At 66.0% G+C, this 48,717-nt stretch carries 51 protein-coding genes and 1 tRNA gene (1 of these 52 running past the window's edge); 22 read left to right on the top strand and 30 right to left on the bottom strand.

The window, feature by feature from the left end; all coding sequences use genetic code 11:
- Together G7B69_RS12365 and G7B69_RS12360 are read right to left on the bottom strand one after the other, a co-directional pair.
- On the bottom strand, positions 1-265 hold a 265-nt coding region (locus tag G7B69_RS12365; protein WP_166179709.1), incomplete at its 3' end, for a hypothetical protein.
- A gap of 31 nt (positions 266-296) precedes the next feature.
- Positions 297-2,900, bottom strand: a complete 2,604-nt coding sequence (locus tag G7B69_RS12360) for a TonB-dependent receptor (RefSeq protein WP_166179707.1) — start codon at positions 2,898-2,900, stop codon at positions 297-299.
- Positions 2,901-3,262: 362 nt separating this feature from the next.
- On the opposite strand from G7B69_RS12360, the gene G7B69_RS12355 reads away from it, so the two are divergent.
- From G7B69_RS12355 to G7B69_RS12315, 9 genes are all read left to right on the top strand, one after another.
- Positions 3,263-5,695: a TonB-dependent receptor gene (locus G7B69_RS12355; RefSeq protein ID WP_166179705.1), complete on the top strand. Its 2,433-nt coding sequence runs from the start codon at positions 3,263-3,265 to the stop codon at positions 5,693-5,695.
- An 87-nt stretch (positions 5,696-5,782) separates the two neighbouring features.
- Positions 5,783-6,667, top strand: coding sequence for a TauD/TfdA dioxygenase family protein (locus G7B69_RS12350; protein WP_166179703.1), 885 nt, complete (start codon positions 5,783-5,785; stop codon positions 6,665-6,667).
- Between the two features lie 43 nt (positions 6,668-6,710).
- A complete protein-coding gene (locus G7B69_RS12345; protein WP_166179701.1) occupies positions 6,711-8,042 on the top strand; it encodes a spinster family MFS transporter in 1,332 nt (443 codons plus the stop codon).
- A gap of 11 nt (positions 8,043-8,053) precedes the next feature.
- Positions 8,054-8,464, top strand: a complete 411-nt coding sequence (locus G7B69_RS12340; protein ID WP_166179699.1) for a DoxX family protein — start codon at positions 8,054-8,056, stop codon at positions 8,462-8,464.
- Positions 8,465-8,494: 30 nt separating this feature from the next.
- Positions 8,495-10,138, top strand: a complete 1,644-nt coding sequence (locus G7B69_RS12335; RefSeq protein WP_166179696.1) for a CocE/NonD family hydrolase — start codon at positions 8,495-8,497, stop codon at positions 10,136-10,138.
- A 141-nt stretch (positions 10,139-10,279) separates the two neighbouring features.
- Positions 10,280-11,773 carry a lipopolysaccharide biosynthesis protein gene (locus G7B69_RS12330; protein ID WP_166179694.1) on the top strand — a complete coding sequence of 498 codons (1,494 nt, stop codon included), beginning with the start codon at positions 10,280-10,282 and terminating at the stop codon, positions 11,771-11,773.
- A gap of 89 nt (positions 11,774-11,862) precedes the next feature.
- Positions 11,863-12,804, top strand: coding sequence for a retroviral-like aspartic protease family protein (locus G7B69_RS12325; protein ID WP_166179692.1), 942 nt, complete (start codon positions 11,863-11,865; stop codon positions 12,802-12,804).
- 55 nt (positions 12,805-12,859) lie between these two features.
- Positions 12,860-14,683: an ABCB family ABC transporter ATP-binding protein/permease gene (locus G7B69_RS12320; protein ID WP_166179690.1), complete on the top strand. Its 1,824-nt coding sequence runs from the start codon at positions 12,860-12,862 to the stop codon at positions 14,681-14,683.
- Entirely contained in the window at positions 14,680-15,198 is a 519-nt protein-coding gene (locus G7B69_RS12315; protein WP_166179688.1) for a cytochrome c, read from the top strand. The genes G7B69_RS12320 and G7B69_RS12315 overlap by 4 nt, the downstream gene beginning before the upstream one ends.
- Before the next feature lie 12 nt (positions 15,199-15,210).
- Here the strand turns inward: G7B69_RS12315 and G7B69_RS12310 are convergent, their stop codons facing one another.
- The 5 genes from G7B69_RS12310 to G7B69_RS12290 all read right to left on the bottom strand — a co-directional run bounded on the left by G7B69_RS12310 (position 15,211) and on the right by G7B69_RS12290 (position 18,303).
- Positions 15,211-15,606, bottom strand: coding sequence for a GFA family protein (locus tag G7B69_RS12310; protein WP_166179686.1), 396 nt, complete (start codon positions 15,604-15,606; stop codon positions 15,211-15,213).
- Positions 15,607-15,661: 55 nt separating this feature from the next.
- Positions 15,662-15,856 carry a DUF1737 domain-containing protein gene (locus G7B69_RS12305; RefSeq protein WP_166179684.1) on the bottom strand — a complete coding sequence of 65 codons (195 nt, stop codon included), beginning with the start codon at positions 15,854-15,856 and terminating at the stop codon, positions 15,662-15,664.
- A gap of 14 nt (positions 15,857-15,870) precedes the next feature.
- Positions 15,871-17,169 (bottom strand): ATP-dependent protease ATPase subunit HslU, encoded by a 1,299-nt coding sequence (gene hslU / locus G7B69_RS12300; RefSeq protein ID WP_166179682.1) that lies wholly within the window; start codon positions 17,167-17,169, stop codon positions 15,871-15,873.
- 14 nt (positions 17,170-17,183) lie between these two features.
- Positions 17,184-17,744 carry an ATP-dependent protease subunit HslV gene (hslV, locus tag G7B69_RS12295; RefSeq protein WP_166179680.1) on the bottom strand — a complete coding sequence of 187 codons (561 nt, stop codon included), beginning with the start codon at positions 17,742-17,744 and terminating at the stop codon, positions 17,184-17,186.
- A gap of 67 nt (positions 17,745-17,811) precedes the next feature.
- Positions 17,812-18,303, bottom strand: a complete 492-nt coding sequence (locus G7B69_RS12290; protein WP_166179678.1) for an outer membrane protein assembly factor BamE — start codon at positions 18,301-18,303, stop codon at positions 17,812-17,814.
- Between the two features lie 123 nt (positions 18,304-18,426).
- Between G7B69_RS12290 and G7B69_RS12285 the strand changes: the two genes are divergently transcribed.
- Together G7B69_RS12285 and G7B69_RS12280 are read left to right on the top strand one after the other, a co-directional pair.
- Complete coding sequence (locus G7B69_RS12285) at positions 18,427-18,966, top strand: ubiquinol-cytochrome C chaperone family protein (protein ID WP_243415157.1); 540 nt, start codon at positions 18,427-18,429, stop codon at positions 18,964-18,966.
- Positions 18,963-19,469, top strand: a complete 507-nt coding sequence (locus tag G7B69_RS12280) for a YceD family protein (protein WP_166179676.1) — start codon at positions 18,963-18,965, stop codon at positions 19,467-19,469. The genes G7B69_RS12285 and G7B69_RS12280 overlap by 4 nt, the downstream gene beginning before the upstream one ends.
- A gap of 3 nt (positions 19,470-19,472) precedes the next feature.
- Here G7B69_RS12280 and ssb read toward each other — a convergent pair whose 3' ends face one another.
- Genes ssb through G7B69_RS12255 form a run of 5 tightly spaced genes read right to left on the bottom strand, consistent with a single transcriptional unit; the run spans position 19,473 to position 23,427 of the window.
- Positions 19,473-19,985, bottom strand: a complete 513-nt coding sequence (gene ssb, locus G7B69_RS12275; protein ID WP_166179674.1) for a single-stranded DNA-binding protein — start codon at positions 19,983-19,985, stop codon at positions 19,473-19,475.
- A gap of 19 nt (positions 19,986-20,004) precedes the next feature.
- The gene (gene feoB / locus G7B69_RS12270) at positions 20,005-21,858 is read right to left on the bottom strand and encodes a ferrous iron transporter B (RefSeq protein WP_166179672.1); all 1,854 of its coding nucleotides are present in this window, start codon (positions 21,856-21,858) and stop codon (positions 20,005-20,007) included.
- Entirely contained in the window at positions 21,858-22,097 is a 240-nt protein-coding gene (locus tag G7B69_RS12265; protein WP_166179670.1) for a FeoA family protein, read from the bottom strand. The genes feoB and G7B69_RS12265 overlap by 1 nt, the downstream gene beginning before the upstream one ends.
- A gap of 55 nt (positions 22,098-22,152) precedes the next feature.
- Positions 22,153-22,809 carry a COQ9 family protein gene (locus G7B69_RS12260; RefSeq protein WP_166179668.1) on the bottom strand — a complete coding sequence of 219 codons (657 nt, stop codon included), beginning with the start codon at positions 22,807-22,809 and terminating at the stop codon, positions 22,153-22,155.
- Positions 22,810-22,812: 3 nt separating this feature from the next.
- Positions 22,813-23,427 carry an ankyrin repeat domain-containing protein gene (locus G7B69_RS12255; protein ID WP_243415156.1) on the bottom strand — a complete coding sequence of 205 codons (615 nt, stop codon included), beginning with the start codon at positions 23,425-23,427 and terminating at the stop codon, positions 22,813-22,815.
- 79 nt (positions 23,428-23,506) lie between these two features.
- Here G7B69_RS12255 and G7B69_RS12250 point away from each other — a divergent pair, with 79 nt between their 5' ends.
- Genes G7B69_RS12250 through G7B69_RS12220 form a run of 7 tightly spaced genes read left to right on the top strand, consistent with a single transcriptional unit; the run spans position 23,507 to position 27,905 of the window.
- Positions 23,507-24,112 (top strand): SCO family protein, encoded by a 606-nt coding sequence (locus G7B69_RS12250; RefSeq protein ID WP_243415155.1) that lies wholly within the window; start codon positions 23,507-23,509, stop codon positions 24,110-24,112.
- Positions 24,100-24,543, top strand: coding sequence for a YcgN family cysteine cluster protein (locus G7B69_RS12245; protein ID WP_166179666.1), 444 nt, complete (start codon positions 24,100-24,102; stop codon positions 24,541-24,543). The genes G7B69_RS12250 and G7B69_RS12245 overlap by 13 nt, the downstream gene beginning before the upstream one ends.
- Positions 24,540-25,262 (top strand): M48 family metallopeptidase, encoded by a 723-nt coding sequence (locus G7B69_RS12240; protein ID WP_166179664.1) that lies wholly within the window; start codon positions 24,540-24,542, stop codon positions 25,260-25,262. The genes G7B69_RS12245 and G7B69_RS12240 overlap by 4 nt, the downstream gene beginning before the upstream one ends.
- A gap of 43 nt (positions 25,263-25,305) precedes the next feature.
- The gene (locus G7B69_RS12235; protein ID WP_166179662.1) at positions 25,306-25,818 is read left to right on the top strand and encodes a DUF4402 domain-containing protein; all 513 of its coding nucleotides are present in this window, start codon (positions 25,306-25,308) and stop codon (positions 25,816-25,818) included.
- A gap of 60 nt (positions 25,819-25,878) precedes the next feature.
- Positions 25,879-26,322 carry a hypothetical protein gene (locus G7B69_RS12230; RefSeq protein ID WP_166179660.1) on the top strand — a complete coding sequence of 148 codons (444 nt, stop codon included), beginning with the start codon at positions 25,879-25,881 and terminating at the stop codon, positions 26,320-26,322.
- The gene (gene ribD / locus G7B69_RS12225) at positions 26,322-27,287 is read left to right on the top strand and encodes a bifunctional diaminohydroxyphosphoribosylaminopyrimidine deaminase/5-amino-6-(5-phosphoribosylamino)uracil reductase RibD (protein ID WP_166179727.1); all 966 of its coding nucleotides are present in this window, start codon (positions 26,322-26,324) and stop codon (positions 27,285-27,287) included. The genes G7B69_RS12230 and ribD overlap by 1 nt, the downstream gene beginning before the upstream one ends.
- Positions 27,288-27,905 carry a riboflavin synthase gene (locus G7B69_RS12220; protein ID WP_166179658.1) on the top strand — a complete coding sequence of 206 codons (618 nt, stop codon included), beginning with the start codon at positions 27,288-27,290 and terminating at the stop codon, positions 27,903-27,905. It begins immediately after the preceding gene.
- Here the strand turns inward: G7B69_RS12220 and G7B69_RS12215 are convergent.
- Entirely contained in the window at positions 27,902-28,441 is a 540-nt protein-coding gene (locus tag G7B69_RS12215; protein WP_166179655.1) for a GNAT family N-acetyltransferase, read from the bottom strand. The genes G7B69_RS12220 and G7B69_RS12215 overlap by 4 nt on opposite strands.
- Before the next feature lies 1 nt (position 28,442).
- A complete protein-coding gene (locus tag G7B69_RS12210; protein ID WP_166179653.1) occupies positions 28,443-29,627 on the bottom strand; it encodes an amino acid aminotransferase in 1,185 nt (394 codons plus the stop codon).
- A 171-nt stretch (positions 29,628-29,798) separates the two neighbouring features.
- On the opposite strand from G7B69_RS12210, the gene G7B69_RS12205 reads away from it, so the two are divergent.
- Positions 29,799-30,440, top strand: coding sequence for a GDSL-type esterase/lipase family protein (locus G7B69_RS12205; RefSeq protein ID WP_166179651.1), 642 nt, complete (start codon positions 29,799-29,801; stop codon positions 30,438-30,440).
- On the opposite strand, the gene G7B69_RS12200 is transcribed toward G7B69_RS12205, so the two are convergent.
- Complete coding sequence (locus G7B69_RS12200; protein ID WP_166179649.1) at positions 30,429-31,208, bottom strand: DUF1134 domain-containing protein; 780 nt, start codon at positions 31,206-31,208, stop codon at positions 30,429-30,431. The two genes, G7B69_RS12205 and G7B69_RS12200, sit on opposite strands and share 12 nt — an antisense overlap.
- A 186-nt stretch (positions 31,209-31,394) precedes the next feature.
- On the opposite strand from G7B69_RS12200, the gene G7B69_RS12195 reads away from it, so the two are divergent.
- A tRNA-Ser gene (locus G7B69_RS12195) sits at positions 31,395-31,487 on the top strand.
- Between the two features lie 97 nt (positions 31,488-31,584).
- Here the strand turns inward: G7B69_RS12195 and G7B69_RS12190 are convergent.
- From G7B69_RS12190 to G7B69_RS12180, 3 genes are read right to left on the bottom strand one after another with little or no spacing between them, the layout of a single operon-like run.
- Positions 31,585-31,914, bottom strand: coding sequence for a hypothetical protein (locus tag G7B69_RS12190; protein ID WP_166179647.1), 330 nt, complete (start codon positions 31,912-31,914; stop codon positions 31,585-31,587).
- 22 nt (positions 31,915-31,936) lie between these two features.
- Positions 31,937-32,896, bottom strand: a complete 960-nt coding sequence (locus G7B69_RS12185) for an MBL fold metallo-hydrolase (RefSeq protein ID WP_166179645.1) — start codon at positions 32,894-32,896, stop codon at positions 31,937-31,939.
- A gap of 10 nt (positions 32,897-32,906) precedes the next feature.
- A complete protein-coding gene (locus G7B69_RS12180; RefSeq protein ID WP_166179643.1) occupies positions 32,907-33,938 on the bottom strand; it encodes an aromatic ring-hydroxylating oxygenase subunit alpha in 1,032 nt (343 codons plus the stop codon).
- Positions 33,939-34,027: 89 nt separating this feature from the next.
- Here G7B69_RS12180 and G7B69_RS12175 point away from each other — a divergent pair, with 89 nt between their 5' ends.
- Positions 34,028-34,702 carry a glutathione S-transferase family protein gene (locus G7B69_RS12175; RefSeq protein WP_166179641.1) on the top strand — a complete coding sequence of 225 codons (675 nt, stop codon included), beginning with the start codon at positions 34,028-34,030 and terminating at the stop codon, positions 34,700-34,702.
- Here the strand turns inward: G7B69_RS12175 and G7B69_RS12170 are convergent.
- Genes G7B69_RS12170 through G7B69_RS12140 form a run of 7 tightly spaced genes read right to left on the bottom strand, consistent with a single transcriptional unit; the run spans position 34,699 to position 41,705 of the window.
- Complete coding sequence (locus tag G7B69_RS12170) at positions 34,699-35,814, bottom strand: FAD-dependent monooxygenase (RefSeq protein WP_166179639.1); 1,116 nt, start codon at positions 35,812-35,814, stop codon at positions 34,699-34,701. The two genes, G7B69_RS12175 and G7B69_RS12170, sit on opposite strands and share 4 nt — an antisense overlap.
- Positions 35,811-37,184, bottom strand: a complete 1,374-nt coding sequence (locus G7B69_RS12165) for a spinster family MFS transporter (RefSeq protein ID WP_166179637.1) — start codon at positions 37,182-37,184, stop codon at positions 35,811-35,813. Before G7B69_RS12165 ends, G7B69_RS12170 begins: the two co-directional genes overlap by 4 nt.
- A complete protein-coding gene (locus G7B69_RS12160; protein ID WP_166179635.1) occupies positions 37,094-37,597 on the bottom strand; it encodes a cupin domain-containing protein in 504 nt (167 codons plus the stop codon). Before G7B69_RS12160 ends, G7B69_RS12165 begins: the two co-directional genes overlap by 91 nt.
- A complete protein-coding gene (locus tag G7B69_RS12155) occupies positions 37,594-38,394 on the bottom strand; it encodes an acetoacetate decarboxylase family protein (RefSeq protein ID WP_166179633.1) in 801 nt (266 codons plus the stop codon). Before G7B69_RS12155 ends, G7B69_RS12160 begins: the two co-directional genes overlap by 4 nt.
- Positions 38,391-39,446: an amidohydrolase family protein gene (locus G7B69_RS12150; protein WP_166179631.1), complete on the bottom strand. Its 1,056-nt coding sequence runs from the start codon at positions 39,444-39,446 to the stop codon at positions 38,391-38,393. Before G7B69_RS12150 ends, G7B69_RS12155 begins: the two co-directional genes overlap by 4 nt.
- Positions 39,443-40,732, bottom strand: coding sequence for a fumarylacetoacetate hydrolase family protein (locus G7B69_RS12145; protein WP_166179629.1), 1,290 nt, complete (start codon positions 40,730-40,732; stop codon positions 39,443-39,445). The genes G7B69_RS12150 and G7B69_RS12145 overlap by 4 nt, the downstream gene beginning before the upstream one ends.
- Positions 40,722-41,705: an MBL fold metallo-hydrolase gene (locus tag G7B69_RS12140; RefSeq protein WP_166179627.1), complete on the bottom strand. Its 984-nt coding sequence runs from the start codon at positions 41,703-41,705 to the stop codon at positions 40,722-40,724. Before G7B69_RS12140 ends, G7B69_RS12145 begins: the two co-directional genes overlap by 11 nt.
- A gap of 111 nt (positions 41,706-41,816) precedes the next feature.
- Between G7B69_RS12140 and G7B69_RS12135 the strand changes: the two genes are divergently transcribed.
- Positions 41,817-42,461 (top strand): TetR/AcrR family transcriptional regulator, encoded by a 645-nt coding sequence (locus G7B69_RS12135; protein ID WP_166179625.1) that lies wholly within the window; start codon positions 41,817-41,819, stop codon positions 42,459-42,461.
- Here G7B69_RS12135 and G7B69_RS12130 read toward each other — a convergent pair.
- The 5 genes in view from G7B69_RS12130 to G7B69_RS12110 are tightly spaced (at most 58 nt apart) and all read right to left on the bottom strand, a layout consistent with a single transcriptional unit that may run on beyond the window.
- Positions 42,458-43,420 carry a fumarylacetoacetate hydrolase family protein gene (locus tag G7B69_RS12130; protein ID WP_166179623.1) on the bottom strand — a complete coding sequence of 321 codons (963 nt, stop codon included), beginning with the start codon at positions 43,418-43,420 and terminating at the stop codon, positions 42,458-42,460. The genes G7B69_RS12135 and G7B69_RS12130 overlap by 4 nt on opposite strands.
- Before the next feature lie 14 nt (positions 43,421-43,434).
- Positions 43,435-44,553 (bottom strand): FAD-dependent oxidoreductase, encoded by a 1,119-nt coding sequence (locus G7B69_RS12125; RefSeq protein ID WP_166179621.1) that lies wholly within the window; start codon positions 44,551-44,553, stop codon positions 43,435-43,437.
- 22 nt (positions 44,554-44,575) lie between these two features.
- Positions 44,576-45,484, bottom strand: a complete 909-nt coding sequence (locus tag G7B69_RS12120) for a VOC family protein (protein WP_166179618.1) — start codon at positions 45,482-45,484, stop codon at positions 44,576-44,578.
- Positions 45,485-45,516: 32 nt separating this feature from the next.
- Complete coding sequence (locus G7B69_RS12115; RefSeq protein WP_166179616.1) at positions 45,517-48,015, bottom strand: TonB-dependent receptor; 2,499 nt, start codon at positions 48,013-48,015, stop codon at positions 45,517-45,519.
- 58 nt (positions 48,016-48,073) lie between these two features.
- A protein-coding gene (locus G7B69_RS12110; RefSeq protein WP_166179614.1) for an MFS transporter crosses the window boundary here: on the bottom strand, positions 48,074-48,717 show its 3' portion. It continues 604 nt past the right edge of the window; only the last 644 of its 1,248 coding nucleotides appear in the window; its start codon lies beyond the right edge, outside the window — the gene reads right to left on this strand; the stop codon is at positions 48,074-48,076.

Genomic DNA, 48,717 nt, shown 5'->3' with positions numbered 1-48,717 from the left:
CTTCCTTGTAGAACTTCGGGTACGGCGGCCCGAACATGAACTTGGCAAACCCCTCGCGCAGATCGATGAACCACGTCCCCGTCACATCGAACGGCGCCTTGGGCCGCGGCTTGGCAATGTTCGCCGGCGCCAACACTCCCAACTGACCAGGGTGCTTCGGGATCATCTTGTCAAATTGCGCGGGCGAACGCGCACGACCGCCCGACTGAGCTGCCGCCGGCGCAGGGAGCAGCGCCGGCGACAACAGGACAAGCAGCGAGAGCAAGCGTGAAGGTGCCAAGGAGTGCCTCCGCCGCTTAGAAACTGTACTTGACGGTGGCGCCGAACTCGCGCGGCCGGCCTCGCACCACGCTGAGCATGCTGCGCGGCGGAGCGTTCACCCCGACCGCTGGGCCGCCCGTTGCCCAGAAACCCCGTCCGAAACGCTGCGCATAGGTCGCGTAGACCTCGTCGAGCAGGTTGTTGGCGTAGAAGGTCACCGTCATCGGTAGCGACTCCGAGGCCACCAGCAGCCGCGCGTTCACGAGCCCGTACGACGGCAGGATGTAGCCCGAATCTTCCGAGTCATCCGGGTAGACCGACTGCTTGCCGACGTAGGCATAGCTGAGGTTGAGCGTGGCGGAGCCTCCGCCGGCCCGCAGCGTGTAATTGGCGCCGATGTTGTAAGTCGGCGTCGGCGCGTCGGGGAACAGGTGGGTCGTCCCGACGGGGACGTTCTTGAGCGTGTAGTCGGTCAGGCCGAGGCTGCCGTCGAGGGTAAAGTCCGGCGTGATCACCACCTGCCCATCGACCTCGATGCCGCGGATCCAGGCATCGCCCTGGTCCTGGAGCAACGGGATGAAGCCGATCGGGCACTGCGCACTGCCGGCAGGAATGTTGGCGAGCGCACCTGTGCCGCAATTGACGCGGATCGCCGCCTGGCGATCGGTGTAGTGCATGATGAAGCCGGTCGGATTCAGCCGCAGGTGCCGGTCGAACAGCTCCATGCGCAGGCCCGCTTCGTAATTGACCAGCTTCTCGTTCGGAATCGCAGTAACCAGCGGGCTCTGGTTCGCTCCTGTGGCGTTGTTGGCCGGAGTCCAGCTCAGGATGCTGTAGCTGAACGAGCCCGCCTTGTAGGCTTTCGAGATCGTGGCGTAGGCCATGATATCGGGCGTGAAGTGATAGTCCAGCGTCGCCCGGTAATCGAGCGCCCTGAAAGGCTTGCTGGCGGTGACCGTGGTATCGGTGGTGCCCGGCGCGACGCGGAAGTCCGGCGTCTGATAGGGTGTCGCCGGGGGCGGGAATCGCGACTGCAGGTAGTCCTTGTGATCCCATGCCTGGCGCAACCCGCCGGTCAGGTTGAGCCCGTCGGTGATATGCCAGGTTGCGCTGCCGAACAGGCCCCAGCTGTCCGCCTTGTATTTGGTGTAGCTGATCGAGCGGTAATAGAGGCCCCCATCCGAATTCGGCGGGTTACCCGCGGTGGCAGGATACGCGCTCGTCGTCCTGCGGTTGAGGACATAGCTGCCGGGCCAGACATCGTCGCCGGGCGTGTCGCTGTCTTCATGGAAATAGCTGCCGCCGACAACAACGTCGATTTTGGAATCGAACAGCGAAGCGTTGAGCTGAAGCTCCTGGTAGAACACCTTGGAATCGATGTTGTCGTAGCGCATCTCGGCACCGATCAGCTCCCAATCCGTCACCGAGCGATGCTTGAGCTGCGAGAGGCCGGTTATCGACTGGACGCTGAAGTTCGGCCCCAGCTGCCAGTGGAGATTCATGTCCCCCTGCCAGTACTTGTCGTTGCTGTACTGATCGCAGGCGGAATCGTAGTCCGGATTGAAGTCGTCGATCAGGCAAACGTCGGGAGCCGTGTAGGGCCCTTTGACGATCCGCGGGTCGTTATAGGGCGCAACCGGCGCCTGTCCGTCGGCTTTGAACGCATCGTTCAGCAAGTCGCCGTAGTTCCCCTGGATCACCCCGTCGATGCCGGGGCGCAGATCGAATTCCTGGACCACCCACGGCGTCGCGTTCGATTTCGAGCGGTTGTATAGGACGCCGAACGTCGCCGTGAAATCGGGGGTCACGTCGACCCGCAGCTGCGCTCGTCCGACATAGTCCGTCTGCGCGCCGAGTTCCTGTGTCCCGCGGCTGACGAATCCGTCCTTGTGCAGGTATGCGCCTTGCGCCCGCAGCGCGATACCCTCGCCCAGCGGAATGTTGATCAGGCCGGTGAGGTCCCGGTGATCGAAGTTGCCGAGCGTGCCTTCGACATAGCCTTCGAACTGATCGGTCGGCTGCTTGCTGAAAATGCGGATCGCGCCGCCGGTCGAGTTGCGGCCGAACAGCGTGCCCTGCGGACCGCGCAGGACTTCGATCCGGTCGATGTCGAGCACCCGCAGCACCGCGCCGCTGGTTCGCGGCATATAGACGCCGTCCACGTAAAGCCCGACGCCGCGCTCTCCGGAGGCGCCGCCGCCGCCCGAAATTCCGCGGATCACGAAGTTGGCCGAGCTGCTGCCGCTGCCGCGGGTGGGCGAGATACTGAGGTTCGGCGTGTAATGAGAGAGGTCCTGAAGGTCCTTGATTCCCTTCGCCTCGGCGATGTCGCCGGTCACCGCGACGATGGACAATGGCGTGTCCTGCAGGTTCGTCGCCCGGCGTTCGGCGGTGACGACGATTTCAGGCACCGCCGCGCGATTGCCGGCATCCGCCCGAGCGGCATTGGCCTGTTCCGCCGTCTGCTCTTGTTCGTCCGCCGCGCCGTCTTCGGCATAGGCGCTGGCCGAAGCACAGACAGCCGCCGCGCCCGCGAGCATCAGCAGGCGGCGGGCCGCTGCCAGACCACCTCGATTCCTTGACCGAGCCGGCAGCGCTTCAACCCGCGCGACGGCGAACCCTCCTGAACGAAAGCTCATAGCATCCCTCCCTCTCTCTTTTCTTTGCGCAGCACGATGAACGCGGCCGCAGCGATGTCAACGAAATTCCATCATAACAAATTACTATTCTGTATAATGGAATTATAACGAGAGGCGGCCGCAACGCCGCGGAGCCGACGGGATGGCAGGCTGGCAATTCCGCCAGACAATATTTCCAATTAGCGGAATTCTAAAACCGAATTCCGGAATTTGAATTGACAGCGACCATTCTTCGGATAGCGTTCCCCCACCGCAAACTTCGGACCAACGAAGTTGCGTGGTGGGGGAGTGAAATGAGCAAGCAGAGGCAGCGAGAGATTGAACGCCGGTGGGTATCCAGACTGGCGGTCGAGGTAGCAATTATGGCGTCCGCAATGCTGGCCTATCCGGCAGCGGCGCAAGATGCGTCCGATCAGACGGCCGCTGTTGCAGCCGACCAGGACGCCCGCGCAAATTCGGCCGACTCGAACGAGATCGTCGTCACGGCGCAGTTCCGCAACCAGAACCTTCAGGACGTACCGATCGCGATCACGGCGGTTACCGGCGAGCAGCTGGAGCAGAAGGGCGCGTCGACGCTGGCAGATCTCGGAGGCAGCGCCCCGAACGTGGTGCTGCGTCAGGCCCCGGCTACATACGGCCCCGCGGTCGTCGCCTACATTCGCGGCGTCGGCCAACGCGACACCAACTTCGCGCTAGAGCCCGGCGTTGGCCTGTACATAGACGACGTCTATCTGCCGACGCTGCACGGCTCGATGCTCAACCTGATCGACCTCGACCGGGTCGAAATCCTTCGCGGACCGCAGGGTACCCTGGCCGGCCAGAATTCCATCGGCGGCGCGATCAAGCTCTATTCGAAGAAGCCGGACGATTCCAACAGCGGCTTTGTCGATGTGACATATGGCAGCTATAACGAGATACAGGCCAAGGCGGCCGCCAACTTCTCGCTGGTGCCGGGCCACCTTTACGCGCGCATCAGCGCGGCGGCTCTAAGCAAGGATGGATACATCACCCGTTACGATTACGCTTGCACCCACCCCGGCACGACCATCCCAACCGCTGCCACCGGCAACGGATGCAAGCTCGGCACGGAAGGCGGCAAGAAATACGTCGCCGGCCGGCTCGCCGTCCGCTGGGAGCCGACGCCCGACATTACGGTAGACGTCGCCGGCGACGTCACTCGCGACGACAGCGAGCCCGGGCCCACGACGCTGCTTTACGTCGGGCGCCCCGCCGCGCCCGGCACGGTGTTGACCGGACCGACTACCACGGGCCCCTCGGCCGCTGCGTACAAGCTCAATGGCAACAGCTACGGCAACGCGACCGGCTCGCCCTTCATCAGCTACTCGCCCTACGGCGATTACGCCCAGGACACATTCAGTCACAGTCCTTACACCAGCTACGAGGACTACACCGACCACGCTCCGCGCGATGGTTCGCCGGTCTACATGGCTCCGCTCAAGGCGGCGATCAATTCGTGGGGCGTCGGCGGTACGATCGCGGCCAGGCTCAGCGACAACCTGAATCTGACGTCGATCACCGCCTATCGCCATTTCGACGGGATCTATTCGTCGGGCGAGGGTTCGCCGTTCTCGAACACGCTGCAGACCAACTGGGTCTCGCACCACCAGTTCAGCGAGGAGCTGCGGCTGAACGCCAAGCTCGGCGACCTCCTGAACGCCACGCTGGGCGGTTATTACCTCGACAAAGACAGCTTCAATCCGACGCGCATCGTCCTGACCACACTGAACTTCACGGGCAACAACTCGGCGCCATCGAAGACGAAGGCGGCGTTCCTGAATGTCGAACTCACCCCGTTCGATAACCTCACGCTGATCGGCGGGGTTCGATACACCGACATCAAGAAGAGCTACACCTTCGGCCGCGGCGGGATCCCGGGCTCGGCGAGCGGCGGCAAGGTGCCACCCTCGCTCGCCGGTATCGACGGGACCGTCGGCACGTATGCCGGTAAGCGCTGGGACTACCGCGGGGTGATCCAGTATCGCTTCACCGACCACCTGATGGTCTACGGTGAGTATTCGACCGGCTTCAAGGCCGGCGGCATCAACCCGCGGCCGTTCTTCGTCCAGCAGGAGCTTCCGTTCGGTCCGGAAACGCTCGCGGCCTGGGAGGGCGGCCTCAAGAGCCAGTTCTTCGATAACAAGGCTCGCCTGAACCTTTCCGGTTTCATCAACAATTACAAGGATATGCTGATCACCGTTGCGAATTGCCCGCTCAGCGGTGCCCCGGCCGCGCCGTGCGCGCTTCCGCTCAATGCCGGCAATGCTCGCGTCAAGGGGTTCGAAGCCGAACTCAACCTCTACCCGGTCGAAGGCTTCAGCATCGATGCCTCGCTCGCGTATCTCAACTTCAAGTACACCTCTATCAGTGCCGCCGCTGCGAACTCGGGGATCGGGCTCGAGGACAGGGGCATCTACATCTCGCCCTGGCAATGGAGTGTGGGTGCCCAGTACCGTATCGACTTGGGCGGAGTGGGATCGTTGACGCCGCGGATCGACGTCAGTCATGAGGATTCTTTCGAGCGTAACCCCGACAACGTCGATGCAGCGACGGGCAACAAGGACCTCTTCGGCCTGGTAGCCGGACGGACGCTGGTCAACGCCAGGCTCAGCTACCAGACCGCCGACGACGACTGGGAGGTGGCGCTCGAGGTCCGCAACCTGACCGACAAGCTCTACTACACCGACGTTTTCGACAACCGCGGCTCGACCAACTCGATCCAGGGTTCACCCGGGGAACCGCGAACCTGGGCGGTGTCGGTCAGACGGAAATTCTAATCACGAGGAGCCAAAGTGGTCGCCACAAAGTGCAAGCCCGCCAGTCAGGAGCAACCGGTCGCCGTGCCGGTTGTGGCGGGACTGCCCATGCCTGACTTTCGCCGCATCCATGTCGAGCCGATCAGCGGCGCGTGCGGGTGCGAAATCTCGGGCGTGGACTTGCGCGAGCCTCTCGACGAGGAAACGCTGTCGGAGATCATGAAGGCGTTCGAGCAGTTCCTGGTGATCGTCTTTCGCGATCAGGACCTGTCGCCGGAGCAGCACAAGGCCTTCAGTCGGTACTTCGGACCGATCACCGAGCTGCCGCAGGCGCCGACGTACGATGGCATGCGCGACATGCAGGAAGTCCGCCGTGAAGCGGACGAGCCGGAGAATGTCGTTCCCTCCTTCGAGCACTTCCATACCGACAGCCCGTTTCTCAAGCGGCCGCCGCTGTGCGTGGTGATGCGGGCGCTCGAGGTGCCCCGCTACGGCGGCGATACGGCGTTCTCGAATGCCTACCTGGTTTACGAGCACCTCTCCGATGGCCTGAAGGCGCTGCTCGACGGCCTGCAGGTAGTCTATTCTGGCAAGGAAATCTGGGCCAGGAACGAGAAGCTGCCGCCGGAAAAGCGGCTTCGCCTTCGCGAGGAACATGGCTTTTCGGAAGACGAGCTCGAGAACATTCATCCGGCAGTGCGGGTCCACCCGGTGACCGGCCGCAAGGCGTTGTTCGCCACCACGGCTTACTTCAAGGGCTTCGTCGGCTGGACCGAAGAGGAGAGCCGGGCCCTCCTCGACTATCTGCAAAGCCTGGCCCAGCACCTGCACTATCACTGCCGCGTCAAGTGGCGCAAAAACACGTTGCTGGTGTGGGACAATCGCTTCCTGCTCCACCGGGGAGTGCACGATTTCAAGTACGAGCGCCGGCACCTCATCCGAACCACTGTGATGGGAGAACGGCCGATCGGTCCGCGCGATTGGCCGGCATAGGAGTGGTCCGCGACAGGTGTCGGGACAAGGCGGGGGAGAGCCGGTGGCCTATCGATTTGACGCGATAACCGAAGGACTTGCGATGCCGGGCGAAACCGCCGGAACCCGGACCCGATCGGACTGGACGCTGGCGACTTCCTATAGCCTCGGCTTCCTGACCCTCGTTTCGGCTTTCAACTACCTCGACCGATCACTGCTTGGCCTCGCACTGCCGGCAATCAAGGCCGAAATGCACGTCAGCGACACTGCGCTCGGCTTCGTTTCGGGTTTCGCCTTCCTGCTGTTCTATTCGCTGTTGGCGATTCCCATCGGCTGGGTGGCGGACCGCTCGAACCGGCGCAACATCGTCGCCTTCGGATTCGCCTTCTGGAGCCTGATGACCCTGCTCACCGGATGGGTGGCGAACATCTGGCAGCTCGCACTGGCGCGCTTCCTGATGGGAGCGGGCGAATCCTGCGGGCTCCCCCCTTCCAGCTCGATGATATCGGACCTCTTTCGCAAGGAACGCCGCCCACTGGCCCTATCGGTGTTCGGGACGGCAAATTCGATCGCCCTGATCGCGTTCTATCCCGTTCTTGGCTGGATCGGTCAGCGTTACGGCTGGCAGGCCATGTTCCAGGCCGCCGGGGCAGCGGGCCTGGTGTTCGCAGTCGTATTCCTGGCGACGGTGCGCGAGCCTGCCCGCACGAGCCGCGCGCGCGAGGCGAAGCCGGAGTTCGAAAGCCTCCTCGCCGGGCTGGGCCAGCTGCTGCGGTTGCGCAGCTATCTCGCGCTGGTCGCCACGGCGATGCTGATGGGCCTCAACGTCTTCGCCGCGAGCATCTGGATACCGACGTTCCTGCAGCGGGTGCACGGACTTTCGCTGGCCGAAGTGGCCTCCACCATCGGCCCGATCCGCGGCGTGTTCGGAATCGCCGGCGTCCTGCTCGGGGGCTTCGCCATCGACAGGCTTATCCGCCGCAACGGGCGCTGGCGGATCACCATTCCGGCGATCGCCTGCCTGCTGCTCGGCCCGGTCGAGGTCGTGTTCCTGCTGGCCGACCCGTCGTGGCTGTGGCTGGCGGCTTACGCCGCTTCGGCGTTCCTGACGCTGGTCCACCAGGGCCCGGTTTTCGCGCTGGTGCTCGAGGTGGTGCCCGCGCGGCTCCGGGCGTTGGCCGTTGCCACCCTGCTGCTGTGCTCGGCGCTGCTCGGCCAGGCCGTCGGCCCGCTGCTCGTCGGCATGGCCAATGATGCGCTCGCCCCTGCGCTCGGCCCGCAGGCGATCCGATATTCGTTGTTGATCATCGCGGTTACGGCGATGCTCGCGGGGGTCGCGATTCTGCTCGCCGGAAGGTGGATCGAAGACGACCTTGAACCGGCCATCCGGCCCTGAAGGAGAGCGACATGTCGAACCTTGAACAATGGTCTCCCCGCGCGCTGGCGGCGCTCAGGATCATGACCGCGCTACTGTTCCTCGAACACGCGACAATGAAGTTCCTCGCCTTTCCCGCGCCGGTCATGCCCGGGGCGGGGCCGCTGCCGACGATGATGCTCGTCGCGGGCACGATCGAGGTGGTGACGAGCGTGCTGATCATCATCGGCTTCAAGACCCGCCTGGCGGCGTTCGTCGCATCCGGCGAAATGGCGGTGGCCTACTTCATGGCCCACGCGCCCCAGAGCTTCTGGCCGGCGATCAACAAGGGCGAACCGGCCATCCTGTTCTGCTTCATCTTCCTGTACCTGGTTTTCGCCGGTGCGGGCGACTGGAGCGTCGACCGCGCGACCGGCAAAGGCCCGGAGAAAGTCGCAGCCTGAGCCTTGCCTGTGGACAGCGTCGAACTCCTGATGCGCGCAGGCGTCGATCCGCATAGCGCGCCGAACAAACCGCCGCTGCCCCCGCGAACGTACGCCCGTCGCTCCGAATCCGGGCTGCTGATCGAGCAGAATGTCGAGGTGCGCCTGCGCGACGGCGTGCGCATCCTGGTCGACATCTACCGCCCGGATACTGGAGCCACGGACTTGCCGATCCTCCTCGGCTGGAGCCCCTACGGGAAGCATGGGCTGTCCGACCGGCTGTGGCCCCCTGCCTGGGTCGAGCCCGGCTGGATTTCGCGCTTTACCGCGTTCGAGGCGCCCGATCCGCTGTTCTGGTGCTCGCGCGGCTACGCGGTGGCCTTCGCCGATCCGCGCGGCGCCTGGCTTTCCGAAGGGGACTTGCGCCACAACGGCGTGGGCGAAGGCGAGGATTGCTACGACACGATCGAGTTCCTCGGCCAGCTGCCGTGGAGCAACGGCAAGGTCGGCATGACCGGGGTGTCGTACCTCGCCTCGATCCAGTATCTCGTGGCCTCGCTCCGGGCGCCGCACCTGGCGGCGATCAACCCGTGGGAAGGGTTCTCCGACTGGTACCGCGAATTCGCCTACCACGGCGGCATTCGCGAAACCGGCTTCCTGCCGCGCGGATGCGACAACTTGCGCTTCTCGCTCGGCCGCACCGAAGACACCAGCGCCAACGTCCAGGCCCACCCGCTCTACGACGACTACTGGCGCAGCAAGGAGGTCGATCTCGCCGCGATCGAGGTGCCGGCCTTCGTCGTCGCCAGCTGGTCCGACCAGGGACTGCACACGCGCGGCACGATCGAGGCGTGGCGACGGATGGGCTCGCCGCGCAAGTGGCTGGAGATCCACGGGCAGAAGAAGTGGGCGAATTACTACAAGCCCGAAAGCAGGGAGAAGCAGGCGGCGTTCTTCGACCAGTTCCTCAAAGGGGAGGACACCGGAGTCGATCGCTGGCCGCAGGTGCATCTCGAAGTGCGCGAAAGCGCGCACGCCAGCACCTGGCGCGGCGAGGACGAATGGCCGCTGGCGCGCACGCAATACCGCCCGCTGTTCCTCGATGCCGCGAACGGTTCGCTGGACGACGCCGCGCCTCCCACCGCCGCTTGCGCCGCCTACGACCCCTCCGACGAGGCGGGCGAGGCGGTGTTCGTCCACCGCTTTGCCGAGAACACCGAGCTGACCGGCTACATGAAGCTCAAGCTGTGGGTCGAGGCCGAGGGCGCCGACGACATGGATCTGTTCGTCGCCGTCCAGAAGCTCGACGCCGGCGGTGCCGCGGTCGGCTTTCACTTCTATGCGTTCTTCGACGATGGCCCGGTTGCGCTCGGCTGGCTTCGCGCCAGTCACCGCGCGCTCGACGAGGAGCGCTCGACGCCGTCGCAGCCGGTGCAAAGCCATTTGCGCGAGGAACTGCTGCAAACGGGGCAGGTGGTGCCCGTCGAAATCGAGATCTGGCCGTCCTCCACACTATTCCGCGCGGGCGAATCCCTGCGCCTCGTAGTCAAGGGGATGGACATCTACCGCGACGGCCTGCCGAACCTGCCTTTCGCCCGGCACGAGGACCTGCGAAACCGCGGCCGGCACCTGATCCATGCCGGCGGTACGTTCGACAGCCATCTGTTGGTGCCGGTCGTTGCCCCGCAAACCTGACAGTCGTCTTCGATGCTCATCCGGATACTACGCGAGATCGACCGCGTTCAATACCGGCGATGATCGTTCGGGCGTACGCCGGCCGAAGCTAACGTCCCGCCCCTAAACCAAATTTTATCGCCGCAGAGCTATGCCGCCCTCATGACACCCCCGGCGGACTCCAGCGGCGCGAGCGTCGACCTCGGCGACAGCGTAAAGCGCGCGGTGATCTGGCGCTCGGGAAGCCAGATCGGTTCGCAAGTGGTCGCCTGGGCGGCGACGCTGCTGGTGATCCGCATCCTCGACCCGGCCGATTACGGCCTGCTGGCGATGAGCCAGGTGGTGATCGTGTTCCTCAATTTCCTCAACGGCTACGGCTTCGCCGGCTCGCTGATCCGCGAGCCCGAGCTGACCGAACGGAAGATCCGCCAGGCGTTCGGCATGCTGCTGCTAGTCAACGGCGCCCTGGCGCTGCTGCAGATCGCCCTCGCGCCGCTCGCCGCCGCCTATTACCGCCACCCCTTGATCGCCGAATTGCTCCGCGTGCAGGCGCTGATCTTCCTCTCGACGCCGTTCATCTCGATCCCCGAGGTCTTGCTGATGCGGCAGATGGACTTCCGCCGCCAGGCGCTGGTCAACCTCGCGGCGACGCTAGTTTCGGCCGGGGTCGCGCTCGGCGGCGCGCTCGCCGGCTGGGGCGTGTGGACGCTGGTGTGGGCGCCGATCGCGTTGTTCTGGACTCGCGCGCTGGGCCTGCAACTGGTCACGCGTGAATGGCACTGGCCGAGCTTCCGCTTTGCGGGGTCGGGCGCCATGTTTCGCTTCGGCCTCGGCTTGCTGGCGAGCACTTTCGGCTGGACGGTCATCACCCAGGCCGACACGCTGATTGCGGCACGCCGACTATCGGCGAGCGAGCTCGGGCTTTATGCCGAGGCGCTGTTCCTGACCACGCTGATCGCCAGCAAGTTCGTCCCGCCTCTCAACGAAGTAGCTTTCCCCGCCTACGCCCGGATGCAGGAGGATCGGGCCCAGCTCGCCGCCTCGTTCCTCAAGGCGGTGCGGCTGATCATGCTGGTGACTTGCCCGCTCTATCTGGGCCTCTCGATCGTCGCGCCGGACTTCGTGGCGGTGGTCCTCGGTGCCAAGTGGCGGGCGATGGCGCAGCTGATGACGATCCTTGCTCTCGCGATGCCGGCGCAGACACTGTACATCCTGTTCACCCCGGCGGTGAACGCCACCGGGCATGTCCGAGTGACCGCGCGCGCCTCGCTGCTCGGCGCGCTGGTCATGCCGCCGGCGTTCCTCATCGGGCTGGAGTGGGGCGCGACCGGGCTCGCCTATGCCTGGCTGCTGGCGTTCCCGGTGCTGCCATTGACCATCTTCATGCAAGCGCGCGGCAAGCTCGGCATTACCGCCCGGCAATTGGGCGCCGCCGTCGCGCCAGGACTGCTGGCGAGCGTGGCAATGGCGCTCGCCGTGCTCGCACTCAGCCGTGCCCTCGGCCCAGCGGCGCCGTGGCAGCGGCTGTCCCTCGAGTTCGCCTTCGGCGCCTTGTGCTATGCCGGTCTGCTGCTGGCGTTCTCGCGCGCGGCGCTGCGCGAGCTGACCGGCCTAGTGCTGGGCCGCCGCCAGGCAACCGGCGTGGCCGGCGCGTGATCGTGTTTGCCGGATAGGCCACTGGCGTGGTATCTTGGCCGCGCCATCCCCCGGAACTTGGGACAAGGTGGGAGGCGAGGAGATGCGATATGAGCTGGCTAAGCATCCTGTCGGTCCTGGCGGCGGTTGCCGCGACATCTGCCGAAGCGCCTCAGCCGCTTCCCGACCCGGCTGATGCCGAGATGATCAAGCTGCAGCAGGAACGCAACGAGCGCGTCACCGTACCGGTGACGATCAAGGGGCAGGGCCCATTCCGCTTCATGGTCGACACCGGAGCGCAGGCGACCGTCGTCTCGAGCGATCTTGCCAATCGCCTCGGGTTGACCGAGCGCAGCCCGGCCATCCTGGTCGGGATCGCCAGCAAAGCAGATGTGGAAACGACCGGCATTCCCGAGTTCATGCTCGGCACACGCGAGTTCTACATCCGGGCCGCCCCGATCGTCCAAGGGGAGAACATCGGCGGGGCGGACGGCATTCTCGGGCTCGACAGCCTGCAGGACCAGCGCGTGCTGATCGATTTTCACAATGAGCGCATCTACGTCTCCGACGCCAAGTCGCTGGGCGGCAATCGAGGCTACGAGATCGTGGTCAAGGCACGCCGCCGCCTGGGACAGCTGATCATTACCGGGGCGCGGCTCAACGGGATCGATGTAGACGTAATCGTCGATACCGGCTCGCAGGCCAGCGTCGGCAACATGGTGCTGCTCGACCAGCTTCGCCTTCGCCAGACGCACAATGTGGGCCAGAACACCATGACCGACGTGAACGGGAAGGAACTCACCGCCGCGGTGCGCATGGGCAAGAAGCTCGAGATCAACAACATGTCGCTGAACGAGATTCCGATCATGTTCGCCGAGTCGCCGACCTTTCAGACGCTTGGGATGAACGATAAACCGGCTCTGATCCTGGGCATCAGCGCGCTCAAGCTGTTCCGCCGGGTGGCAATCGATTTCGGCAAGCAGCAAGTGTTGTTCGACCTGCCGCGCAGCGTCCACAAACGCGATTCAATGATCGGCGCAATCCTCGGCTGACCGCTCGCGGCAAAGAACCATTGCCGTTGCCCACCGCCGGTCCCATCTGGCGCTGATGGCGAGAGTCGAGGGCGAGCAGCGAACGAAGACAGCCGATCTGGCTGACTGGACGACGGTCCGCCGCTTCCTGCCTTATCTTTGGCCCGCCGGGCGGCCCGACTTGCGCGGGCGGATCGTCCTGTCCGGCCTGTTCGTGCTCCTCGCCAAGGTGGTCGTGCTGGCGCTGCCGTTCGCTTACGCCGGGGCGGTCGACACGATGGCTTCGAAGGGCAGCACGGCGGTGTGGGTCACGCTGGCGCTGGTGATCGCCTACGCCGCCGGCCGCTTCGCCACGGTCGCGTTCGACAACGTCCGCAACATCATATTCGAGCGCGTCGGCCAGGAAGCGGTGCGCCAGCTGACCGAAGATGTGTTCCGCCGGCTGCACGAACTGAGCTTGCGCTTCCACCTCTCGCGCCGAACCGGGGAGGTGACCAAGATCGTCGAGCGAGGGTCGAAGAGCATCAACACGATGATCTACTTCCTGCTCTTCAACATCGCGCCGACCGCAGTCGAGATGATCGTCGTGGCGACGATCTTCCAGCTCAAGTTCGGCTGGCAGATGGTCGCCGCGACCGCCGTCACGGTGGTCAGCTACATCTGGCTCACCCGTGCGATCACGGAATGGCGCACTCACCTGCGGCATAGGATGAACGAGCTCGATGGGCGCGCGCTGGCGCACGCGGTCGACTCGCTGCTCAATTACGAGACCGTAAAGTACTTCGGCGCCGAGGAACGCGAACTCGCGCGCTATGGTTCGGCGATGCGCGCTTATGCCGAGGCGGCCATCAAGAGCGAGAATTCGCTCGGCCTGCTCAACATTGCCCAGGCGCTGATCATGAACCTCATGATGGGCGGGGCGATGGCTTTCACCGTGTGGGGCTGGAGCAAGGGCCGCCTGACGCCGGGCGACCTGGTGCTGATCAACACCTACCTCATGCAGCTGTTCCGCCCGCTCGACATGCTCGGCTGGGTCTATCGCACGATCCGCCAGGGGCTGATCGACATGGCGCTGATGTTCCGCCTGATCGACACGCCAGTCGAGGTGCGGGACGCCCCCGGCGCGCCGGCGCTGGTCGTCCACCGTCCCACGGTCGTTTTCGACAACGTCGAGTTCGGCTACGACCGGGACCGGCAGATCCTCCACGGTCTGAGCTTCGAAGTCACGGCGGGCGCCCACGTCGCAATCGTCGGGCCTTCGGGTGCGGGTAAGTCGACCATCGGCCGGCTGCTGTTCCGCTTCTACGACCCGTGGTCGGGGCGCATCCTGATCGACGGACAGGACATTCGCGAGGTCACCCAGGAGTCGCTACGCCGGCACATCGGCATCGTCCCGCAGGACTCGGTCCTGTTCAACGATACGATCGGCTACAATGTCGCCTACGGCCGTGACGACGCGACCCCGGAAGACGTAATCGAGGCGGCGCGCGGGGCGGCGATCCTGCCGTTCATCGAGAAGCTGCCGGCGGGCTTCGACACCGAAGTCGGCGAGCGCGGGCTCAAGCTTTCAGGCGGCGAGAAACAGCGCGTGGCGATCGCCCGCACCTTGCTCAAGAACCCGCCGATCCTGCTGCTCGACGAAGCGACCAGCGCTCTCGACACGCGTACCGAGCAAGATATCCTCGCGACGCTCCGGCGCGTCTCGGCGCACCGCACCAGCCTGTCGATCGCGCACCGGCTGTCGACGATCGCCGATTCCGACTTGGTCTACGTCATGCACGACGGCCGCCTCGCCGAACATGGTACACATACGGAGTTACTGCGCTTCGACGGGCTGTATGCCGAGATGTGGGCGCGCCAGGCACATGAGCGCGAAGAGCTTGAGGAGGCGGCAGAATGAAATGGACCATCGCCATTACGGCACTGGCGATCGGCGCCGCGGCGATCGCGGCCGAACCGGCGGGCGAAGCGGTCGACGTCCGCTCGAACATGGTCGAAGGCGTCAACCCGGCCGCGCTCGCCATCTGGGACGTCGGCAACGCGGCGATGGACGAGAACGGCGGCCTCGACCCGACGCAGATGGACGCGGCTGCCTGGGCCAAGGTGGCGGAAGGCGCGCAATCGCTCGGCACTTATGCCCACCGGCTTGCCGTGGCCAAGGTGATCCGCGCCTCGGGGCCCGACCTCGTCGGCGGCAAAGTGCCTGAAGGGGTTTCCTCGCGCGAACAGATCCAGGCGATGATCGACGCCAATCCCGCCGGCTTCCGCGCTTCGGCGGCGGCCATGGAGGAACAGGCGAAAGCCCTCGCCGCGGCGGCCACCAAGCATGATCTCAAGGCAGCCGGCGAACTGATCGGCAGCTTCGACCAGGCGTGCCAGGGCTGTCACCAGAACTACTGGTACCCGAAGCCCTAGCGCTTCCGGCGTTCAGCCCGGGAAGCGATCGAACTTCGGCAATCCGTCGAGCGTCGCTTCCCACGGCAGCGCGTCAGCCATCTGCACGTGCAGCGCGGGTGGGAAGGCCGTGGGATCGTCCAGCGTGGCGGTGAGGATATCGACAACGCCGGGCATGGCCGGCTCGTTGAAGTAGAACAGGCTGGTCCCGCAATCGCCGCAGAACTGCCGCTCCACGCCTGGCGACGAGCTGTACGAGCGCGGTTCGCCTTGCTCGACGGTCAGCGCTTCGGTGGGATAGCCGAGCCAGGCGGTGACGAAGGAACCGATGGTGCGTCGGCAACTCTCGCAATGGCACACGCTGCTGTGCTTGGGCTCGCCCGCGACCGAATAGCGGATCGCCCCGCAATGACACCCGCCTTTGGCCATGACTGCTCTCCTTGCCCGAATCGGGATCGGAACATATCACGAACGATAAGGCCGCTCAATCGTCGGTCGGCCACAGCACCGCCTGCGCGACGATCACCACGTGCCGCTCTGGATCGAAGGTCAGCGCGGGCGAGCCGTGCAGGCGCCAGCCTTGCGCTAGCGCCTCCGACACGCGCTTGCAGAAAGCGTCGTCGTCGGGCCCCGTGAGGCAGCGATAGAGCGGCTTGCCGTCGGGCGGGCTGGAAGCCATCGAAAGGTCCTTGGTCAGAGGATATACTTGCTGAGGTCGGCATCGCCAGCGAGAGCGGTCAGCTTGTCGCGAACGTAGGCCGCATCGATCGTCACGCTCTGGCCCTTCATCCCCTCGGCCTCGAAGCTCAGCTCCTCGAGCAGCTTCTCCATCACCGTCTGCAGTCGGCGGGCGCCGATGTTCTCGACGCTCTCGTTCACTTGCGCGGCGATCTTGGCGACCTCGCGCACCGCCTCGTCGGTGACCTCGAGCTTGACCTCTTCGGTGGCGATCAGCGCGCGGTACTGCTCCACCAGGTTGGCCTTGGTTTCACTGAGGATGCGGACGAAATCCTCCTCCGTCAGGCTGCGCAGCTCGACGCGGATCGGCAACCGGCCCTGCAATTCGGGCAGCATGTCGCTCGGCTTGGACAGGTGAAAGGCGCCGCTGGCGATGAACAGCACGTGGTCGGTCTTCATCGGCCCGTACTTGGTCGCCACCGTCGTGCCTTCGATCAGCGGCAGCAGGTCGCGCTGCACCCCTTCGCGGCTGACCGAGCCGCCGCGCACGTCGCTGACCGCGATCTTGTCGATCTCGTCGAGGAAGACGATGCCATTGCTCTCGGCGTTGATCAGCGCGACGCGGGCGACGTCGTCCTGATCCATGCGCTTTTCGGCTTCCTCTTCGACGAGCTTGTCCCACGCGTCGGGGACCTTGAGCTTGCGCCGCTTGAGGTTCTGGCGACCCATGGCCTTGCTCATCATCTCGGAGAGGTTGATCATACCGACGTTGCCGCCGCCGGGGATGTCGAACGGCATTTGCGGGTTGTCCTCGACCTCGATCTCGACCTCGACGTCGTTCATCGCGTTCTCGACGATCCGCTGGCGGAAGCTCTCGCGGGTCGCCTCGCTGGCGTGCTCGCCCACGAGCGCCTTGAGCAGCCTGTCCATCGCCGCCTTGCTCGCCGCTTCGCGCACCGCCTCGCGGCGGCGCTCCTTCTCGAGGCGGATCGCTTCCTCGACGAGGTCGCGGGCGATCTGCTCGACGTCGCGGCCGACATAGCCGACTTCGGTGAACTTGGTCGCCTCGACCTTGACGAACGGCGCGTCAGCGAGCTTCGCCAGCCGGCGGCTGATCTCGGTCTTGCCGCAGCCGGTCGGCCCGATCATCAGGATGTTCTTCGGCGTGACCTCGTCGCGCAATTCCGCCGGCAGGCGCTGGCGGCGCCAGCGATTGCGCAGCGCGACCGCGACGGCGCGCTTGGCTTCGGCCTGGCCGACAATGTGTTCGTCGAGCGCGGCGACGATCGCCTTGGGGGTAAGGGTATCGTTCATTGTGTCCCGGAAGATCAGATGGTCTCGACCGTCACCCGGTCGTTGGTGAAGACGCACACTTCGGCCGCCACTTCCATCGCCCGGCGGGCGATCTTCTCGGCGTCGTCCTCGTAGGCCTCGAGCGCCCGGGCGGCCGACAGAGCATAGTTCCCGCCCGAGCCGATCGCGGCGATTCCGCCTTCCGGCTCGAGCACGTCGCCGTTGCCGGTCAGCACCAGCATCGTGTCCTTGTCGGCGACGATCATCAGCGCTTCGAGGTTGCGCAAGTACTTGTCGGTGCGCCAGTCTTTGGCCAGCTCGACCGCCGCGCGCAGCAGTTGTCCGCTGTACTGCTCGAGCTTCTTCTCGAGCCGTTCGAACAGGGTGAAGGCGTCGGCGGTGGCGCCGGCGAACCCGGCGATGACCTTGCCGCCCTCGCCCAGCCGGCGGACCTTGCGGGCGTTCGGCTTCATCACCGTGTTGCCCATGGTGACCTGGCCGTCCCCGGCGATCACGGTCTTGCCGTTCCTCGCCACGCCGATGATGGTGGTGCCGTGCCAGCGCGGAGCGGCATGGCTGTCAGAGTGTCCGTCCATGACGCCGATATGGGACGCGGCGCCGCGCCCTTCAATCCTTCGTCAGCCTGACGACGGTCGGATTTCGCTACGGTCCCCCGCCGCCGCCACCACCGGTGTTGCTGCCGTTGGGACCGCCGCCCACGCCGCCCGCGCCGACTTGGCCGATGTTGCCGAACAGATCCTCGAGGATGCCGCGCTCGCGGCCGAGGGTCGGCGTCTTGTCGCTGTCGGGCTTGATGCGCACGACCCGCTCGACGCCAGACTGGTCGGCGGCGATGACGTTGCCTGCCTTGTCGAAACGGACCGCCAGCACCGTATGGCTGGTGATGCGCGGGCTGGTGAACGGCTTCTGCTTGGTCATGCTCGAAACGTAATACCACACCGGTTCGCCGAACTGGCTGGTGAAGGTCGGCCGGCCGAGCGTGCCTTCGACCGATTGGCGATTGTCGATCCCCGGATGGATCGACTGCAGCAGCACGGGATCGGCGATGTAGCCGCGATGGTCGACCACCGAAGAGCAGCCCGACGCCAGCGCCAGCGCGCCGAGCAGTGCCGCGTTACGATTGATCCCGACCATATGCAAACCGTCTCCGAACCCCGCGCGGGGCGATTGCCTTGGGCCACGCCGCGCCTATATCGGCGCGAGCCTTAGGGGCTGGCGCGCCGTCACGCAACGGCGCGCTTCGCCTTGGGGCATTGAATGACCGCTGAACGGACGATTGTCCCCATGAACCTCCTCACCCGCCTGTTCCGCTCCCCGCCCGACCCGCGCGAGGCGCTGCGCCCGCTGTGGCACCGGGTGGTCGAGATCTCACGCGAGCCCGAGTGGTATGCCCAGTGCGGCGTGGCCGACACCGTGGCGGGGCGCTTCGACATGATCACGGCCGTGCTCGCGGTCGCACTTCTGCGGCTCGAGCGCGACGAGGATTGCCGTCCGCAAGCTTCGCTTCTCACCGAACTGTTCGTCGAGGACATGGACGGGCAGCTGCGCGAAGGCGGGGTCGGCGACATCGTGGTCGGCAAGCACATCGGCAGGTTGATGGCTTCGCTCGGCGGGCGCCTCGGCGCCTATCGCGCCGGGTTGGCCGGAGAGGCCTCGCTCGAGGAAGCGCTGCGGCGCAATGTCACGTTGCTCGATGACAGGGGGCCGGATCCGTTGGCACAACGCTTGCGGGCGCTCGCCGGGCAACTCGACACTGCGGACATCGGCGAGGTGCTCGCCGGGCGGATCGAACGATGAGTGGGCCCGAGTTCTCGCGCCTCGTCGACCGCCGGCACCTGAAAGCCGCGCCGCTCAGGGTCGTCGCCAGCGAGACCGAGCGCAAGGCGCTGGCGCGGCGCTTCTCCCTGATCGCGATCGACCGGCTCGAGGCCGAACTCTCGCTTGAAGCCGATGGCGAAGCGGTCGATGCCGGGGGGACGCTGTGGGCCGAGATCGTGCAGGCTTGCGCGGTGACCGGCAACGACTTGCCGGTAACCATCGAAGAGCCGCTCGCGCTGCGCTTCGTGCCCGAGGCTCCGGTGACCGTGGAAGAACTCGAGCTGGAAGAAGAACAGCTCGACGAAATCCCTTATGCCGGCACTTCGTTCGACCTTGGCGAAGCGGTCGCGCAGAGCCTCGCGCTGGCGATCGACCCGTTCGCTACCGGCCCGGAGGCCGACCGCGTGCGCAAGGAAAAGGGCCTGCTCGACGAAGCCGCCGCGGGGCCGTTTGCCGCGCTGGCAGCGCTCAAGAAGGACTGAGGCCTAGAACGGAATGTCGTCGTCGAGATCGTCGCCGAAGCTCGACCCGCCGCTCGACGATCCGCCACCACCACCGCCGCTACCGCCGAAGTTGGAACCGCCGCCGGACGAGGCGCCGCCCTGGTTCCAATCGCCGCCGCCGCCGCGCTGGCCGCCGCCGCCCGGGGCGCCGTCGAGCATCGTCAGAACGCCCCCAATGCCGCCGACCGACACTTCGGTCGAGTAGCGGTCATTGCCGGACTGGTCCTGCCACTTGCGGGTGCGCAGCTGCCCTTCGATGTAGACCTTGCTGCCCTTGCGCAGGAAGCGCTCGGCAACGCCGACGAGCCCATCGGACTGCAGCACCACCGTGTGCCACTCGGTCCGTTCCTTGCGTTCGCCGGTGGCCTTGTCCTTCCAGTTCTCCGAGGTGGCGATGCGCAGGTTGGCGATTCTCCCGCCGTTCTGAAAGCTCTTCACCTCTGGGTCGGCGCCGAGGTTTCCGATCAGGATGACCTTGTTGACGCTGCCTGCCATGAACAATCCTCTCGCGGGTCTATAGTCCGAGCGCGACCGCGCTCCAGTAAGTGATTCCCGCGAAGATGTAGGCGAGCGTGAACAAGTAGGCCAACATGAAAAGCGGCCATTTCCACCCATTCGTTTCCCGCCGGGTGACAGCGATCGTCGAGAGACACTGCGGGGCGAAGACGAACCACGCGAGGAAGGCGAGCGCAGTCGGCAGCGTCCACTTCGCCTGCAATCGCGGAATGAGGCCTTGCGCCGCCGCATCGTCGTCGCTGGCGTTGACCGCGTAAGTCGTGGCCAGGGAAGCAACGGCCACCTCGCGCGCGGCCATCGCCGGAATCAGCGCCAGCGAGATCTCGCGGTTGAAGCCGATCGGCTCGAGCACGACGTGCAGACCGTTGGCGATGTGTCCGGCGAAGCTCGCGTCGACCTGATTTTCCCCCGCCGCCGCCTTCGGGAAGCTCAGCAGGACCCACAGCACGATGGTAACCGTGAAGATGATCGTGCCGGCGCGGCGCAGGAATATCCACGCGCGTTGCCACAGCCCGAGCAGGATGTCGCGCAGCGGCGGCCACTGGTATTTCGGCAGTTCCATAATGAAGCCCGAGGCGCTGCCCTTGGTCACCGTGCTGCGCAGCACCAGCGCCACGCAGAACGCGCCGATGATTCCGGCGACGTAGAGCGCGAACAGCACCAACCCCTGGAGCCCAATCCCCGCGCCGACGGTGCGGTGCGGGATGAACGCGGCGATGATTACCGCATAGACCGGCAGACGAGCCGAGCACGTCATCAGCGGGGCGATCAGGATCGTCGTCAACCGGTCCTTGGGATCGGCGATGGCGCGGGTCGCCATGATCCCGGGGATTGCGCAGGCGAAGCTGGAGAGCAGCGGGATGAAGCTGCGGCCCGAGAGGCCGACGCGCGCCATCAGCCGGTCCATCAGGAACGCGGCGCGGGCCATGTAGCCCGATTGCTCCATCGCCAGGATGAAGGCGAACAGGATGACGATCTGCGGCAGGAACACGATCACCGAGCCGACTCCGGCGAGCACGCCTTGGGTCAGCAGGTCGCGCAGGAGTCCCGCCGGGAGCGTCTCCGTGACAAAGCCGATCAGCGCGGTCACCGCGCCGTCGAGCCCGTCCTGCAACGGCGCGGCCCAGGCGAACACCGCCTGGAACATCACGAACAGCAGCGCGAACAGGATCGGCGGGCCGAGCCACGGGTGCAGCAGCACCTTGTCGAGGCTGGCGTGCAGGCGATGCTGCGCGGTTTCGGAGAGCACCGCTCCCTGCGCCATCGTCCGCGCCGCCATGCGCCGCTCGGGCAGTGTCAGGTGCCACTTCTTGTGGGCTTTCGGATCGCGCTCCGCCGTCGCTTCGGCGGTTTCGATCGCGGCCAGCAAGGCATCGATTCCGCGGCGGCGCACGGCCACTGTGGGGATCACCGGCACGCCGAGGGATTGCGAGAGCGCCTCAGGATCGAGCACCAGCCCGTCGCGTTCGGCGAGGTCGACCATGTTGAGCGCGACGACCACCGGCCGGCCGAGCTCGATCAGTTCCTGCGCGAAGACCAGGTGCTGCTCGAGGTTCGAGGCATCGAGCACGACGATCAGCACTTCGGGCCGCGCTTCGCCGGGAAACTCGCCGAGCACGACCTTGCGGGTCACCTCCTCGTCGGGGCTGGCGGCGTCGAGCGCGTAGCTGCCGGGCAAGTCGACCAGCTCGACCGGCTCGCCGCTCGGCAGCATGAAGCGCCCGGCCTTCCGTTCGACCGTGACGCCGGGATAGTTGGCGATCTTCTGCCGCGCGCCGGTGAGAACGTTGAACAGCGCACTCTTGCCGGAGTTGGGATTGCCGACGAGCGCGGCGGTGCGCAGGCGGGTCATTATAACTCTCGCACGGTCATCGCCGCGGCGTGGCTGCGGCGCATCGCCAGCGTCATCCGGCCGATAATCAGCGCGATCGGATCGCGTCCGCCGAACACCCCGCGATGGGCGATCGCCACGCGCGCCCCTTCGTCGATGCCGAGCGCCTGTAGCCGTTTGGCCTCGTCGGGCGCGAGCACGGCCCAGTCGATCGCCACGATCTCGGCGCGCCGGCGGGGCTGGAGCTGATCGAGCGTCATGGCCGCGCGGTGGCAGAAAGGAGCGCTAATTGCAACTAATTCTCATTAAGAATAGTCAGCGCGCCGGATAACGCAGGCGGCCCAGAAAGCGCATCGGGTCGAAACCCTCACGCTTGCCGAGCCATTTGGCCTTGGTCTTCTCGAACTTCATCACGCCCTCGATCCGCCGGTCGAGGAAGGCGCGCGTGTCGGCCTTGCCTTCGCTCTCGTCGCCGACGAAAACCGCGAGCGTCGCAGCGTAGATGCCGGCGAGGATCGCGCGCTTGCTGTAGTGGTTATAGTCGGTCGAAGTGTCGCCCGCGAGGCGCCACATCCTGTCGGCTGACGACCAACCGAGCTTTGCCGTGCGGGCGAGATTTTGCGGCAGGGCCTGGATTGCCACCGCGCGGCGCAGGGCCTCCTCGAGACCCGTGACGGCTTCGAGCCGGAACCACACCAGCGCGCGGATGCGCTCGCGGATCGGCATCTGGGCCAGCACCTCGCGGTCGAACGCCTGCTCCATCCGCGCGTCGACCCAGTCGATCCATGCGGCGATCATGTCCATCGTGCCGCCAGGAAAGGCCAGCCGGGCAATCGCCGGATCGATTCCGCCCGCCTCGGCAGCGCTGGCCAGCGCAGCGTCGTTCCACCCGTCGAAAATCGCCGCGGCGGCGATCCGCGGCGCCAGTTCGAGCCGCAGCTCATCGAGGGTGAGATCGGCCGCGGCCGCCATGGCTCAGAAGCTCGGCCCGTAGGTCTGGCCAGACTTCTTGGTCTTGGACTTGGCGGACTTGTCGAACTCCTCGAGCGCCTGGCCGACGCCTTCGAGCTTGGCATAGTCGCGCGCCGAGCGGCCGGAGTTGTCGGTGCGGGTGGGGTCGGCCCCGCCCGCCAGCAGGATACGCAGCATCGGAATGTCCCTGCGATGCACCGCGAGAATCAGCGGCGTTTCGCCGGCGTCGTTGGCGATGTCGACCTTGGCGCCCTTCGAGGCGAGGATCGCAATTCCTTCGACATATCCGAGCTGGCTCGCCAGCATAAGCGGGGTGACCCCTTGTTTGTCGGGCAGGTTGGGATTGGCGTCGAGGGTGAGCAGGTAGCGCAGCCAGACCGAATCGCGACGCTTGGTGGCGGTGTGCAGCGCCGTGTGGCCGTCGCTTACGTCGCGCGCGTCGATCACCGTCGAGTTCTTGTTGATCAGGTCCTTGACCGTCTCGATATCGCCCTTGTCGACCGCCTGCAGGAACTTGAAGCCGTCCGAATAGTGTTGCGCGGTCACCGGCGCGGCCGTCAGCAGCGCCGTCGCAGCTATCGCCGCCAATGCCAGCTTGATGCGATGCCCCAACGCCACGTCGATCTCCCTGATAACTCCTGCGGACAGTCCGCGCCCAAGACGGACTCGACCCTTGCGGTGGCTCCGTTAGCAGAGCATGAACCGGGCTGTCATGCCCCGTGCCTTGCTTGCGCTTGCCTTTCCTTTGATCCTGGTCGCCTGCTCGCCCGCTGCCGATACGGCCGCGGCCGACGCTCCTCTCGCCGGCGCGGCAATCGGCGGCCCGTTCACGCTCGTCGACAGCAGCGGCAAAACCGTCCGATGGAGCGATTTCGACGGCAAGTACCGGATCGTCTATTTCGGCTACACTTATTGCCCCGACGTCTGCCCCAACGACATGACCCTGCTGATGAAGGGCTTTGCCGCCTACAAGCAGGAGCACCCCGATCTCGCCGTGCAGGTCGTGCCGATGTTCATCTCGGTCGATCCCGAGCGCGACACGCCCAAGGTGGTCGGCGAGTTCACCCACGCCTTTTCGGACGACCTGCTCGGCCTGACCGGCTCGCCCGATCAGGTCGCCCAGGCGGCCAGGGAATTCGCAATCTATTACGAGAAGGGCAAGCCGAATTCGGAAGGCGGCTACCTCGTCAACCACAGCACGCAGGCCTACCTGATGGGCCGCAAGGGCGAGCCGATCGCGCTGGTGCCGATCGACGAGGGCTCCAAGGCGGTGACCGCGAGCCTCGAAAGATGGGTGAGTTGAGAGACCGCTTCTGGGAGCTGCCGCTGGCGGCGCTCGACCGCGCCGAATGGGAGGCGCTTTGCGACGGCTGCGGGCGCTGCTGCCTGCACAAGCTCGAGGACGAGGACACCGGCGAGATCGCCCACACCAATGTCGCCTGCAAGCTGCTCGACACCGAGACCGCGCGTTGCCGCGACTACAAGCATCGCAAGGGTTTCGTGCCCGACTGCCTGCGGCTGACGCTCAAGCTGGTCAACACGGTTCCGTGGCTACCGGAGACGTGTGCCTATCGCCGCCGCGCCGAAGACAGGCCATTGCCTGAATGGCATCCGCTCCTCAACGGCGGTCCCGAGGCGATGCGCCGGGCCGGCAAGTGCGTCGCCGGCAAGGTCGTGAGCGAAACCGATGCCGGCCCGCTCGAGCATCATATCGTCGAGTGGGACACGCCGTGATCGACTGGCTGCGGCGCACGCCCGAAGAGCTGGCGATCCGCATCGGCGAACGCGAGCTGCCGCTGGCGATCCGCCGCCACGCGCGCGCCCGGCGACTCGTGATGCGGCTGGCGCCTGACGGCAGCGAGGTGCGCATCACCTTGCCGCGCTGGGGCCGCACTGAAGACGCGCTGGTCTTCGCCCGCGCCCGGATCGAATGGATCGAGCGCCAGCTCGCGGCGGTCCCGCAGGTCGTTGCGCCACAGCCGGGCGGGGCCCTCCGTTATCGGGGCGGCGAACTGGCGATCGACTGGCACCTCGCGCATCCGCGCAAGCCCCGCCTCGAGGGGGAGGCCTTGCGGATCGGTGGGCCGGCCGAAAACCTCGCGGTCCGCCTCCAGCGCTGGCTCGAAGGCGAGGCCCAGCGGCTGCTCGAAGCGGATCTCGCGTTCTATTGCGAGCGCGCGAGCCACGCCGCGCCGCCGCTCAAGCTGTCGCGCGCGCAGCGGCGCTGGGGCAGTTGCTCCGACCGCAAGGCGATCCGCATCAACTGGCGGCTGGTGCAGGCGCCCGATGCGGTGCGCCGTTCGGTCGTCGCGCACGAGGTCGCGCACCTTACCCATTTCGACCATTCGCCGGCCTTTCACGCCTTGCTGCGCGCGCTGTTCGACGGCGACATTCGCGAGGCCGACGCCTGGCTGAAGACGCACGGGCGGTCGCTCTACGCCGCTTTCGGCTGAGCGCCTAACCACCGATTAACCATTCTCGTGTCACACCGGCGCCATGGCGCGCCTTGGCCTCGCTCTTGCGGCCGCGCTGATCGCGGTCCCGGTTCCCGCTTTCGGGTCGGCCGATGACGGCTGCGCCGATCCAGTTGCCGCGCCGGCGCCCCATGGCGAGCGCCCGTTGTCGATCACCATTGAGAGCGCTCTTCAGGTTGGGCGGCTGGGGCTCACCGGGCGCCAAGACGGCAACGCGGTGATCGATCCGCAGACCGGCGCCAAGCAGGTCGGGCCGAACATGGTCGATCTGGGCGGGCTCGCCTTCCAGGGCAAGGCTACGATCACCGGCCAGCCGCTCAAACCGGTGCGGATCGACCTGCCGCGCTCGGTGTTGCTGCGCAGCCCGGCGGGCGGCGAAGCGGAGCTGAGCGACTTCCGCACCGACCTGCCGGGCGTCGCCATGCTCGACGCCAACGGGCAGCTGCAATTCAACTTCGGGGCCACGATCAGCAGCAAGAATGCGCAAGGCGGGGATTTCCGCGGCCGCATCCCGATCCGCGTCGAATATTACTAGCCTGGGTATGACCTAAGGGTGGCGCGACGAGGGCTTGAAGCGTATCTTGGCGCCATGCGCATGTTCAATCTCGGAAATGTCTCGCCGGTGGATGGCCTCGGCAGCTTCGTCGACCACTGGAAGCAGCCGACGCCCTATCGCTGGCAGATCCTCGGGCTGTCGGTGGCGCTGACTTTCACGATGATGGTGCTGTTCGCCCCCAAGACCGAGCGCGCGCCGCCAGAAAAGGCCAAGGTGATCTGGATCAGCTCCTGGTCCGAAGGGCGCAGCGACAAGGAAATCGCCGCCTCGAACCTCGAAAACCAGAAGCGCAAGGAAGCCGACGCCGCGCTCGCCAAGCAGCGCGAGGAGTTCCGCAAGGAATTCTACCGCAAGCTAGCCAAGGCCAGCGGCATGGACCCGGACCAGCTGGCGCGCGAGTACGGTGCAAGGGACGCCGCGCAAGCCAAGCCGAGCGCCGCCAAACCAACCACGCCGCAACCTGCGGGAACGCCCGCCAAGTGATCGATCCGGACGCGCGCTGGCTGGCGGCTGCCGCCTGCCTAGCCGAACGCGCCCGTCCCCTGAGCCGCCCCAACCCTGCCGTCGGCGCCATCCTCGTGAAGGACGGCGTCGTCGTCGGGCGCGGCTGGACCGGCACCGGAGGCCGCCCGCATGCCGAGGCGCAGGCGATCGACCAGGCCGGCGAGGCCGCACGCGGAGCGACGCTTTACGTCACGTTGGAACCCTGTGCTCATCAGAGCGAGCGCGGCCCGGCCTGTGCCGATCTTCTGGCCGAAGCGGGCATCGGCAGGGCCGTGATCGGAGTGCAAGACCCCGATCCACGCACCGCCGGCGAAGGTTTCGCGCGGCTCGCGGCCGCGGGGGTCGATGTCACCTTGGCCGACAGCGGCGTCTGCAGCGACAGCTTGGCGGGCTACCTAATGCGGAAGCGCCAGGACCGCCCCTTCGTCACGCTCAAGCTGGCGCTCACCGCCGACGGCTTCATCGCCCGAAAGGACGGCAGCAGTCGATGGATCACCGGCGAGGCGGCGCGTGCGCACGCCCATCGCGAGCGCGCCCGGAGCGACGCGATCCTCGTCGGCGGCGGCACCTTGCGAGCCGACGCCCCGCGGCTCGATGTGCGTTTGCCGGGACTCGAGGAGCGCAGCCCGCGCCGGTTCGTGCTGACCAGGGGCGCTCCGCCGGAGGGCTGGACGGCGCTGTCCGATCCGCCCGAGATCGCCGGGATCGATGCGCAGTACCTGATGGTTGAAGGCGGCGCGGAAGTGTCCGAAGCGTTTCTGTCCGCCTCTCTAGTCGACCGCTTGCTGATCTACCGGGCGCCGGTGGAATTCGGCGACGGGATCGCCGCCTTCCGCAATCCCGGCCCGGCGGGCGTACCGGCCGGCTGGCGCCTCGCCGACCGCCGCGCGCTTGGCAGCGACACCGTCGAAGTCTACACGCCGGCTGAAGCACAAGGAGCTTAGATGTTCACCGGCATCGTCACCGCCGTCGGCACGATCGCGAGCTGCGAGGAACGCGGCGACTTGCGCCTGAGGATCGCCTGCCCGTTCGATCCCGGGAAGATCGCCCTCGGCGCCTCGATCGCCTGCGCGGGCGTGTGCCTGACGGTCGTCGAGCGCGGCGGAACTTTGGGCGACGCCTGGTTCGCGGTCGATGTCTCCGCGGAAACTCGATCGCGCACGGTGAAGAACATGTGGTCCGAGGGCGCCCGGCTCAACCTCGAACCTTCGCTCAAGCTCGGCGACGAGCTTGGCGGACATATTGTCTCGGGCCACGTCGATGCAGTCGGGACGGTCGTGGGTCGGGCGACCGAAGGGGATTCGATCCGGTTGATCATCGAAGCGCCCAAGCAGCTCGCGCCGTTCATCGCGCCCAAGGGCTCGATCGCGGTCGACGGCGTCTCGCTGACGGTCAACGAGGTCACCGACCAAACGGGCGGCGCGGTGCGCTTTGGGCTCAACGTCATCCCGCACACGTCCGAGGTCACCACGCTCGGCGAGCTGAAACAAGGCGACGAGGTCAACCTCGAGATCGATACCGTCGCGCGCTATCTCCAGCGGCTTGAAAGCCTGCGCGCCTAGGCCAAAGGCCCGCTGGTGAACCCGGCGCGGTCGATCTCGTAGATCACGTGCACGACCGTCTCGCCGGCCATCTCCTTCATTTCGGTGCGGTCCGTCAGCCGACCGCCGATGTTCTTCATCGCCGCGCGCGAAACAACGTTGTTCTCGCCGACTCGGAACAGCACCCGCTCGACATCTTGCAGCGCGTGCGCAAGCATCAGCCGCTTCATCTCGGCGTTGTAGCCGCGGCCCCACATGCGCCGCGCGAGGAAGGTCCACCCGATCTCGACGGAACCGCCGTCCGCCGGGTCGTAGCCCTGAAAGCGCGAAGAACCGACGATCTCGCCCGTCAACTTCTCAACCACGGCCAGCGCGCCTTCGTTGGCCAGCGCATCCTCGAAGAACGCCCGGAACACCGATACCTGCCAGCGGTCGTGCGCCGGGTGCAGGGCCCAAACGTCAAGATCGGAGGCGACCGCGTAAAGCGCGCCCCAATCGTCGGGCTTGAGCGGCCTCAGCAGCAGCCGCTCCCCTTCGAGGACCGGCTGCCGGTCCATGTCAGACGGTTTCTGCAGCGACCGCGGCGAGCGCCGCGGTGAACTTGCCGATATTGTCCGTCGTCAGCCCGGCGACGTTGATGCGCCCCGAGCCGGCCATGTAGATACCGTGCTCGTCGCGCAGCGCTTCGATCTGCGCCTTGCCAAGCGGCAGCGTGGCGAACATCCCGTTCTGCTTGCCGAGCGGCGCCAGGTCGATGCTGCCGATCCGGCCCGCCTCGGCCAGCCGGGCGCGGACCTGGCGGATGCGCGTGCGCATCTGCTCGAGCTCGTCGAGCCAGTTCGTCGTCAGCTTGGGATCGCTGAGGATCAGGCGTACCGCGGCGGCGCCGTGATCGGGCGGCATCGACCAGGCGGCGCGGGCGAGTGCGTGGCCGTTGGAAAGGATGCGGTCAATGTCCCCCGCGTCCTTCGCCAGCGTGTAGAACGCGCCGACGCGGTCGCGGTAGAGGCCGAAGTTCTTGTCGCAGCTGTAGGCGATCAGCGCCTCGGGGACCGCATCGACCACAGCGCGCGCGCCGTAGGCATCCTCGTCCATTCCCTGGCCGAGGCCCTGGTAGGCAAGGTCGATCACCGGCAGCACCGGGTTCTCCGCCAGCAGCGCGGCGATTTCGTCCCACTGCGCAGGCGTGTAGTCGATGCCGGTAGGATTGTGACAGCAGCCGTGGAGCAGGACCACGTCGCCGTCGCGCGCATCCGCCAGCGCGTCCTTGAGCGCATCCAGGTTTGCCGCACCCTCGTCCGTCGCATGGGCGAAGGTAACCAGCTCGAGCTCGAGGTCGCGCACGATCTGCGCGTGGTTCGGCCAGCTCGGCGTGCCCATCAGCACGCGCGTCACGCCGGCACGCTTGACCAGCGCCAGCGCGAGGCGCACCGCGCCGGTGCCGCCGGGTGTCTGCATCCCTTCGATCCGCCCGCCGCGGGTCGGGTCGCTGCCGAAGACGTATGGCATCAGCGCATGGACGAAGCCCATGTCGCCTTCGGGCCCGAGGTAGGCCTTGGTGTCCTGTTCATCGACCAGCTTCTGCTCGGCGGCCTTGATCGCGCCGAACACAGGGGTCGCGCCCTGGCCGGTGCGGTAGACGCCTACGCCGAGGTCGATCTTGTCGCCGCGAGGGTCGGCGTCGTGCAGCTTGATCAGCGCGAGCAGCGCGTCGGGCGGTTGTTGGTCGAGTCTGTCGAGCATGCGCGCGCTTTGCCGCCCGCTCCGCTGCGCTGCAACAAGAAAAACGGCACGCTAACCAGGTAAATTCACGTACCCCTAACGCGCCGACCGGCTAGGACGAACTCGGGGGTCGCCCCTATCGAGGATTTCCCGCTCTCCATGCTCCGCCCGCTTCCCAAGCACGTCACGGCGATGCTCATCGGCGCAATGCTTCTCGGGGCTGTCGGCGCCCTTGTCGCGCGCCACTTCTACGGTTGGCCGATCGTCCCCGATGAGGACTCCTGCCCCATTGAACGGCCTGGCCCCGCCGACGTGATCATGCTCGGCGACTCTCTTGTCGAGGGCCATTGCTGGAAAGCCGACCACCCAGAGCTGGTCGTCCTCAATCGCGGTCGCGCCGCGAACACCACTACCGATGTGTACAACCGCCTGGACGAGCTACTCGTCAGGCATCCCAAGGTCATCGTCCTCCTGGTCGGGGCGAATGACATCGACCGTGGGTGGACGGTGCCGGAAATCGCCGCCGAGTATCGCAAGGTCGTCGCCAAGCTGGCCCCGGTCGCGCGCCTGGTCCTGGTGACCGTGCCGCCCTGCAGCCATCCGAATTGCAGCGCGGAAGAAAAATCCCGGATCGTCCCGCTCAACCGCGAAATCGCGCGTATCGCCCAAGCCAACAACGCGCGCCTGATCGATCTTTACGGCGCTATCGCCACCCCGGACGGCGAGATGCCCCACGCGCTGAGCTTCGACGGACTGCACCTCAATGCAGCCGGTTACGCCAAATGGAACGAACTGCTGGCGCCGGTGTGGCCCAGACCGCCTTCAGAACGGTAGCCAGCGCTGCTTCTTCGAGAACTTCATGTAGCCGACGTTGGCCCCTAGCCGCAGCCCGGCACCGACCCGGATCGGGATCAGCACTACGTTGCCCTTGCGCATGTAACTGGCGGTCAGGCCGCCGACGACGTAGGCGTCGCCCTCGCCCGCCGGGTAGCGCTCGTAAAGCTGGTCGGTGTCGTAGAGGTTGTAGACCAACACGAAGGTGCTGCCGGCGTTGGCGCCGAGGTCGAAACCGATGGAGGGGCCGGTCCAGTAGACCGGCATCTGCCCCTCGACCTTGTGGTACAGTGTGCCCGAACCGTAGCGCAGCCCGACGGCGATTGCCCCGCCCGCTTCGCGACCGACGATGTAACCGTTGGGCTGCCCCTGCTTCTTGAGGATGCCCTGGATCATCTTGGCGACGCCCTCGGCGCCCTTGCCGAACACGCCTTCGGCCGCGCCGATGAGGTCGTCTTCCTTGTAGGTCTCGCTCGGATCGGTGGTGGTCGCGGCTTGCAACGGCGCGGAGGACGTGGCCGGAGCGGCCTCGCCGAAGCCCGGCTCGGGCGGCGTCGCTTCCGACGGTGGGGCCTGCGGTGCCGTCTGTCCGGGATCCTGGTAGCCATCAGCCGGGGGCGGAGGAGCCAGGTCGGAATCGATCGCCTTGTTAGGATCGATCGCTTGGATCTCCTGCGCGGCAAGTGGCGCCGGGCCGGCGGTGGCGGCTAACGCCAGCCCCACGGCATAGAGCGGTCGGCGGCAATGGGCGGCAAGTCTGATGAGCATTTTCGATCCCCGTCCCGTTAATGGGAGCTATCCGATCGCTAGAAGAATCCCTCTCGGCTGAAGCGGCAATGAATGCGCGGCAAGGCGAATCCGATTTGCGGTGAATCGAGTCCCCAAATGGCCCTCGCTGCGCCCTTGCCGGGCTTGGGCACCGCCGCTATAGGCCCCGCTTCGCCGCTGCGATCCGGAGACGTGGGTGAGTGGCTGAAACCAACGGTTTGCTAAACCGTCATACCGGGATTACTGGTATCGAGGGTTCGAATCCCTCCGTCTCCGCCAGCCGGCAGACCGTCACGGCCGGTCGATCCGCCGGGAACTACAAGCAAGCGGGAACTCAATCGGCCACGGAGGCCGATTGAGCGTCCGCACGCAGCAATCAACCCTTCGCCGGTATCTTGTCGAGCTCGGCCTGGATCTTCGCCAGGTTCTCGTCGCTGAGCGCGTCCGGCTCGTATTGCTGGATCGCTTTCAAGGTCAGGGTACGCCCCTGCGTCTGAAACATGTCGTTGGCATAGACGGTCGGGATCAGCTTCTTGAGGATTTCGTTGGCGGCCGGATCGTCGAGCAGTTTGCCGACCGGCGTGTCGGCGACGGAATAATGCGCGGGCTGTGTGGCGGTCGTGCCTTGGGCACTCGCCGCCGCAGGCGGCATCCAAAGAGTGGCGGTGGCCGCGAGGGCCGAGATAATCACCGGGTAAGCACGCATCTATTGTCTCCCATTTGCATTTTCAGAACGTTTCGAGGTCGTTGGCGATGACGGCCGGGCCCGGATAGGCCGCACCGATCTCTCGCAGGTACTCCGAGGCGCGCGCCTCCGTTATGGCCGGGGCAGAAAGGTGTGTCACCACGACCGACTTTACGCCGGCTACGCGGGCGAGCTCGCCGACCTGCTTGGGCGTCAGGTGGTGGTCGCGCAGATGGATCGTGATGCCGGTCATCGCCGCTACGGGCATGTTCGGGCTGACACGGTGGATCTCCGCCACCGTACGATCGAAATCGATCATCTCCGTCACCAGCAGGTCCGCGCCGCGGGCGAGCCGTTCCACGGCCTGACTGGGCCCGGTATCGCCCGTGTAGGCAATCGACCTGCCGGGTCCATCGAAGCGAAACGCGAGCGATTCGAAAGCGCGGTCGTCGGCACTCCCCGGCGTGAACGTGTAGTGGGTGTTCTTCGCCGCGGTGACGTGCGTCGAGCCAAGGTCAAACGACGCCCCGTCGCGGATCTCGACCACCGTGACGCCGGGTTCGAACGGCGCCTTGAACTCGCCGGGATAGGCGTAGCCTGCCCGCACCGCCGGAGCCATGGCGGCGAGGATTCCGTCGACCAGCGTTCGCGTGCCGGGCGGTCCGTAAACGGCCAGCGGCGAGGCGATATTCGTTTGCCAGCGAAGGCTGAGAATCCCGAACAGACCGGCCGTGTGATCGAAGTGCAGGTGGCTGAGCAGCACGGCCTTGACCTCCTGGAGCGAGACCTCCGCCTTGGCGAGTTGTTCGACCACGCCATCGCCCGCGTCGACGACGAAAGCGCCGTCTCCCGTCAGCAGTACGTTGGCCGGCTGCGAGCGCGACTTGAGCGGAATGGGGCCGCCTTGCGTACCGAGGGTGATCCATCGAGCCGCGACCTGCGCCGATGCGGGCGACGCCAGGGCCACGGCCGTTGCTGCGAGCGCGATGCCGATCAGACGCATGAGCCTTCCTTCACCCTATCGGCGCTTGTTCGTTCCGGATCCTACCCTGGAGCATCCGGCGTGCACGGGCGCCGCCCTTGTCGACGCCGAGCGAGACAGGCCGCTCGGCCCAGAAATCCTTCCCGCGAACGTTGGCGTAAGCGGCCTCTATGATCGGCTTGTCTTCCTGCTCGAAGGCACCGACCAGAAGCTTGCGCAAGGCCGCGTCGACTTCCGCGGAATCGAGATTGTCATAGCGGGTCGAGGCCCAGAAATAATGGGTCTCGTGCTCGGACGCTGGGGTGAGGATGTGCGCCTGCGGCAGCTCGAAACCGGCTTCGCGCGGTTCACCGTGCGGGCAGGCGCCGATCAGCAGGCGCATCGACGCCGGCGCGTCCCAACGCATGTCGAGCCAGTGATCGACTTTCGCGCCGGGTGGGTAGCGGCCGTAGGCGACCGATGGCGGCGGTATGCCGCGCGCGAACCAGTTCGAATGCAGCGTGTCGCCCTCGACGTAAACCGAGTGCTCGCCGGCGAAAATGACCCCGTCACCGCCGAGCGAGCGCTTGTGAACGAATTCGATGTGGCTGAGGTCGAGGAGGTTGTCGGTCCCGTACTCGTAGTTCGCGCGCATTAGCATGCACCCGCGCAGCGTTCGGCTGTGCGGCGCCTCCTCGGCGAACGAAAAGTCCGGGATGCGCGAGGGGTCGGCGCTTTCCGGCGTCCCGCCCCATAGCCAGACGATTCCGTGCCGTTCGACGGCTGCGAAGCTGGGCACGTCGGTTCCGGGTGGAATTCGCTCGGCAAAAGGATTTCGGACGCACTTGCCCTGCGGCGAGAAGGTCAGGCCGTGATAGCCGCACACGACGTTGTCCCCTTCGCGCATGCCGAGCGACAACGGCGCGAAGCGATGCGGGCAGCGATCGAGCAAGGCGACAATCCCGCCATCTTCGAGGCGGTACAGGTAGATCGGCTGGTCGATGATCCGCCGCGTCAGGCCGGTGTCGCCGATCTCCTCGGACCAGCCCGCCATGTACCAGCAATTGCGCAGCCAGTGGACCATCCCGGCGCTCCCCTCCGATTCGTAATTCTTTGCAGTAGGAATATTCCGTTCTATCAGCAAGCACTCAGGTCCAGCGAAGGAGTAATCTGATGATCACGCTGTGGATGGCACCGCATACCTGCGCCCGGGTCGCCGCGATCGCACTCGAGGAGGCGGGCGTCGAGTTCGAGACCCGCCTGGTCCGCTTCATGCTCGGCGAGCACAAGTCGCCCGAGTTCAAGGCGCGCAACCCGAAGGGCAAGGTGCCTGCGCTGGAGATCGACGGGGAGGTCCTGACCGAAAACGTCGCCATTCTCACCTATCTGGCCGAAAGGTCTCCGGCCGCCGGCCTATTGCCCGTCGCCACCACGCCAATTGAGCGCGCGCACATCCTCGCCGACTTGTGCTTCTGCTCGGCGACGCTGCATCCGCTAGTCACGCGGATCCGCATGCCGATGTTCTTTGCCGGACCGGAGAACGCCCTCGCCGTCAAAAGAATCGCCGAGCAGGCGATGGACGAATATTTCCAGCTCGTCGAAGACCGCCTCAGCAAAGTGCCATGGTGGTTCGGAGAGACATGGTCGGCGATGGACGGCTATCTCTACTGGGTCTTCTGGCGGGTCGAAGGGGCCGGCTACGACGTTTCGCGCTTCCCGCGCTTCATCGCGCATGCACGGGCGATGGAGTTGCGCCCGGCAGTGCGGCGCGCGCTGGCCCGCGAAGAGGCGGCGCAAGCTCAGCTCGAGGCGGAAGGCCTTGCGTTCGTTCCGCCCAAGGTAGGCTAGATCGGCTGCGCGAGCAGGATGTTCATTTCCGCGCTCGCCCTGGCATTGTCTATCAGCGGGCCTTGGCCGAGCTGACCGCGGCAGATTTCGAGCGACTTCTCGACCACGTAGCGGCAACGCTCGACGCGGCGTTGGCGGTAAGCGGCGAAGGCTTGCTGCGGCGTGTCATGGCGCGATAGTTCCTCGGCGATGACGATGGCGTCTTCGATCGCCATGCCGCCGCCCTGGCCGAGATGGGGGGTTGTGGCGTGCACGGCATCGCCAAGCAGGGCCACGCGGCCCTTGTACCACGGCCCGTCGAGGAAGATCGCCTCGAGCGGCCGATAAACGACCGCGGCATCGTCGACGATCCGCGCCGCGATCTCCTGAATTTGCGGGGCGCAGCCTGACAGCCGTTCGCGCATCCGCGCGGCGAGGCCTTCGACCGAATAGGCAGGGTTGGCGGGTTCCGGCGTGGTCGCGTAGATGTAGATCTGGGTCTGGCTCATGGGCACCAGACCGACACCTGTCGGGCCGTTGTAGACGTGCAGCGCGTCGAAATCGGGCGGCCGCGGCAGGTTGTAGCGCCACACGGCTTGTCCAGTGAATTGCGGCGGCGGCACCTCCGGAAACAGTGCGTGGCGCATCTGCGAATAAATGCCATCGGCGCCGACGACCGCGTCGTAGTGGCCGCTGCTCCCGTCCGTCAGGATCACGCCGACCTCCTCGGCCGAGGGGACCATCTCGGCCACCTGGGCGCTGTTGCGGATGACGGCACCAGTTGCCGAGGCCGCGGCGTGCAGAACCTTGTGGAGGGCCGGCCGCGGAATGCCGAGACTGGCTGGGTAGCCCTCTATCAGCGAGCGCGACGGGACGCGGGCGATCAGGGCACCATCGGGAGCGTAGATTTCGACCGCCTCGTAGGCGAATCCCGCCGACAAGTATTCCTCGGCCAAGCCAAGGCTCGCCAGCGCCCGTACGACGTTGGCCTGCTGGCTGATGCCCACACCCTCGACGCCGGTGCCGTCGCTGCGCTCGGCCACGGTGACTTCGAAGCCCTTCTGGCCCAGCGCGGCGGCGGCGGTAAGCCCACCGATCCCGCCGCCGACGACAAGAATGCGCCCCGACTTCACGCGGACACCAAACTGCGCGCAAGGCGCGCCTGGCGCACCGCCAGCCACATTAGGGCGAACGCTATCGCCGGTGTCGGAATCATGAAGCCGATAGCGTAGCGAAGGCCTTCGTCGCCGTACGTCGGCGTCAGGAGATCGCTCATCGCGCCGACGATGAACGGACCCAACCCGCTGCCGATCAGGCCCGCTGCCGCGAGCAGGACTGAGGAGACAAGCCCGCGATCACCGGGCGCGACGTTGGTCACCGCGTAGCTGACGCAGGGGGCGTAAGTGGAGCTGACCAGAAAATTCATCGCCGCGGCCGACAGCATTGTCATCAGCAGCGTGGGCGAAGCGATAAAGCCGGCGATGAACGGGATCGAAAGCGGCAGCGCGATCAGTGGTATGCGTAGCATGGCAAGGGTGTCGCCGTGGCGCGCGGCCAGCCGATCGGCGAACGCGCCGGATACGAGCATGCCGGCGATCCCGCCGATGCCGACGGCAGGGCCGATCACCACCCCAACTTGCGCCAGCGGAACGCCGTGGGAGCGCTGCAGGAACGCCGGCCCCCAAGCCCCCAGAACCGCGACCATCATCCCTGAGGCGCCGAAGCCGAGCGCCATAGCCGGAAAGCCGGCTTGCCCGAGAATGCGCCGCAGTCCATCGACGAGGTCCTGGGCCCATGCGGAAGCCAAAGGTGCGCCGCTCGCGCCCTCGCGCAGTGGTTCGCGCACAGTCGTCAGCAAGACCAGCGCCAGCGCCACCCCGACACCCCCACATATCTCGAACATCACGCGCCAGCCGAGCGCCGCCGCCATCACGCCGGCGGCAATCGTACCGCCGATGACTCCAACGAGAGTGCTCGATTGGAAAACGCCGATCGCCTTGCCACGCGCGGTGGAGCCGAACAGATCGGGGATCAGCGACATGGCGGCGGGAAAGGCGGTCGCCTCCCCGATCCCTACACCGACCCGGGCAAGCGAAAGCGTGAAGAAATCGTGCGCGAAACCCGTCGCGGCCGTGGCCATCGACCAACCGATCAGGCCGAGCGCCAAGATGATCTTGCGGTTTCCCCGGTCGACGAAGCGCGCGATCACCAATCCGCCGACGAGGTTGAAGAGCACGAACAGAAATCCGTTCGCGAGAGACATTTGCGTGTCGGACAGGTGAAGATCGAGCCTCACCGGTTCGGTCACCACCCCCAGGAGCGTCCGATCGCCGACATTGACGGCGTTGACCAGGAACAGCACGAACAGCGTCCAGCCGGCCGCGCGGGAGGAAACCCGCCGCTCGCGCGCCGTCACGCCATGATCTCCTGGCCATCGACAAGCTTCGACAGCTCGGGGTTGAACTCGGCGTCGATCAGCACAAAGACCATCTTCGCCGGCCATGCGGAGCGGTTCTCCCACGCGTGATCGGTTCCGCGCTGGATCACGACATCCCCGGCCCTGAGGGGTACTTCGCTGTCGCTGAGGATCAGGACGACCTCGCCTTCCAGGACGATGCCATAATCGATCGTGCGCGTCCGATGCATCGGACTGCGTCTGCCGCCGCCGCTCGCCGGGGCGAAGTCGATCACTCGGATGAGATTGCCGGCGCCGGAGCCGAGGGCGATTTGCGGCGCGCCGGACGTGGGCTCGCCGGTGGGGGCGAGGCCGAGCACAGCCGGCGCCGATTCAACCGACCACACCTCGTCGAATTGCGCCCCGGGAAGCGAGCGAACGTGTGGAACAGGGCCATCCGCCAGCACCACCGAGCGCCCATCGGGTGCATGCCCGGTGACGATCCGCCGAGTCGCGCTCACGTGAGCCTCCTTTGTCCGCTGACGTCGCCGCCGCCTGTCGTTTCGACGAGGGTGGCCGGCCCGAATTCGCGCAGCGGCAGCGCGGCGAGCGCGTTCACGATCGGATATTGCGTCGGCATGTCTTCCCAGCGCGCGCGGTGGAATTCGAAGCGTCCCCCGCCTCGCGAGGCCGACTTCACCACCGGTCTCGGCCCATCCGGAGCGGTGACGGTGAAATAGTCGATCTCGGCTTCGCCCCACTCGCCCGTGCGAGGCACGTACTTGTGGAACATCATCGGCGATGCCGGAGCAGGATCCGCGCCGGCGACGAAATTGCTCGCCGCGATGTCGAGGAAAGTGAAGCCTTCCCACGATGCGGAGGCGCTCCAGCGGCCGCCTTCCTGCACCGTGGCGGGAATGTCGGCGAAAATCTTCGGCCAGCCGAGTTCGTCGCGCCCGGTGAGGATCGGGTCTGCCAGGCTTTCCCACAGGACCGGCACGAAATGGCCGGACACCGCCTCTTGCCCGCCCCAGCGAGCCGGAATGCGAACCATGACGATGTTGTAGCCGCGCCCGGCGAGCCAGCCGATCTTGCTCAGTACGATCAAGCTGACCTCGATCCGCGGCTGGCCATGGACGGCAAACCCTTGCGGCAGAAGGGCCGCAAGCAAGTCGGGATCGGTCGCCGCCGAGAGAGTGAGTGTCAGGGCATTCTTTTCGTAGCGGCGGTGGCGATGCGCTTCGGGAAGATTGCGCGGACCGGGAGCCGGTCCGAACGACACCGGCATGCGGAACATCGGTGCCAGGCCGTCGCTCACCTGACCGGTTCGAGGCCGAGTAGCGCTGCTGCGTTGAGCCCGAGAATCTTCGCCTTCTCGTCATCGGAGAGCCGCTCGTGGAAGCCGACTGGATCCGGCTCGGCCATGTCGAAGGGATAGTCGGTGCCCAGGCAGAGCCTGTCGGCACCGTGTGTGCGAACGAGCGAATCCAGCTGCTTCTGGTCGAACACCAGGGTATCGAACCAGAGCTTGCGCAGGTAGCTCGATGGCTCGTGCCGGCAATGCTCGGAGCAGTCCGCTCGCGCGCGCCAGCCGTGGTCCAGCCGGCCCCAGTAGCCCGGGATATACCCGCCGCCGTGCGCCACACAAATCCTGAGTCCGGGGTGCGCGTCGAGCACGCCGCCGAAGATCAGGTGACCGATGGCGAGTGTCGATTCGAGTGGATTGCCGATGAGGTTGTTGAAATAGAATTCGCTCAACCGCTTGCCTTCGGTGAAACCGAGCGGGTGGATGAAGATCAGCACGCCGAGCTCTTCGGCCGCGGCCCAGAACGGGCGCAACGCCTCGGCATGGAAGTCGGTGCCATTGACGTTCGTGCTGATCTCGATCCCGCGCAGGTCGAGCTCCTTCACGCAGCGGCGCATCTCTTCGACCGCCAGCCGCGTGTCCTGCAGGGGCACCGTGCCCATCCCGACCAGCCGGTCCGGATGCTGTGCGACCGCGGCCGCCATGCCGTCGTTGACCGCCCTTGCTGCATCGCGTCCAGTCTCGGGATCGGTGAAGTAAAAGTACTGGCCTGGACTGGGTGAGATCGCCTGCACGTCGATGCCGAGCCGGTCCATGTCGGCCAGGCGCGTGTCGAGGGTATTCAGCGTGCGGCCGATGGCGGCGAACTGCGCGCGGTTCACCTCCATGGTCTTCGGGCTGGTGAAGTCGTTGATGCCCGGCGGCGGCCCCGGATACTTCGCCTGCACGATAGCGTCGGCCGCGGGGATGCCGAGGTGGCAGTGAATGTCGACGACGAGGTGCTTGCCGCGGGCGTGGACCGGGATGGGCTTGCGGTCGCCGCAGGTGGTCACTTCGCCGCTCATGATGCAGCTCTCGCCGGCATGACGGTCCCGCTGCATGGACCGAAACCGATGGGAACGTAGCCTTCCGCCGTGGCCTTGCCGCGCAACGTCAGCGTGTCGCCGTCCTCGAGAATGACGCGCTTGGTTCCGTCGGGCAGCGTCAGCGGCTCCTGGCCGAGCTTGGTAATCTCGACCAGGCACGCCCGCGCCTCGTCGGCGGCGCCCGAGACGGTCCCGGTCGCAATCAGATCCCCGGTCTCGAGCGGGGCGCCGCCCGAGGCCTGGTGCGTCACCATCTGGGCCAGCGTCCAGAACAGTTCGGCAACGTTGGTGTGCACGATCGTCGCAGGGCCCGAGCCGGTATCGATCTCGGCCGTCAGTTCGACGTTCAGGCCGCCCGACGCGCGGTCGAACGGATCGTTGAGGTAGGCCGGGACCTCGGGCTGCTCCGCGGTGCGGCCGCGGCCCGGAACGCGGAACGGAGCGAGGGCCTCCATCGTCACTACCCATGGCGAGATCGTGGTCAGGAAGCTCTTGCCCAGGTGCGGCCCGAGCAGCATCTCGTAGAACTGGATGGCGCGCGCCGACCAGTCGTTGACAAGGCAGCAGCCGAACAGCATCTCGTCGGCGCGCGCCATGTCGACGCTCTCACCGAGGTGATTGACCGGCCCGCCGAGCCAGGCGCCAAACTCGAGCTCGAAATCGAGCATGGGTTCCGGCCCGACGACCATTCTTTCCGCCCCCCGGGGAACGAACTGGCCGACGGGCCGGATAACCGGCGTGCCACTGGCCGCGACCGAGCTGGCGCGGCCGTTGTAGGCTACCGGCAATGTCGCCCATGCGGGCTGCGGCGCGCGACCGCCATTGGCGGCCATGCGCAGGATATGATCGGCCGACGTGCAAAAGTCGGTGAATGCGGCGGGCTTAGCCGGCATCAGCAGGTCGGCTTCGGCCATCGGAACGAGGGCGGTTTCGGCTGCGCGGCGATCCCCTTCCCCGTCCGCGCGGTAAAGGTCGGACAGCGCGGCGCGCAATTCCGACATGGCTCGGCGCGGCTGCGCGAACAACGGCAGCAACGTCGCGCCGCAGGCGGCTTCGGCGGCCGGGCCCGAGATCAGGCCGGCCGCGAGCAAGGCCGAAAGATCGATGATCCGATCGCCGAGCGCCACGCCGCCGCGCGCGCCCTTGCCCTCGTCGAACACACCGAACGGGAGGTTCTGGATCGGAAATTCCGTGCCGGACGCGTTGGCGCTTCCAACCCAGCTCCGCCGTGCGGGATCGTGCGTCGCGTTGAGCTCAATGGGCATGGGAGCACCCGTGCCGCTCATGGTGCTCCTTGCGATACTTGTTCATCTCGGCGAACAGCATCGGCGGCGGGGCGTGGGGGATGTCTGGATCCCACTGCTTGTAGAGCGAGTAGACGTTGGCGACGACACGCTCGGGATCGGTCCAGTGCGCATAGTCCTTGATCGGGATGTCGCGCGCCGCCTCGCGCCAGTCCATCCCCGCCTCGAAGCGGCTTCGAGCCTCGTTTCGCAAGTGCTCGAAGTAGCCCTTCATCGTGCGCACCGCCTCGACGCCGCAGATCGGCCCATGGCCGGGCACCACGACTTCCGGATCGAGAGCGACAATGAAGTCGCAGGCGGCAATCCAGTTCGCCAGCGGCCCGGCCCAGACCACCGGGTGCCCTTCGTTGAACAGCAGGTCGCCGGTAAAGACGGTGCGATCTTCCTTCACCCAGGCAATCGTGTCGGACTCGGTATGCGCCGGGCCGAGGTCGGTCAGCTCGACGGTCTTGTCGCCGACGGTGATCACCATTGCCTTGTCGAAGGTGGTCGTCGGCAGCGTCAGTTCATCGACGCCGCTGAAGTCGAAATAACGACCCATCGTCTCGAACAGGAATTCGCCGGCCTCACCCATATTCTCCCAGTTGGCGGAAAGGTTCGCGAGCGCTTGCGGATTGAAGCCTTCCATCTCCGCGCGCGTCTTGGCCGTTGCGATGATCTCCGCGCCCTCGACCAGCCCGTTGCCAAAGAAGTGGTCCGGATTGGCATGCGTGTTGAACAGCCGATCGATCCGCGCTCCGCCGGGAACCTTGGCAAACGCGGCAAGCATGTCGCGCGTGAGTGGCACACTCATCAAAGTGTCGATCAGCAGGGTCTGGCCTTGCGAGGTGATCAGGCCGGCATTCGACCAGCCCCAGGTTCCGTCAGGTTGCACATAACCGTAGACGCCGTTGCCGATATCGTGGACGCCGTGATGGAAAGGCCAGTTCGCCATTCATTCTTCCCCCCGCTGCAAGGACCCTACAAGGATAATTCCTTGTCGCAAGAATATTTTGCCGCAACTCCGGTTGTCGAATACCCCTGTTTGCGCGTAGCACCTGCGGCGATGACAGCGGGGCGGAAGAAAACGGGCAAGCGCGGCAAGGGGCGGCCGACGGCGTCGCAAAGCGGAGTCGGTCGCGAGGCGCTGATCGCCGCCGCGCGCGCGCTGCTGCAGGATTTTCCTCCGGCGCAAGTGACTAGCACGGCGATCGCCCGCCGCGCCAATGCCGACCCGGCGTTGGTCCGCTATTACTTTGGCAACCGCGAGAACCTGTTGTTCGAAGTGGCCAACCAGATCGGCGCAGAGACCAATCGCCCGCCGCCCGACGCGGGCGATCCGGTCGAACTGTTGGTGGAGATGGTCCACAATACTTTCAGGTTCACCCGTTCGGCCAAGCATATGCAACGGCTGATGATCGAGGAACTCGATTCCGCCAGCTCGCCCGAAGTGCGCAGCAAGATGCGCGAATGGAACCGCGTGCCCCTGTCTTACTACGCCAAGCTGCAGGAGCTCGATGGCGAGGGCAAGCTGAGAGCCTTCGACCCGGTGTTCATGCATTTGGCTGTCGTGGGAATCAGCGACTTCTTCGCCAGCGGTGCGCCACTGGTCGAACTGCTGGTGCCGGAAGGCACCGACATGGAAGAGCTGGGGCGGCAATACGAGGACTTCGTCACCCGGCTCGTCACCGACGGGCTCCGCAAGCGCTAGCCAGCCTCGGCGACGCAGCGGTTGTGCTGGGTGCCAAGGCCGGTGATCGTCCCCTCCATCACGTCGCCTGGCTTGAGGAAGACTCCGAACGCCGAACCATTGCCGTAAGGCGAACCGGTACAGATGAGGTCGCCCGGTTCGAGCACCACGCGATCGGACAGATATTCGATCTGCCGCTCGATCGACGCCATCATGTCGGACGTGCTCTCGTCCTGATACGTCTTGCCGTTGACCTTGAGCGTGAGCTTGAGTTCGTAGGGATCGCCGACCTGCTCCTTCGGCACCACCATCGGTCCGAACGGCAGGAAGGTCGGGAAGCATTTGCCGGAAAGCCAGTCGGCGCCGATGGCGGAGCCGTCGCGGCGGAAGATGTGCTCGCGCGCGGTCACATCGTTGACCACCGCAAAGCCGGCGACATAGTCCATCGCCTCGGCCGCGCTGACGTGATGCGCGCGCTTGCCGATGACGACGCCCAGCTCCAGCTCCCAGTCCGGCTTCTCGACGTTCCTCGGCAGGACCACCTCGTCGCGCGGCCCGACGACGCACGAGGGCAGCTTGAGGAACACGAACGGCAGCGCCTTGGCCCGCTGGTCCATCATCGCCTCGACGCGGGACTTGAGCTCCTCGGGCGAGAGATTCTCGTGCTCGGCGGTGCGCATCGAGGGATCGCCCAGGATCAGGCCGACGACGTGCTTCTTGTAATTGGCGCCGGTGCAGAAGACCTGGCCGGGGCGATACGGCGCTTGGACGTCAGCGTTGGTGAAGGCACCGCCCGAGGCCAATGCCGGTTCGTCCTCTGACCATTCGCGGAGCTTGGCGGACACGGCTTCCCAGTCCGCCAGCAACGCCGGGAGCTCGCGCCGTTCGCCCCAGTGCGCCAGCGGCACGAAGCGGTCGCCGCGCACCAGAACCGCCTGCGGCGCACCACCGATCGCTACCGTTGCCAGTCCGTATGTCATCGTCTCTCCAGCGGTCAGTAGGGTTGCTGCAGCTTCTGCATCGTGTCGCCGAGCATCGCGTTGGCATCCATCTGGTTGCCTCCCGCCATCTCGATCTCACCGATGCGCACCGAGTTCTCGACCACCATTCGCGCGCGTTCGAAGCGGCGGGCGGTGAAACCGGCCAGCGCCTCTGAAACGTCGTCATGCCTGGCCAGCTCGTCTGCGAGCACGAGGCCATCCTCGACCGCCATGCCCGCGCCCGACGCCATGTGCGGCGTGGTTGCGTGAACGGCATCGCCGATCATGACAATTCGTCCCTTGTGCCATGGGGCCGGCAGCATCAGGCATTCGAGCGGACGGTAATTGACCAGCGACGCTTCGCCGAGGCTGTCACGGACCGCCGGCACGTATCCGCCGTACGGGGCCAGCAACTCGGCGACGTGGGGAAGCTGCTCTTCGGGCGCATACCAGGGATTGTCGGGCACGTGCTCGAGAATGAAGGCATACATCTTGCCTTGCGACACCGGATTGAATCCGAGCTTTACCGGGCCGCCGAGCCACATCTCGGCGCGGTCCACCTCCGGCGGCCGATCGGCGACGATGCGCCAGCAGCCCTGGCCGGTGAAGCGCGGCCGCGGTGCTTCGGGGAACAGCGCACCGCGTGTCTTGGAGAAGATGCCGTCCGCCGCAACGACGAGGTCGAAGCGTTCGGCGCGCCCATCCGGAAAGACGACCCGAACTCCACCGTCGGCTTGCGCAAAGTCGGCGATCTCCGCGCCGAGCGTGACGCGAACGCCGGCCTCGCGAACCCGGCGCGACATTATCTCGTGCAGGACCGGGCGCATGATCCCGCCGCTGCGGGCGATCGGCGGCGCCTCAGCGGAAATGGGCGGCGTCTCCATGATCACGCCGCCATCGGCACCGCGCAGGCGTATGCCGCCGCCAACAAAGCCCTTTTCGCGGACTTCGTCGAGAATCCCCAGATCGGCGAAAGCCCTGAGCGACAGGCCCGTGACGCTGATCCCCGCCCCATAGGCGCGCCAGTGCCGGTCGGCGTCGGCCAGCTCAACCTGAACGCCTCTGCGGGCAAGCGCCAGCGCCGTGCTCATCCCGCCGACGCCGCCGCCGACCACCAAAACCTTGCCGATCATCGCAATCCTCCCGCGGTCGCGCTCAGGCCGGAACCTGCCACAATCCCTTGTCAGGGGTCATTTCGGCGTGCGGGACGTTGCCGGTAAGAATTCGTCCGGTGCCCCACTGGTCGGTGATCTCCGGCTTCGCTTCATAGGTCTGCGGTTGCCAGGTCGAATCGTCCACCTCTTCCAAGTCGGACGTGTATTCCACCGCGTTGCCGTTGGGCGTGAGGAAATAGCAGAAGGTGTTGTTACCCGCGGTATGGCGGCCGGGACCCCAGCTGAGCTTGACGCCCTTCTCATGCATCCGGGCAAGCCCGCGCATGAGCTCGTCGATCGAGCTGACGTCGAAGGCGATGTGATTGAGGGCCGGCGGCCCCGGCAGGATCGCCAGGCGATGATGCACCGGGTTGCAGCGCAGGAAGACCATGAAAGTGCCGATCCAGTCCGAAAGACGAAACCCGAGGGCGTTCTGGTAGAACTCGGCTAGGCCGACATGGTTCGGCGAATGGAACACCACGTGGCTGATGCCGACAGGTATCGCCTCGCCACGCTCGAGCGTGCGATGGGCGCGCGGCGTGCCGCCGGTGATCACTTCCATCGCCCGGCCGTCGGGATCGAAGAAACGGAAGCCATAATTGCCCGCCGCGCCCTTTATCTCGCCCGGCGGCGAGATGACCTTCGCGCCGGCTGCCTGGACTTGCCCGAACAGCGCGTCGACATCTTCCCGCGAAGCCGCGGAGAAACCGATGAGGTCGGTCTTTCGCTCGCCGTCCTCGCGAAGGCTGATCACGTAGGGATGCGGCGACCCTTCGGCCGCGAACAGGATCCTGCCATCTTCCTCGCCCACTTCGGCGAGGCCCCAGGTCTTGCCGAAGAACTCGCGCTCTGCCGCGAGATCCGGCACTGCCAGGGCGATGTATTGAAGATCGGTAACGCTCGCGGACATGCTCTGTTGCTCCATGGGTTTGCTGTGGACGGCTAGAACTTGCCGCCTATCCGGACACCGTAGGTTCGCGGCTGCTCGACGGCCGAGACCACGAGGTTGGCGGTGTTGACGGTGCCGCCGAGCTGGCGCCGACTGTTCTCGAGATTGCGCACATAAACGCTCACGAACATCCGGTCATCGTTTGTGCCCAAGGTGATCGACGCGTCGCTCACGAAGTTCCCCTTCGACTGCAGGAACGGCAGGTAGTCCGCCGTCGAGTAGCTCGAGCTGCGATAGCGGGTTCCGGCCTGAAGGACGACATGGAAGGTATCGAACGGGATCGTCTGCTCGCCATTGAGGATCAACGACCACTTGGGCGAATTGAACGCTGGCTTGCCCGAGCAGTCGATCTGGTACAGCGCCAGCGGGACGCCGTTGACCGTCTGCGTGATCGGCGCATAGGCGCAGGTCGAGTTGGGCGGCAGCCCCTGGTTCGGCACAAAGTAGGTGAAGCTGTCGTACACCGCGTGCAGGTATTGCACCGAGGCCGACAGCAGAGTGTTTCGGGTCGGCTTCAGGTCGACGTCGAGATCGACCCCCTTGATCGTGCTGTCGCCGATGTTGCGGGTGAGGAAGACCGTCGCCGGCGGATTGCCGAGGTCGTAGCCGAACTGGCTGAACTGCTGGTTCCTGTACTTCCACAGGAACGCCTCGAGGTTGACCTGCAGCGTATTGCCGAAGAAGCGGTTCTTGCTGCCCACGGTGTAGGCATCGATCGTCTCGGGCTTGTAGGTCTCCACCCCGCGGGCGAACGAGAACCCGCCGGCGTGGTAGCCGGTCTCGAAGCTGGCGTAGACCATGTTGCGCGGGGTGATGTCGTACTGCGCGGCCAGCCGATAGGTGAACTTGTCGTTGTTGAGGCCCGAATTGATCACGATCGGCGAACGCAGGACGAACGGCGCGGTCTGCGAGCCTCCGGCAAACGGCGGCAGCACGAACAGCGGCACCGGTGTTATCGGAATTCCGCGCGAGGTGTAGAAGTCGATGAACTGCTGCTCCGTCTCGAGCACGGGAATGAACGGCAGGTTGGGGCAGAAATCCTGCGGCGGCGCGGGATTTCCGCAGAACAGGATGTAGACGTTGGAGGTGCCGTCGAACCGCTTCTTGTCCGCGGTGTAGCGGCCGGCCGCCGTCAGGCTCAGCTTGTCGGTCGCATGAACCGTGACTTTCCCGAAGCCCGCCCACGATTTCGTTCCGGTCGTGAAGTCCTGGTAAGGCGTCAGGATCTGCTGGTCGTAGCGCGCAGTGGCGGCGATGTTCTCGTCGAAATAGATGCCGCCGATCAGGTAGTCGATCGCAGTGCCGATGTCGCCGGCCCAGCGCGCCTCGAGGCTCGTCTGCTTGTCCTTCTCAGCCGAGAAGGCGCCGCGGAACACGCCGTTGAACTGGTAGGCGAGCTTGGCCTCGCGATAGGCGGGTTGGATTGTGAGCGTACCGGCGTCGGTTTCGTAATTCAGCTCGCCCGTAACACCCCAATAGTCGTCGTCGTTGAACGGGAAGCCATCGACCACCTGGCCGGCCCGCCCGGCCTGCGAAACGAAGCGCGAGGCGAGGAGCGCCTGCGAGGCGGGGTCGAACAGCCCTTGCCTGGGCGAAAAGCCCGTCGGCGTGAAACTGTAGCCGGCGAACCCGGTCGGACCGAAGGTCGGATCGACCTTGCCGAGATAGAAACCGCTGGGGCTGCTGCCGCCGTGATGCGAGGCGTCAGCCGCCAGGCGAAGGCTGAGCTGGTCGGTCGGCTCGGCGTAAATCTGGAAGCGGCCGGCATACTCGCGCTGCTTGCCGGTGCCGTCGCTCTGGAATCCGTCATGATTGGACAGAGAGCCGGCGACGCGCACGGCAACCTTGTCGCCGAGCGGCACGTTGACCGCCGCCTGGCCCGTCAGCCAATCGTAATTGCCGTAGCCCAGTGAGAAATCGACCGAAGTGTCGTCCAGCTTCGGCCGGTTGGGGATAACGTTGATCGCGCCTCCAGTCGCATTGCGGCCGTAAAGCGTTCCCTGCGGGCCCTTGAGCACTTCGACCCGCTGGAGATCGTAAAACACGCCCGAAGTCGAGCTCGGCCGGCCGATGTAGACGCCATCGTAATTGAACGAGATCGCCGGATCCGAGTAGGCATTGACGGTCGCGTTACCCACGCCGCGGACGAAGAACACCGTGGTCGGGCCGCCCGTGCTGCCCGTCGCCGAAAGCGCGGTACTTGTGCGGGAAAGGTCTTCCGCGCGAATCACGTTCTGCCGCACCAGTTCCTCGGGCGACACCACGTCGATGGCGATCGGCGCGCGTTGACTGCTTTCCTCGACGCGCTGGGCGGTGACGATGATCTGGCCCAGCCCGCCCTCTTCTTCGGGATCCGCCGGTGCCACTGCGGCGCCGTTGGCCGAATTCGCCTCGGGAGTGCTCTGCGGCACCGGCGCCGCATCTTGTGCCTGCGCGCGCAAGGGCAGCGCGAGGGCCGCGGCCGACACGCCGAGCAAAAGCTTCCTGCTCATCTGAAATCTCCCCACGTTTGTCTTATATTCTGGATGCTAGGAATTTTTATTCCGGCTATCAAGAATTAATTTCAGAGACTGGCGATCGGGCGGGCGGAAGGGGCGGATTCCTGCGCGCGAGCACGGCAAACAACGCCACCGGAATCACCAGCAGAACGCCGCTTGCGAGCAGCGGCGCGCGATAGTTGCCGGTTTCTTCGACGAGCATTCCGACAAGCAAAGGGCTGAGACCACCGGCCACAGTGAACGCCGCATACTGCGCGGAATAGGCCCGGCTGTAGGCGTCCAAGGGGAAGTTCCGGGCCGTGAGTATGCCAATCAGATCGGCTTCCGCGCCAATCGCGCAGCCCAGCGTCAGCGCGGCCGGGAACGCCAGGCCCGGGCCGCCCACGGCCAGTCCGAGGGCTCCCGCCGCGCAAATCAGGCAACTCGCCGCGCCGAGCCACGCGGGTTGTACATGATCGGCGAGCCAGCCGACGATGAGGCGAGTGACGATCACCGACAAGCCGATCGCACCGGCGAGCGCTCCGGCCTCCGGAAGCGAAATACCGCTCGAGCGCAGCATCGGGACGAAATGGGCAATGATCCCGATGAAGGCGAGCGCCATGCTCGTGAAGGCGGCTAGCTGAAGCCAGAATGTTACCGATGACGAAAGCGAGGCCGCGCCCTTGTCTGGTCGAGCGGCCGGGACTTCGCCTCTTC

Origin of the sequence: Croceibacterium segetis, assembly GCF_011320115.1 — a bacterium.
Lineage (GTDB): Bacteria > Pseudomonadota > Alphaproteobacteria > Sphingomonadales > Sphingomonadaceae > Croceibacterium_B > Croceibacterium_B segetis.
This window is presented reverse-complemented; position numbering and strand designations above follow the sequence as displayed.

Coding starts and splice junctions, on each gene's coding strand:
- G7B69_RS12360 (WP_166179707.1), bottom strand. CDS start 2,900: ATGAGCTTTCGTTCAGGAGGGTTCGCCGTCGCGCGGGTTGAAGCGCTG.
- G7B69_RS12355 (WP_166179705.1), top strand. CDS start 3,263: ATGGCGTCCGCAATGCTGGCCTATCCGGCAGCGGCGCAAGATGCGTCC.
- G7B69_RS12350 (WP_166179703.1), top strand. CDS start 5,783: ATGCCTGACTTTCGCCGCATCCATGTCGAGCCGATCAGCGGCGCGTGC.
- G7B69_RS12340 (WP_166179699.1), top strand. CDS start 8,054: ATGTCGAACCTTGAACAATGGTCTCCCCGCGCGCTGGCGGCGCTCAGG.
- G7B69_RS12335 (WP_166179696.1), top strand. CDS start 8,495: ATGCGCGCAGGCGTCGATCCGCATAGCGCGCCGAACAAACCGCCGCTG.
- G7B69_RS12330 (WP_166179694.1), top strand. CDS start 10,280: ATGACACCCCCGGCGGACTCCAGCGGCGCGAGCGTCGACCTCGGCGAC.
- G7B69_RS12325 (WP_166179692.1), top strand. CDS start 11,863: ATGAGCTGGCTAAGCATCCTGTCGGTCCTGGCGGCGGTTGCCGCGACA.
- G7B69_RS12320 (WP_166179690.1), top strand. CDS start 12,860: ATGGCGAGAGTCGAGGGCGAGCAGCGAACGAAGACAGCCGATCTGGCT.
- G7B69_RS12315 (WP_166179688.1), top strand. CDS start 14,680: ATGAAATGGACCATCGCCATTACGGCACTGGCGATCGGCGCCGCGGCG.
- G7B69_RS12310 (WP_166179686.1), bottom strand. CDS start 15,606: ATGGCCAAAGGCGGGTGTCATTGCGGGGCGATCCGCTATTCGGTCGCG.
- G7B69_RS12305 (WP_166179684.1), bottom strand. CDS start 15,856: ATGGCTTCCAGCCCGCCCGACGGCAAGCCGCTCTATCGCTGCCTCACG.
- hslU (WP_166179682.1), bottom strand. CDS start 17,169: ATGAACGATACCCTTACCCCCAAGGCGATCGTCGCCGCGCTCGACGAA.
- hslV (WP_166179680.1), bottom strand. CDS start 17,744: ATGGACGGACACTCTGACAGCCATGCCGCTCCGCGCTGGCACGGCACC.
- G7B69_RS12290 (WP_166179678.1), bottom strand. CDS start 18,303: ATGGTCGGGATCAATCGTAACGCGGCACTGCTCGGCGCGCTGGCGCTG.
- G7B69_RS12285 (WP_243415157.1), top strand. CDS start 18,427: ATGACCGCTGAACGGACGATTGTCCCCATGAACCTCCTCACCCGCCTG.
- G7B69_RS12280 (WP_166179676.1), top strand. CDS start 18,963: ATGAGTGGGCCCGAGTTCTCGCGCCTCGTCGACCGCCGGCACCTGAAA.
- ssb (WP_166179674.1), bottom strand. CDS start 19,985: ATGGCAGGCAGCGTCAACAAGGTCATCCTGATCGGAAACCTCGGCGCC.
- feoB (WP_166179672.1), bottom strand. CDS start 21,858: ATGACCCGCCTGCGCACCGCCGCGCTCGTCGGCAATCCCAACTCCGGC.
- G7B69_RS12265 (WP_166179670.1), bottom strand. CDS start 22,097: ATGACGCTCGATCAGCTCCAGCCCCGCCGGCGCGCCGAGATCGTGGCG.
- G7B69_RS12260 (WP_166179668.1), bottom strand. CDS start 22,809: ATGGCGGCCGCGGCCGATCTCACCCTCGATGAGCTGCGGCTCGAACTG.
- G7B69_RS12250 (WP_243415155.1), top strand. CDS start 23,507: ATGAACCGGGCTGTCATGCCCCGTGCCTTGCTTGCGCTTGCCTTTCCT.
- G7B69_RS12245 (WP_166179666.1), top strand. CDS start 24,100: ATGGGTGAGTTGAGAGACCGCTTCTGGGAGCTGCCGCTGGCGGCGCTC.
- G7B69_RS12235 (WP_166179662.1), top strand. CDS start 25,306: ATGGCGCGCCTTGGCCTCGCTCTTGCGGCCGCGCTGATCGCGGTCCCG.
- G7B69_RS12230 (WP_166179660.1), top strand. CDS start 25,879: ATGTTCAATCTCGGAAATGTCTCGCCGGTGGATGGCCTCGGCAGCTTC.
- G7B69_RS12220 (WP_166179658.1), top strand. CDS start 27,288: ATGTTCACCGGCATCGTCACCGCCGTCGGCACGATCGCGAGCTGCGAG.
- G7B69_RS12215 (WP_166179655.1), bottom strand. CDS start 28,441: ATGGACCGGCAGCCGGTCCTCGAAGGGGAGCGGCTGCTGCTGAGGCCG.
- G7B69_RS12210 (WP_166179653.1), bottom strand. CDS start 29,627: ATGCTCGACAGACTCGACCAACAACCGCCCGACGCGCTGCTCGCGCTG.
- G7B69_RS12205 (WP_166179651.1), top strand. CDS start 29,799: ATGCTCATCGGCGCAATGCTTCTCGGGGCTGTCGGCGCCCTTGTCGCG.
- G7B69_RS12200 (WP_166179649.1), bottom strand. CDS start 31,208: ATGCTCATCAGACTTGCCGCCCATTGCCGCCGACCGCTCTATGCCGTG.
- G7B69_RS12190 (WP_166179647.1), bottom strand. CDS start 31,914: ATGCGTGCTTACCCGGTGATTATCTCGGCCCTCGCGGCCACCGCCACT.
- G7B69_RS12185 (WP_166179645.1), bottom strand. CDS start 32,896: ATGCGTCTGATCGGCATCGCGCTCGCAGCAACGGCCGTGGCCCTGGCG.
- G7B69_RS12180 (WP_166179643.1), bottom strand. CDS start 33,938: ATGGTCCACTGGCTGCGCAATTGCTGGTACATGGCGGGCTGGTCCGAG.
- G7B69_RS12175 (WP_166179641.1), top strand. CDS start 34,028: ATGATCACGCTGTGGATGGCACCGCATACCTGCGCCCGGGTCGCCGCG.
- G7B69_RS12165 (WP_166179637.1), bottom strand. CDS start 37,184: ATGGCCGGCGAAGATGGTCTTTGTGCTGATCGACGCCGAGTTCAACCC.
- G7B69_RS12150 (WP_166179631.1), bottom strand. CDS start 39,446: ATGAGCGGCGAAGTGACCACCTGCGGCGACCGCAAGCCCATCCCGGTC.
- G7B69_RS12145 (WP_166179629.1), bottom strand. CDS start 40,732: ATGCCCATTGAGCTCAACGCGACGCACGATCCCGCACGGCGGAGCTGG.
- G7B69_RS12140 (WP_166179627.1), bottom strand. CDS start 41,705: ATGGCGAACTGGCCTTTCCATCACGGCGTCCACGATATCGGCAACGGC.
- G7B69_RS12135 (WP_166179625.1), top strand. CDS start 41,817: ATGACAGCGGGGCGGAAGAAAACGGGCAAGCGCGGCAAGGGGCGGCCG.
- G7B69_RS12130 (WP_166179623.1), bottom strand. CDS start 43,420: ATGACATACGGACTGGCAACGGTAGCGATCGGTGGTGCGCCGCAGGCG.
- G7B69_RS12125 (WP_166179621.1), bottom strand. CDS start 44,553: ATGATCGGCAAGGTTTTGGTGGTCGGCGGCGGCGTCGGCGGGATGAGC.
- G7B69_RS12120 (WP_166179618.1), bottom strand. CDS start 45,484: ATGTCCGCGAGCGTTACCGATCTTCAATACATCGCCCTGGCAGTGCCG.
- G7B69_RS12115 (WP_166179616.1), bottom strand. CDS start 48,015: ATGAGCAGGAAGCTTTTGCTCGGCGTGTCGGCCGCGGCCCTCGCGCTG.